At 71.9% G+C, this 57,671-nt stretch carries 48 protein-coding genes, 1 tRNA gene and 1 pseudogene (1 of these 50 only partly in view); 25 read left to right on the forward strand and 25 right to left on the reverse strand.

From position 1 onward, the window contains the following. A protein-coding gene (locus ACIRB7_RS23815) for an SUKH-4 family immunity protein (RefSeq protein WP_403602108.1) crosses the window boundary here: on the reverse strand, positions 1-444 show its 5' portion. 2,076 nt of this gene lie to the left of the window's left edge; the window shows 444 of its 2,520 coding nt (coding positions 1-444); the start codon lies at positions 442-444; the stop codon falls past the left edge of the window. Between the two features lie 7 nt (positions 445-451). Then, positions 452-1,450, reverse strand: coding sequence for an SMI1/KNR4 family protein (locus tag ACIRB7_RS23820; RefSeq protein ID WP_403602110.1), 999 nt, complete (start codon positions 1,448-1,450; stop codon positions 452-454). A gap of 266 nt (positions 1,451-1,716) precedes the next feature. Between ACIRB7_RS23820 and ACIRB7_RS23825 the strand changes: the two genes are divergently transcribed. The 3 genes from ACIRB7_RS23825 to ACIRB7_RS23835 all read left to right on the forward strand — a co-directional run bounded on the left by ACIRB7_RS23825 (position 1,717) and on the right by ACIRB7_RS23835 (position 5,420). Further along, positions 1,717-2,229 carry a YwqJ-related putative deaminase gene (locus ACIRB7_RS23825; RefSeq protein WP_403602113.1) on the forward strand — a complete coding sequence of 171 codons (513 nt, stop codon included), beginning with the start codon at positions 1,717-1,719 and terminating at the stop codon, positions 2,227-2,229. A gap of 10 nt (positions 2,230-2,239) precedes the next feature. Continuing rightward, positions 2,240-2,731, forward strand: a complete 492-nt coding sequence (locus ACIRB7_RS23830) for an SUKH-3 domain-containing protein (protein WP_403602115.1) — start codon at positions 2,240-2,242, stop codon at positions 2,729-2,731. A 214-nt stretch (positions 2,732-2,945) separates the two neighbouring features. Then, positions 2,946-5,420, forward strand: coding sequence for an FG-GAP repeat domain-containing protein (locus ACIRB7_RS23835; RefSeq protein ID WP_403602118.1), 2,475 nt, complete (start codon positions 2,946-2,948; stop codon positions 5,418-5,420). 122 nt (positions 5,421-5,542) lie between these two features. On the opposite strand, the gene ACIRB7_RS23840 is transcribed toward ACIRB7_RS23835, so the two are convergent. Continuing rightward, entirely contained in the window at positions 5,543-6,859 is a 1,317-nt protein-coding gene (locus tag ACIRB7_RS23840; RefSeq protein ID WP_403602121.1) for a sensor histidine kinase, read from the reverse strand. Between the two features lie 112 nt (positions 6,860-6,971). Between ACIRB7_RS23840 and ACIRB7_RS23845 the strand changes: the two genes are divergently transcribed. The 7 genes from ACIRB7_RS23845 (at position 6,972) to ACIRB7_RS23875 (ending at position 12,659) form a co-directional block, all read left to right on the forward strand. Next, positions 6,972-7,046: transfer RNA gene (locus ACIRB7_RS23845), tRNA-Gln, on the forward strand. A gap of 106 nt (positions 7,047-7,152) precedes the next feature. Then, positions 7,153-8,598 carry a bifunctional UDP-N-acetylglucosamine diphosphorylase/glucosamine-1-phosphate N-acetyltransferase GlmU gene (gene glmU, locus ACIRB7_RS23850; RefSeq protein WP_403602123.1) on the forward strand — a complete coding sequence of 482 codons (1,446 nt, stop codon included), beginning with the start codon at positions 7,153-7,155 and terminating at the stop codon, positions 8,596-8,598. Positions 8,599-8,719: 121 nt separating this feature from the next. Beyond that, positions 8,720-9,694: a ribose-phosphate diphosphokinase gene (locus ACIRB7_RS23855; RefSeq protein WP_056649212.1), complete on the forward strand. Its 975-nt coding sequence runs from the start codon at positions 8,720-8,722 to the stop codon at positions 9,692-9,694. Between the two features lie 254 nt (positions 9,695-9,948). Further along, positions 9,949-10,536, forward strand: coding sequence for a 50S ribosomal protein L25/general stress protein Ctc (locus tag ACIRB7_RS23860; protein WP_403602126.1), 588 nt, complete (start codon positions 9,949-9,951; stop codon positions 10,534-10,536). Between the two features lie 109 nt (positions 10,537-10,645). Next, positions 10,646-11,245 carry an aminoacyl-tRNA hydrolase gene (gene pth, locus ACIRB7_RS23865; RefSeq protein WP_403602129.1) on the forward strand — a complete coding sequence of 200 codons (600 nt, stop codon included), beginning with the start codon at positions 10,646-10,648 and terminating at the stop codon, positions 11,243-11,245. Between the two features lie 42 nt (positions 11,246-11,287). Beyond that, the gene (locus ACIRB7_RS23870) at positions 11,288-11,731 is read left to right on the forward strand and encodes a hypothetical protein (RefSeq protein WP_403602132.1); all 444 of its coding nucleotides are present in this window, start codon (positions 11,288-11,290) and stop codon (positions 11,729-11,731) included. Between the two features lie 124 nt (positions 11,732-11,855). After that, entirely contained in the window at positions 11,856-12,659 is an 804-nt protein-coding gene (locus ACIRB7_RS23875) for an LPXTG cell wall anchor domain-containing protein (protein WP_403602135.1), read from the forward strand. A gap of 73 nt (positions 12,660-12,732) precedes the next feature. Here ACIRB7_RS23875 and ppc read toward each other — a convergent pair whose 3' ends face one another. Next, positions 12,733-15,462 carry a phosphoenolpyruvate carboxylase gene (gene ppc, locus ACIRB7_RS23880; RefSeq protein WP_403602138.1) on the reverse strand — a complete coding sequence of 910 codons (2,730 nt, stop codon included), beginning with the start codon at positions 15,460-15,462 and terminating at the stop codon, positions 12,733-12,735. A gap of 259 nt (positions 15,463-15,721) precedes the next feature. Here ppc and ACIRB7_RS23885 point away from each other — a divergent pair, with 259 nt between their 5' ends. The 4 genes from ACIRB7_RS23885 to ACIRB7_RS23900 all read left to right on the forward strand — a co-directional run bounded on the left by ACIRB7_RS23885 (position 15,722) and on the right by ACIRB7_RS23900 (position 21,318). Beyond that, complete coding sequence (locus tag ACIRB7_RS23885; RefSeq protein WP_403602141.1) at positions 15,722-16,723, forward strand: acyl-CoA desaturase; 1,002 nt, start codon at positions 15,722-15,724, stop codon at positions 16,721-16,723. Next, entirely contained in the window at positions 16,723-17,406 is a 684-nt protein-coding gene (locus ACIRB7_RS23890; RefSeq protein ID WP_403602144.1) for a TetR/AcrR family transcriptional regulator, read from the forward strand. The genes ACIRB7_RS23885 and ACIRB7_RS23890 overlap by 1 nt, the downstream gene beginning before the upstream one ends. A gap of 241 nt (positions 17,407-17,647) precedes the next feature. After that, entirely contained in the window at positions 17,648-19,363 is a 1,716-nt protein-coding gene (locus ACIRB7_RS23895; RefSeq protein WP_403602147.1) for an FG-GAP-like repeat-containing protein, read from the forward strand. Positions 19,364-19,638: 275 nt separating this feature from the next. Continuing rightward, entirely contained in the window at positions 19,639-21,318 is a 1,680-nt protein-coding gene (locus ACIRB7_RS23900) for an FG-GAP repeat domain-containing protein (protein WP_403602150.1), read from the forward strand. A gap of 58 nt (positions 21,319-21,376) precedes the next feature. Here ACIRB7_RS23900 and ACIRB7_RS23905 read toward each other — a convergent pair whose 3' ends face one another. Next, complete coding sequence (locus tag ACIRB7_RS23905; RefSeq protein WP_403602153.1) at positions 21,377-22,210, reverse strand: trans-aconitate 2-methyltransferase; 834 nt, start codon at positions 22,208-22,210, stop codon at positions 21,377-21,379. Positions 22,211-22,372: 162 nt separating this feature from the next. Here ACIRB7_RS23905 and ACIRB7_RS23910 point away from each other — a divergent pair, with 162 nt between their 5' ends. Then, positions 22,373-22,870 carry a MarR family transcriptional regulator gene (locus tag ACIRB7_RS23910; RefSeq protein ID WP_351219545.1) on the forward strand — a complete coding sequence of 166 codons (498 nt, stop codon included), beginning with the start codon at positions 22,373-22,375 and terminating at the stop codon, positions 22,868-22,870. Here ACIRB7_RS23910 and ACIRB7_RS23915 read toward each other — a convergent pair. From ACIRB7_RS23915 to ACIRB7_RS23950, 8 genes are all read right to left on the reverse strand, one after another. Continuing rightward, positions 22,829-23,650, reverse strand: coding sequence for a LuxR C-terminal-related transcriptional regulator (locus tag ACIRB7_RS23915; RefSeq protein WP_403602157.1), 822 nt, complete (start codon positions 23,648-23,650; stop codon positions 22,829-22,831). The two genes, ACIRB7_RS23910 and ACIRB7_RS23915, sit on opposite strands and share 42 nt — an antisense overlap. A gap of 240 nt (positions 23,651-23,890) precedes the next feature. Next, a complete protein-coding gene (galK, locus tag ACIRB7_RS23920; protein ID WP_403602726.1) occupies positions 23,891-25,030 on the reverse strand; it encodes a galactokinase in 1,140 nt (379 codons plus the stop codon). Positions 25,031-25,035: 5 nt separating this feature from the next. Beyond that, positions 25,036-26,031, reverse strand: a complete 996-nt coding sequence (galE, locus tag ACIRB7_RS23925) for a UDP-glucose 4-epimerase GalE (RefSeq protein WP_403602160.1) — start codon at positions 26,029-26,031, stop codon at positions 25,036-25,038. Beyond that, positions 26,028-27,071, reverse strand: coding sequence for a galactose-1-phosphate uridylyltransferase (gene galT / locus ACIRB7_RS23930; protein ID WP_403602163.1), 1,044 nt, complete (start codon positions 27,069-27,071; stop codon positions 26,028-26,030). The genes galE and galT overlap by 4 nt, the downstream gene beginning before the upstream one ends. A 123-nt stretch (positions 27,072-27,194) precedes the next feature. After that, positions 27,195-27,878, reverse strand: a complete 684-nt coding sequence (locus tag ACIRB7_RS23935) for a response regulator transcription factor (RefSeq protein WP_403602728.1) — start codon at positions 27,876-27,878, stop codon at positions 27,195-27,197. A gap of 228 nt (positions 27,879-28,106) precedes the next feature. Further along, the gene (locus tag ACIRB7_RS23940) at positions 28,107-29,990 is read right to left on the reverse strand and encodes a PQQ-binding-like beta-propeller repeat protein (RefSeq protein ID WP_403602166.1); all 1,884 of its coding nucleotides are present in this window, start codon (positions 29,988-29,990) and stop codon (positions 28,107-28,109) included. 13 nt (positions 29,991-30,003) lie between these two features. Next, positions 30,004-31,866 (reverse strand): PQQ-binding-like beta-propeller repeat protein, encoded by a 1,863-nt coding sequence (locus ACIRB7_RS23945; RefSeq protein WP_403602169.1) that lies wholly within the window; start codon positions 31,864-31,866, stop codon positions 30,004-30,006. Positions 31,867-31,979: 113 nt separating this feature from the next. Next, a complete protein-coding gene (locus ACIRB7_RS23950; protein ID WP_403602173.1) occupies positions 31,980-33,785 on the reverse strand; it encodes an ABC-F family ATP-binding cassette domain-containing protein in 1,806 nt (601 codons plus the stop codon). Between the two features lie 219 nt (positions 33,786-34,004). Here ACIRB7_RS23950 and ACIRB7_RS23955 point away from each other — a divergent pair, with 219 nt between their 5' ends. Both ACIRB7_RS23955 and ACIRB7_RS23960 read left to right on the forward strand, forming a co-directional pair. Continuing rightward, positions 34,005-36,434: a protein kinase gene (locus ACIRB7_RS23955; RefSeq protein ID WP_403602176.1), complete on the forward strand. Its 2,430-nt coding sequence runs from the start codon at positions 34,005-34,007 to the stop codon at positions 36,432-36,434. A 2-nt stretch (positions 36,435-36,436) separates the two neighbouring features. Then, on the forward strand, positions 36,437-38,857 hold the full coding sequence (locus tag ACIRB7_RS23960) for a PQQ-binding-like beta-propeller repeat protein (protein ID WP_403602179.1): 2,421 nt from the start codon (positions 36,437-36,439) through the stop codon (positions 38,855-38,857). Here ACIRB7_RS23960 and ACIRB7_RS23965 read toward each other — a convergent pair. The 7 genes from ACIRB7_RS23965 to rsmI form a co-directional block, all read right to left on the reverse strand. After that, the gene (locus ACIRB7_RS23965) at positions 38,838-40,169 is read right to left on the reverse strand and encodes an acyltransferase (protein ID WP_403602182.1); all 1,332 of its coding nucleotides are present in this window, start codon (positions 40,167-40,169) and stop codon (positions 38,838-38,840) included. The genes ACIRB7_RS23960 and ACIRB7_RS23965 overlap by 20 nt on opposite strands. Positions 40,170-40,408: 239 nt before the next feature. Then, the gene (locus tag ACIRB7_RS23970; RefSeq protein ID WP_403602184.1) at positions 40,409-41,392 is read right to left on the reverse strand and encodes a 4-(cytidine 5'-diphospho)-2-C-methyl-D-erythritol kinase; all 984 of its coding nucleotides are present in this window, start codon (positions 41,390-41,392) and stop codon (positions 40,409-40,411) included. Next, positions 41,389-42,261, reverse strand: coding sequence for a 16S rRNA (adenine(1518)-N(6)/adenine(1519)-N(6))-dimethyltransferase RsmA (rsmA, locus tag ACIRB7_RS23975; protein ID WP_403602187.1), 873 nt, complete (start codon positions 42,259-42,261; stop codon positions 41,389-41,391). The genes ACIRB7_RS23970 and rsmA overlap by 4 nt, the downstream gene beginning before the upstream one ends. A gap of 16 nt (positions 42,262-42,277) precedes the next feature. Then, on the reverse strand, positions 42,278-43,615 hold the full coding sequence (locus tag ACIRB7_RS23980; RefSeq protein ID WP_403602190.1) for a ubiquitin-like domain-containing protein: 1,338 nt from the start codon (positions 43,613-43,615) through the stop codon (positions 42,278-42,280). Positions 43,616-43,709: 94 nt separating this feature from the next. After that, positions 43,710-44,579, reverse strand: a complete 870-nt coding sequence (locus ACIRB7_RS23985) for a TatD family hydrolase (RefSeq protein ID WP_403602193.1) — start codon at positions 44,577-44,579, stop codon at positions 43,710-43,712. 142 nt (positions 44,580-44,721) lie between these two features. Further along, positions 44,722-45,141, reverse strand: a complete 420-nt coding sequence (locus ACIRB7_RS23990) for a hypothetical protein (RefSeq protein ID WP_403602196.1) — start codon at positions 45,139-45,141, stop codon at positions 44,722-44,724. 138 nt (positions 45,142-45,279) lie between these two features. Continuing rightward, entirely contained in the window at positions 45,280-46,167 is an 888-nt protein-coding gene (rsmI, locus tag ACIRB7_RS23995; RefSeq protein ID WP_403602199.1) for a 16S rRNA (cytidine(1402)-2'-O)-methyltransferase, read from the reverse strand. 52 nt (positions 46,168-46,219) lie between these two features. Here rsmI and ACIRB7_RS24000 point away from each other — a divergent pair, with 52 nt between their 5' ends. The 3 genes from ACIRB7_RS24000 (at position 46,220) to ACIRB7_RS24010 (ending at position 48,918) form a co-directional block, all read left to right on the forward strand. Then, positions 46,220-47,962: a dolichyl-phosphate-mannose--protein mannosyltransferase gene (locus ACIRB7_RS24000; protein ID WP_403602202.1), complete on the forward strand. Its 1,743-nt coding sequence runs from the start codon at positions 46,220-46,222 to the stop codon at positions 47,960-47,962. A 170-nt stretch (positions 47,963-48,132) separates the two neighbouring features. Beyond that, positions 48,133-48,702, forward strand: coding sequence for a hypothetical protein (locus tag ACIRB7_RS24005; protein WP_403602205.1), 570 nt, complete (start codon positions 48,133-48,135; stop codon positions 48,700-48,702). Positions 48,703-48,792: 90 nt separating this feature from the next. After that, positions 48,793-48,918 carry a hypothetical protein gene (locus ACIRB7_RS24010; protein WP_403602208.1) on the forward strand — a complete coding sequence of 42 codons (126 nt, stop codon included), beginning with the start codon at positions 48,793-48,795 and terminating at the stop codon, positions 48,916-48,918. 139 nt (positions 48,919-49,057) lie between these two features. Here ACIRB7_RS24010 and ACIRB7_RS24015 read toward each other — a convergent pair whose 3' ends face one another. After that, a complete protein-coding gene (locus ACIRB7_RS24015; RefSeq protein WP_403602210.1) occupies positions 49,058-49,963 on the reverse strand; it encodes an NAD(P)-dependent oxidoreductase in 906 nt (301 codons plus the stop codon). A 67-nt stretch (positions 49,964-50,030) separates the two neighbouring features. Between ACIRB7_RS24015 and ACIRB7_RS24020 the strand changes: the two genes are divergently transcribed. From ACIRB7_RS24020 to ACIRB7_RS24040, 5 genes are all read left to right on the forward strand, one after another. Then, complete coding sequence (locus ACIRB7_RS24020) at positions 50,031-50,438, forward strand: MerR family transcriptional regulator (RefSeq protein WP_403602213.1); 408 nt, start codon at positions 50,031-50,033, stop codon at positions 50,436-50,438. 108 nt (positions 50,439-50,546) lie between these two features. After that, positions 50,547-52,193 carry a penicillin-binding transpeptidase domain-containing protein gene (locus tag ACIRB7_RS24025; RefSeq protein ID WP_403602216.1) on the forward strand — a complete coding sequence of 549 codons (1,647 nt, stop codon included), beginning with the start codon at positions 50,547-50,549 and terminating at the stop codon, positions 52,191-52,193. 76 nt (positions 52,194-52,269) lie between these two features. After that, positions 52,270-52,827, forward strand: coding sequence for a YbaK/EbsC family protein (locus tag ACIRB7_RS24030; RefSeq protein ID WP_403602219.1), 558 nt, complete (start codon positions 52,270-52,272; stop codon positions 52,825-52,827). Continuing rightward, positions 52,824-53,675 (forward strand): EamA family transporter, encoded by an 852-nt coding sequence (locus ACIRB7_RS24035; protein WP_403602223.1) that lies wholly within the window; start codon positions 52,824-52,826, stop codon positions 53,673-53,675. Before ACIRB7_RS24030 ends, ACIRB7_RS24035 begins: the two co-directional genes overlap by 4 nt. Positions 53,676-53,810: 135 nt before the next feature. Beyond that, positions 53,811-54,290, forward strand: coding sequence for a hypothetical protein (locus ACIRB7_RS24040; RefSeq protein WP_403602226.1), 480 nt, complete (start codon positions 53,811-53,813; stop codon positions 54,288-54,290). 139 nt (positions 54,291-54,429) lie between these two features. On the opposite strand, the gene ACIRB7_RS24045 is transcribed toward ACIRB7_RS24040, so the two are convergent. The 4 genes and pseudogenes from ACIRB7_RS24045 to ACIRB7_RS24060 form a co-directional block, all read right to left on the reverse strand. Next, positions 54,430-55,542 carry a hypothetical protein gene (locus tag ACIRB7_RS24045; RefSeq protein WP_403602729.1) on the reverse strand — a complete coding sequence of 371 codons (1,113 nt, stop codon included), beginning with the start codon at positions 55,540-55,542 and terminating at the stop codon, positions 54,430-54,432. Between the two features lie 192 nt (positions 55,543-55,734). Next, positions 55,735-56,534 (reverse strand): annotated as a pseudogene (locus ACIRB7_RS24050) (IS5 family transposase); the annotation flags it as partial. Between the two features lie 39 nt (positions 56,535-56,573). Continuing rightward, positions 56,574-57,062, reverse strand: a complete 489-nt coding sequence (locus tag ACIRB7_RS24055; RefSeq protein ID WP_403602228.1) for a hypothetical protein — start codon at positions 57,060-57,062, stop codon at positions 56,574-56,576. Further along, complete coding sequence (locus ACIRB7_RS24060; RefSeq protein ID WP_403602231.1) at positions 57,059-57,664, reverse strand: hypothetical protein; 606 nt, start codon at positions 57,662-57,664, stop codon at positions 57,059-57,061. Before ACIRB7_RS24060 ends, ACIRB7_RS24055 begins: the two co-directional genes overlap by 4 nt. Positions 57,665-57,671 lie beyond the last annotated feature (7 nt).

Genomic DNA, 57,671 nt, shown 5'->3' on the forward strand with positions numbered 1-57,671 from the left:
CGGCTCCGACGTGTCGTCCACCGGCGCCGCCGCACTCCCGCTCTCCTGCGACACGTTCGGCTGCTTCGGCAGCCCGATCCGGTCCGCCGCGTCCTGCAACCACTCCGGCGGGCTCAGCAGGAACGACGTCTGGTTCAGATCGATCCGGGCCGCCGGAACCGCCGCCTGCGCCGGAACCTCCTCCGCCGCCCCGTACTCCTCCTCGTACCGCCGGATCACCTCGCCCACCGGCAGCCCCGGCCACAGCGTCGCCTCGCCGCTGTCCCGGGCGATCACGAGCCGCTGACGGCCGCCGTCCGACCTCGGACCGCCCTCGCGGTCCTCCGCCCACACGACGAAGCCGAGATCGAACTCCCGGACCCGCACCTCACGGTGCTGGTACGACGGCAGCTCGCCGTTGATCCACTCCTCGGCGCGCTCCTGCGCCTGCGCGAAGGTCACCACAGCCCACTCACTCCCCCACCGGGACCACGGCCACCGCTCGCGCGAAGCCGCCGTCCACCATCAGGTTCGCCACCGTCTCCAGCTCCGGCGGGTTGCCCGCGAGCCGCTGCAGAAACGCGTCGAAGTCCGCACCACAGGGCAGCAGCAGACGCTCCACCCGCTCGCCGACCGTCCAGCCGGCCGCCACCTCGCCGGAGTCCCGGGCGTCGTCGTACGCGCAGAACCACACCGTGCCGACCCCCTCACCCCGCACCTTCAGCGCGATCAGGCCGCCCTGGACGAACGCGACGCCCAGGTAGTCCTTGGTCAGATGGTCACGGAGGCACTTGTTGACGTAGACGAGGTCGTTGACACCGGCCTCCTCCCGCACCGTGAAGAACGGCTGGTCGACCAGGAGCCCCAGCTCCGCGTCGAGCGCCGCACCCACCGGGGCGCAGCCGCCCGCCGCCTTCAGGAACGAGCGGTACGCGCCGGGAAGCCGGTAGCCGAGGTCCTCCTCGACGCCCTGGAGCTGCTGCTCCGACACCGACACCAGGCCCTTCGGCAGTCCGAAGTGCACCGGCCGGGTCTCCTGCAGGGGCCGCGTGCCGCGCTTCGCATGGTCGACGGCGGCCGTCGCCACCCCGCCGTGATGCCGAAGGAGGGCCTTCACCTCGACCGGGACCAGCTCCATCCGGCGACTGCGCGCCACGTGGTGCCACGTCCAGCCGTGCGGGGTCGCCACCGCCGGGATCGTGTCCCACAGCTCATGACCGGTCGCCGCCATCGCCGCGTTCGCCGAGACGTAGTCCGTGAGCCGCAGCTCGTCGACGCCGAAACCCTCCGGCGGGTCGGCGATCTCCGCCGCCGCGCGCGCGTACGGCGAGAAATCCGGGTGGCCGTACTCGTCCACCCGCACCCCTCTCGGGTGACGGGAGGCACGGACCGGGTCCGGGAAGTGCACGACCTGCCCGGTGTAGGCCGCGTTCGGTGGCGCGGTGTCCTGCCCGAGCCGACCTGTCGTCATGGCGGTTGCCCCCTGCACTGGCGTCGCTGCCTGCTACTACCCGCAGCCGCTGGCTGCTGCTGACTGATGCCGCACAGCCTATGCGCTGCCACAAGAGCCCGAACCGGCCCGATCCGACGGTGACCAAGTGTCACGACGTCATGACAGGTGCACCATGATCACGACACACCGGGGCCACGTTTGGCCGCCCCAGCTTCCCCATATGGCTCCCTATTTGGCAGGCTGTCCACGCAACTCGGGGGATTGCAGGAGGGGAAGACCAGCGCATGCACGCAGCACCGACACCCACACAGGGTGACCCACGCCTCAACTGGAGCAGCAGCGCCGAGGCCACTCGCGCGCCGTTACTGCTTCACCGCCGCGACGGCATCCTTCCCACCGTCGGGGCCGCGCTCTCCGTACGCGGCGAGACCCTCACGTGCACCGCCGGCCGAGGCGACCGCCCGCCCGCCCTGCACGCCCTCGTCCAGGACTTCCTGGACACCCTCACCAGCAGCCAGCGGGAGCGCTACACCGGCCGCTGCCCCGAGGCGATCCTGCTCTCCCGGCATCTCACCGCCACGGAGACGGGCCGCTCCAAGCGCGCGCAGCGCAAGCCCCTGACCCACGGCGAGGCGCGCCGCTCGCTCAAGAACGCCAAGCTCACCGCGCGTCGCATCCGCGAGGACGGCGACCCGCTGCACGGCAGCTACGCCGCACCCTGCCGCTCCTGTACGGCGATGCTCGCCCACTTCGGCGTCCGCACCGTCGACCCCACCACGCCTGTCGAGAACGGCTGACCGCACACCCATGCCCGACCACCTCAGCACCACTCGCTTCCCGGTCAACGTCGACGCCGCCCTCCGCGAGGCCGGCTGGCAGCCGGGCCGCTGGGACATCAAGCTCGCCGAGGAGTGGGCCGACACCCTGCGCGCCCATGTCTCCCCCGCCGGGCACCGGCACAGCGTCTTCCCCGCCGTCGTCGAGGCCTGGGCCGAGTTCGGCGGCCTGCGGATCACCGCGCCCGGGCACGGGCGGCAGATAGCGCCCGCCGCCGTGCGCTTCGACCCGCTCGCCGGCCTCCACCTCTCCCGCACGCTCGCGGACCTGGGGCGCGCCCTGGAGACGGAGCTCGCGCCGCTCGGCGAGGAGGGCGAGCACCAGGCGATCCTGGCGATGGACATGGAGGGCCGGGTCTACAGCCTCGACCACGCGGGCGACTGGTACCTGGGCAAGGACATCGACGCGGCTCTCTCGACCCTCGTCACGGGCACCCAGCCACCCCGCCTCACGGCCGGCTAGGACCCGTCCGGGCGCTCACAGCTCCCGGCGGCCGGATGTGCGACGGGCGCCCGGACCGCTGCGTCATGGCACCGGCAGCGGTACGTCAGGTCCGCGTCAGAGCGGTGGGGCACGCTGGCTCAGCCATGCCTCGTCGAGAGCCCCAGCGAGTTCCGCTCTGAAACGGATGTGATCGGTGTTGCCCAGAACATCACGAACGACGAGACGAAGCAGGATGGTCGCTTCCTGTGCCGCCCTCGCCGTGGCCGTGACGACGCTCGGTTACGCCGCGGCGGCGGCCGAGCCCGACAAGGCCCCGCCCGAAGGCGTCAACGTCTCCCCGCTGGCGAAGGCGAGGGCGTCCGGCAAGCCGGTGGAGGTGGTGGAGAACCGCACGGAGACATCCGAGACGTATGCGAATCCCTCCGGCACGCTGACGGTCACGCAGCACATGACGCCGGTGCGGGTGAAGCAGGGCGGCACGTGGGTGCCCGTGGACACGGCCCTGGTGTCCCGTGACGGGCGCGTGGTGCCGAAGGCCGCGGCCGCCGGCCTTGAGCTCTCCGACGGCGGGGCCGGACCGATGGTGCGGCTCAACGACGACCGGCACGTGCTGGAGATGAGCTGGCCCGGTGACTTGCCGGAGCCGAAGCTCGCGGGCCCGGTGGCGACGTACGCGGAGGTGCTGCCGGGGGTCGATCTCCAGGTCACGGCGGAGGCGGCAGGCTTTTCGCAGGTGCTCGTGGTCAAGGACGCCAAGGCGGCGAAGAACCCGAAGCTGAAGAAGGTCGCGTTCGGGCTGAAGGCGGACGGCCTGAAGGTCACCGGTGACGGCCGGCAGGGTCTGAAGGCGGTGGACGCCAAGGGGCGTACGGTCTTCTCCGGCCCTACGCCGCGGATGTGGGACAGCGCGAAGGGGTCGAAGAAGGAAGCGGTCATGGGGACCGAGGTCACCGCCGGCGGCCTCGCCGTGGTCCCTGACCAGAAGCTGCTCACGGACGCGGACACCACCTACCCGGTGTACGTCGACCCCTCGTTCAGCAAGCAGCCGTCGGCCTGGAGCCAGCTGAACTCCTACTGGCCCACCCAGTCCGGCTGGATGTACGGGCACGAGCTCCAGATCGGTCAGTACCAGATCGGCGCCTCCTATCCGCGCCAGCGCGCCTTCTTCCAGATGGACGTGCCGTACCTCGCGGGCCGTCAGGTACTGAAGGCCTCCCTGACCCTCAAGGACATGTCCTGGTACACGGGGGACTGCGCGGCCTCGACGGTGGAGCTGTGGCACACCGGACGCGCCACACCGGCGACCACGTGGAACAACCAGGCGGCGTGGAAGACGAAACTCGCCTCGGCCGCCTGCCCGGCCGGAACGCTCACCTTCAACGCCCTGGGCGCGGTGCAGGCGGCCGCCCTCGCCGGCACCACCATCGTGGACCTGGGGCTGCGGGGCTCGGCCGCCGCCGAGACGCCGCCGACACAGACCGTCAGAAGGTTCGAGGTGGCCACGGCGAGCCTCACGGTCGAGATCGCGTACAACGGGGAGTGCTTCCTGCGCGACCAGGTGGCGTACGAGGACCCCGACGGCAACGCCTTCCACACCGAGATGAGCTGCGAGACGCAGGCGTCGGACGTCCGCATCGAGCCGTTCGCCGGCTCACAGGTCACCGGCCACCTCCTGGCGGGGCCGCACGGCTTCGTGTGCTGGCGCAGCGGTGACATGAACGGCGCGGGGAACCGCATCTGGTACTACGTCAAGGGCGACACATCCAGCGGCTGGTCGAACTGGCGGGGCTGGGGCTACGTACCGGCCGACAAGATCACCGGGGCCGGTTCCGTGCCCTTCCCCGGCCTGCCCGCCTGCAACGTGCACAACGTCACGCCGGGCCTCGTCGCACCGCAGGACTTCAACTCCGACGGCGTCACCGATGTCGTCTCCCTCCAGAGCGACGGCAACCTCGCCCTCCATCCGGGCAACGGCAACGGCACCCTGGCGAACAAGCGGCTCATCTGGTCGGACGGCCGGGGCAACGGCTACAAGCAGGTCTTCCCCGCCGACTTCAACACCGACGGCAGGGGCGATGTCGCCGCCGTCGACGCCGACAACCGCATCTGGTGGTGGACCGGCAACGGTGACGGCGGAGTCACCGGCCCGGCGCTGCCGCTGACCGATGACGTCAACCACGCCCAGGGCGTGTTCGCGGAGGGCTACCCGCCACGCTGCCGGGACTTCACCTCCACCGACGTCAACGGCGACGGCAAGGGTGACATCCTCGCCTCCTGCGGAATCCAGGAGCTCGACCCCGAGACCGATGTCCTGTGGTGGTGGCGGGGGAACGGCGACGGCGAATACCGCCCCGGGGCGTACATGACCGCAAACGCCTTCGCGGGGAGCGTGATCACGCTGGACTCCAACGGCGACGGCCGGATGGAAGTGGCGCAGCACGTACCTGACGGGCGGCTCGTGATCCAGCCCGGGTACGGCGACGGCCACTGGGACTACGGCACCGTGCAGACCTGGCCCGCCGCCGGTTTCGGCCCGGTGAGCAAGGTCTTCGCCGGCGACTTCAACGGCGACCGGCGGGGCGACCTCGCCGGCGTCGACGCGAGCGGCTCCCTGTGGTGGTGGGCGGGCAACGGCACCGGCGCCTTCGCCGCTCCGTCGAAGATGTCGGCCGCGACGGACTGGGGGAGCGTGAAGGACCTCATGTGAGAGCGGCGAGTTCCCGCTCCGAGGTGCGCACCACACCGGTCGCCCCCTGCCCGCCGGACCTGCCCCAGGGCGTGTCCGGCGGGTCAGGGCCGCGACCCCGGCCATGATCCGCCGGACACGCCCTAAGCCCCGGCGGGCAGCACCGCCGACACCCTGAACCCGCCGGCGTCGGTCGCCCCGGAGACGAAGACGCCCCCGAGCCGCAGCACCCGCTCCCGCATCCCCACCAGGCCGTTCCCGCCACTCGGCAGCCGTACGTCCGCCACACCGGCGTCCGTAGGACAGGGACCGTTCTCCACCTGCATCGCGACCTCGGCCTCCCGGTGCGCCAGACGCACCACGACCTTCGCGCCCGCCGCGTGCTTGTGGACGTTGGTCAGCGCCTCCTGCACCACCCGGTACGCCGTCCGCTCCACCTCCGGCGGATACGCGCGCACCTCACCGATCACCACGAACTCCACCACCGTCCCCGCGAGCCGCGACTGCTCGCACAGCGCCTCCAGGGCGTCCAGACACGGCCCGTCCTCCGCGGCGGCCTGGGCGGCGGCGGCCGCGGCCCGCCCCACAGCCGCCAGCGGCACCGGCGCGGGCGCCACCGGAGCCGCCCCCTCCCGGAGCACCCCCAGCATCTCCCGCAGCTCCGTCAAGGCCTGCCGCCCCATGTCCCCCACCAGCGCCGCGTTCCTCACGGCCTTCTGCGGATCCTTCAACGCCACCGCCTGCAACGCCGCCGCGTGCACGACCATCAACGACACCCGGTGCGCCACCACGTCGTGCATCTCCCGCGCGATCCGCGTCCGCTCCTCCTGCCGTGCCCACTGCGCCCGCTGCTCCGCCCGGTCCGCGAGCAGCGACAGCTCCTGCTCCAGGCTGTCGGCCCGCTCCCGGAGGCTCTCCATGAGCCGGCGCCGCGCCCCTATGTAGAGGCCGAAGAGCAGCGGCGGGGCGTTGAGCCCGAGCGTCACGAGGAGCGAGACGACCGGCACGTACCAGCCACTCGGGTCGATCTCCTGCGGGCCGTCGTCGACCTGGGCGACGTCCTGCCGCATCCGCACCACGGTCACGACGAACACGGCGACCGTCGACATCCCGGCGAGTACGGCGGTGATCCGGCGCGGCACCTCGGATGCGGCGAGCGAGTACAGCCCGACGATCCCCATGAGGAAGCCCATCTCGGCGGGCGCCACGGCGATCGACACGAGCACGACCCCGATGGGCCACCGCCGCCGCACGACGAGCACGGCCCCGACGACAAGCCCGAACAGCACCCCCACTGGCACGGGCAGCGCGGCCTTCTCGGCGAACCCGATGCCCTCGAACGCACACTCCAGTGCGGACACGAGCCCCAGCCCGACATCGAGAACGACACTCCGCCGTCTCCCCCACCACCACCAACTCCCGGCGCCCCCAGCGCCCCGATCTGCCCCCGTTGTGGTCATGCCTCCCACCCTACGGGCGGCTGTACCGTCGCATGGAAGGCTCCTGGTACGGCATAGTGGAGGCGGCCGGGGCATGGGACTGATGAAATGTCCGTTTCAGCCCTATGAACTATCCCCTGTGGTGTAATTGGCAGCACTGAGGCTTTTGGTGCCTTATGTCCGGGTTCGAGTCCTGGCGGGGGAGCCATGCGACACGGGTCCTGACCGTCACGGTCGGGACCCGCACTCATGTCCGCCCCCTGGCCCCCCGGTATCCTTCGTGCGTCCACCACCCAAAGCCGAAGGGCATTCCCGTGAGCGCCAATCTCCCGGCAGCCGTCGTCGTCCTCGCAGCGGGTGAGGGCACCCGTATGAAGTCGAAGACTCCCAAGGTCCTGCACGAGATCGCCGGACGGTCGCTCGTCGGGCATGTCGTGTCCGCCGCCCGGGAGTTGGAGCCCGAGCACCTCGTCGTGGTCGTCGGGCACGCCCGGGAGCAGGTGAAGGGGCACCTGGAGGAGCACTACGCCGGGACCCGGACCGCCGTCCAGGAAGAGCAGAACGGCACCGGGCACGCGGTGCGGATGGCTCTGGAGGAGCTCGGGCGGGCGCCCGAGGGGACCGTGGTCGTGGTCTGCGGCGACACCCCGCTGCTGTCCGGTGCGACCCTGCGCGCCCTCGCCGACACCCATGCCGCCGACGGCAACGCCGTCACCGTGCTGAGCGCCGAGGTGCCGGACTCCACCGGTTACGGCCGGATCGTGCGGGACGCCTCCGGCGCCGTCACCGAGATCGTCGAGCACAAGGACGCGTCGGACGAGCAGCGGGCCATCCGTGAGATCAACTCCGGCGTCTTCGCCTTCGACGGGCAGCTGCTCGCGGACGCCCTCGGCAAGGTCCGGACGGACAACAGCCAGGGCGAGGAGTACCTCACCGACGTGCTGAGCATTCTGCGTGAGGCCGGGCACCGCGTCGGCGCCTCCGTCGCCGGCGACCACCGCGAGATCCTCGGCATCAACAACCGCGTCCAGCTCGCCGAGGCCCGCGCCCTCCTGAACCAGCGGCTGATCGAGCGGGCGATGCTCGCCGGTGTCACGGTCGTCGACCCGGCGTCGGTGTTCGTCGACGTGACGGTGACCTTCGAGCCGGACGCGGTGATCCTGCCGGGTACGCAGCTGCTCGGCGCCACCCACATCGGCGAGGACGCCGAGGTCGGCCCGAACACCCGCCTGAAGGACACCACCGTCGGCAAGGGCGCCCGCGTGGACAACACCGTCGCGGACTCCGCCGTCATCGGCGACAGCGCCTCCGTCGGCCCGTTCGCGTACCTCCGCCCCGGGACGAACCTCGGCCGGAAGTCCAAGGCCGGTACGTACGTCGAGATGAAGAACGCGACGGTCGGCGAGGGCACCAAGGTCCCCCACCTGTCGTACGTGGGCGACGCCACGATCGGCGAGTACACGAACATCGGCGCCGCGAGCGTCTTCGTGAACTACGACGGCGAGGCGAAGCACCACACCACGATCGGCTCCCACTGCCGGACCGGCTCGGACAACATGTTTGTGGCTCCCATCACGATCGGGGACGGCGCCTACACCGCCGCCGGGTCCGTGATCACGAAGGACGTGCCGGCGGGCTCGCTCGCCGTCGCCCGGGGCCAGCAGCGGAATATCGAGGGTTGGGTGGCCAGGAAGCGTCCCGGCAGCGCTGCCGCGCAGGCCGCTCAGGCCGCCGCTGGGGAGTCCGCCGGCGAAAGCTGACCGGAAACAGGTGCGTCGAACTCGGCGTACCGTGATACGTGCACACAAATTCGGCTGGCTCGCACACGCGCACGACAGCTCGTGATTCGCGACCAGACAACACGTCTGAGGAGACAGTGCTGTGACCGGGATCAAGACGACCGGCGAGAAGAAGCTGATGCTCTTCTCCGGCCGCGCCCACCCCGAGCTGGCCGAGGAGGTCGCGCACCAGCTGGGTGTCGGCCTCGTTCCGACCAAGGCGTTCGACTTCGCCAACGGTGAGATCTACGTCCGCTTCCAGGAGTCGGCCCGCGGCGCGGACTGCTTCCTGATCCAGAGCCACACGGCTCCGATCAACAAGTGGATCATGGAGCAGCTGATCATGGTCGATGCCCTGAAGCGGGCCTCGGCCCGCAGCATCACCGTGATCATCCCGTCGTACGGCTACGCCCGTCAGGACAAGAAGCACCGCGGCCGTGAGCCGATCTCGGCGCGTCTGGTGGCGGACCTGCTCGAGACCGCCGGTGCGGACCGCATCCTGACGGTCGACCTGCACACCGACCAGATCCAGGGCTTCTTCGACGGCCCGGTGGACCACCTGTCGGCGCTGCCGGTGCTCGCGGACTACGTGGGCGCGAAGGTCGACCGCGCGAAGCTGACGATCGTCTCCCCGGACGCCGGACGCGTGCGGGTCGCCGACCGCTGGTGCGACCGGCTGGACGCGCCGCTCGCGATCGTGCACAAGCGCCGTGACAAGGACGTCGCCAACCAGGTCACCGTGCACGAGGTCGTCGGTGACGTGAAGGGCCGCGTCTGTGTCCTGGTGGACGACATGGTCGACACCGGTGGCACGATCTGCGCCGCCGCCGACGCGCTCTTCGCGCACGGCGCGGAGGACGTCATCGTGACGGCCACGCACGGCATCCTGTCGGGTCCGGCGGCGGACCGGCTCAAGAACTCGAAGGTGAGCGAGTTCGTGTTCACGGACACGCTGCCGGTGCCGGGTGCCCTCGAACTGGACAAGATCACGGTGCTCTCGATCGCGCCGACGATCGCGCGCGCGGTGCGCGAGGTGTTCGAGGACGGTTCGGTGACGAGCCTCTTCGAGGAGCACTGAGCCACGGCGACAAGCTGAGACACGAGGGCCGTTTCCCCGTTCGGGGGAGCGGCCCTCCGTCGTGTTTCGGTGATCGAATTGGGTGGTAGGGGGGCGGGCCGGTAGACTGCCGTAGTTGCTCGGCGAGGGAGGCCGTACCCGTACGCGTGTACAGGGTCACGGCGGTCCGTTATCGACGCGCTCTTCGTAGCAGGCCATCGCCAGTCGTGGCCGGGTGACCACTTTTTTCGTCACCTTTCTACGAGGAGTGCACCATGTCCGAGGTCAAGCTCGCCGCTGCCGTCCGTACCGAGTTCGGCAAGGGCGCCGCCCGCGCGATCCGCCGTGCCGCCCAGGTCCCCGCCGTCGTCTACGGCCACGGCGCTGAGCCGGCCCACATCACCCTCCCGGCCCACGACCTGGCCCTGGCCCTGCGTACGCCGAACGTCCTGCTGTCCCTGGACGTCGACGGCAAGAACGAGCTGGCGATCCCGAAGGCCGTCCAGCGTGACGCCATCAAGGGCTTCCTGGTCCACGTCGACCTGCTCCTCGTGCGTCGTGGCGAGAAGGTCACGGTCGAGGTCGTCGTCGAGACCGAGGGTGAGCTGGCCCCGGGCAGCTTCCTGGTCGAGAACGTGCTGAACACGCTCTCCGTCGAGACCGAGGCCACGCACATCCCGACCTCCGTCACCGTCTCCATCGCGGGCCTGGAGGCCGGTAACTCCATCCTCGCCAAGGACGTCGAGCTGCCGTCCGGCACCACCCTGGTGACCGACCCCGACGCCGTCGTCATCCAGATCCTGTCCGCGCAGGCCGAGGAGCCGGCCGCCGAGGGTGCCGAGACCGAGGGTGCCGAGGCCTGAGCCTCCGGCTCTGCCTGACAGGCTTCTGCCTGACGTGACGGGGTGACGGGCCGTACGGCCCGTCACCCCGTTTCTCTTGTACGGACGGATACGAGGAGATCTGAGTCACATGACGGACGACGACGCGAACGCCCCCTGGCTGATCGTCGGCCTCGGCAACCCGGGGCCGGAGTACGCGGCCAACCGCCACAACATCGGCTTCATGGTGGTGGATCTGCTCGCCGACCGGATGCGCGGCTCGTTCAAGCGGGCGGGGAAGGCGCAGGCGCAGGTGGTGGAGGGCCGGATGGGTCCTCCGGGGCCGGAGAGCCGCCGGGTGATCCTCGCGAAGCCGATGTCGTACATGAACCTGTCGGGCGGTCCGGTGACGGCGCTGCGCGACTTCTACAAGGTGCCGACGGCGCATGTCGTGGCGGTCCACGACGAGCTGGACATCGACTACGGGGTGCTGCGGCTGAAGATCGGCGGCGGTGACAACGGGCACAACGGTCTGAAGTCGATGACGAAGGCGATGAGCGCCGAGTACCACCGGGTGCGGTGCGGGATCGGGCGTCCGCCGGGCCGGATGCAGGTCGCGGACTTCGTCCTCAAGGACTTCTCGTCGGCGGAGCGCAAGGATCTGGACTGGTTCGTGGACCGGGCGGCGGACGCGGTGGAGTGCCTGGTCGCGGAGGGCCTGGAGCGGGCCCAGTCGGCGTACAACTCGTAGGGCCCCTGGCCCGGAGAACGTACGACTGTACGATCGCGGGTCATGACGCACGTCCGTAACGCCGCCATGGCCCTGGTCGCCCTTCTGCTGCTCGTCGCGGGCGCGTGGGCGTCCTGGGGATCGGCCCAGCACGTCCTGCTCTCCAAGGGGCGGGAGCACGGGACGCTGACGGTGACCGGCTGCGGTGAGGAGACGTGCACCGGCCGGTACGCCCCGGAGGACCCGTCGTCGACGCGCCGGACGCTGACGGTCGCGCGTTCGGTCGCGGCGGAGCAGGGCGCGACGATACCGGTGGTGGTGAAGCCGGGCACGGACGAGGGCGTACGGACGGGCTGGGGCGGTGGTCTGCACGCGTGGCTGCCGCTGGGCGGGGCGCTGTTGCTGGCGGCGCCGCTGATCGGTGGCGGCATGCGGCTGCCGAGGGTCGCGTGGTCGGCGGCGGGGGTGGGCGGGGCGCTGCTCGTGGCGGCGTTCTTCGCGCTCTGAGAGGTTCCGCTTCGGTAGGGCCCGATCGTTATCGGCTCTGGGTTAAGGGTGACTTAAGGCGACGGATAGGCTGCCCTCCTGCCACCCCCCACGGCATCCCTCATCCACAGATGGACGACAGCACATGCGACGTTCCCTCATTCCCGCCGCCGCGCTCGTCGCGGCCATGGCGGGCTCCCTCGTCCTGGCGCCGGTGGCCTCCGCTTCGGAGGGCCCCAAGCCGCTTCCGCTGCACCAGGCCAAGGACCTTCCGCTGACCGCCGAGGAGTTCGGCGGCGACGGCGACTGCCCGCCCGTCCCCAGCGACAAGGACGGCTGGCACTTCGTGCTGCCCGGCAGTGGCAAGGGCGACTCGGCCGTCTTCACCAAGCTGACGGTGGAGTTCGAGCCGGGTGGCACCCAGACCATCACGGTCTTCGGTCCGCCGAGCGCCAAGCACGCGTACGCGATCTCGGAGCCGGGCGCGAAGCTGATCTCGGCCACGGCCGAGGTCACCGGCGAGCTCAAGAAGGACTGGTTCAACCTGTCGCACACCTGCGCGGCGAGCACCACGTCCACGCCGACCGGCACCCCCACCGGCACCCCGTCGGGGACGCCGTCGGGCACCCCGTCCGAGACCACCTCGGGCACGCCGTCGGGCACCCCGTCCGTGACGCCGTCCGAGACCACCTCGGGCACGCCGGGCACGCCGGGCGCGTCCGTGTCCCCGACCGGGACCCCGGGTGCCTCGGAGACCCCCGGTGGGACCGAGTCCCCGTCCGCGACCGCCCCCGCGGCTGAGACCGGTGGTACCGGCGGTACCGGTGGCGACCTGGCCGAGACCGGCTCCAGCGCGCCCGTCGGCGTTCTCGCCGCCGCCGCCCTGGCCCTCGCGGGCGCCGGCGCGTACCTGGTGACCCGCCGCCGCAAGGGCGCCCAGCAGGGCTGACGTACCCCGTCATGACGGTGCCCCCGTGGAGGATCTCCTCCACGGGGGCACCTTCGTATGTCCGCGGCCGGCGTCAGCCGGTGTTGCGGAGGCCCGCCGCCACGCCGTTCACGGTGAGGAGCAGGGCCCGCGCGAGCAGCGGGTCCGGGTCCTCGCCGCGCTCGGCGGCGCCGCGCTGGCGGGCGAGCAGGGCGACCTGGAGGTAGGAGATCGGGTCCAGGTAGGCGTCGCGGATGGAGAACGTCTGCTGGAGGACCGGGTTGGAGTCCAGGAGCTTCTCGCCACCGGTGATCTTGAGGACCTCGGCGACGGTCAGCGCGTGCTCGGCCTCGATGGTGGCGAAGACGTGCTTGAGCTCGTCGGGGACGAGGGTGTCGACGTAGTGGCGGGCGATCCGCAGGTCCGTCTTCGCGAGCGTCATCTCGACGTTGGAGAGGAAGTTGCGGAAGAAGTGCCACTGCTCGTACATCTCGCCGAGCACCGGGTCGAGACCGGCCTCGCGCAGGGCCTTGAGGCCGGAGCCGACGCCGAACCAGCCGGGGACGATCTGCCGGGACTGGGTCCAGCCGAACACCCACGGGATGGCCCGCAGGCCGTCGAGGGAGACGCCCGAGCCGGGGCGGCGGGAGGGCCGCGAGCCCAGGTGCAGGTCGGCGAGCTGGTCGACCGGGGTCGAGGCGAGGAAGTACGTCGGCAGGTCCGGGTCCTCGACGAGCCTGCGGTACGCGGTGTGGGCGGCGTCCGAGACGGTGTCCATGGCCGCGTCCCAGCGGGCGAGGGCCTCGTCGGACTGGCGCGGGGCCGTGTGCAGGGCGGAGGCCTGGAGCGTGGCGGCGACCGTCAGCTCCAGGTTCTCCCGCGCGAGCGACGGGATCAGGTACTTGTCGGAGATGACCTCGCCCTGCTCGGTCACCTTGATCTCGCCCTCCAGGGTGCCCCAGGGCTGGGCGAGGATCGCGTCGTGCGAGGGGCCGCCGCCGCGGCCGACGGTGCCGCCGCGGCCGTGGAAGAGGCGGAGCCGTACCCCGTAGCGGTGGGCGACGTCGCGGAGGCGACGCTGGGCGCGGTGGATCTCCCACTGGGAGGTGGTGATGCCGCCGAACTTCGAGGAGTCCGAGTAGCCGAGCATGACCTCCTGGACGTCGCCGCGGAGCGAGACGAGGCGCCGGTAGGAGGGGTCGGCCAGCATGCCGTCGAGGATGACGTCGGCGGCCTTGAGCTCGTCGGTGGTCTCCAGGAGCGGCACGATGCCGATCTTGGCCCAGCCGCCGTGCAGGTCGATCAGACCGGCCTCGCGGGCGAGGACGGCGGCGGCGAAGACGTCGTCCGCGCCCTGGCACATCGAGATGATGTACGACTCGATGACCTCCGGGCCGAAGCGCTCGAAGGCCTCCTTGACGGTGTGGAAGACGCCGAGGGTCTTCTGCCCGGCCGCGTCGAGCGGGGCGGGCGTCGGCGCGAGCGGCCGCCTCGACCGCAGCTCCTTGGCGAGCAGCTTCTGCCGGTAGTCGCGCGGCATGTCGGCGTACCGCCAGGACTCCTCGCCGAGGCGGTCGAAGAGCTGACCGAGGGCGTGGTGGTGGGCGTCGGCGTGCTCGCGGACGTCCATGGTGGCGAGCTGGAGGCCGAAGGCCGACAGGGTGCGGATGGTGCGTTCCATCCGGCCGTCGGCGAAGAGGCCGCCGCGGTGCTCGCGCAGCGAGGTCTGGATCAGGGTGAGGTCGCGGACGAGTTCGGCGGTGCCGAGGTAGTCGCGGCCGTCCTGGTGGGGGGTGCCGGCGGCGAGGCGCTCACGGGTGTTGACGAGCTTCTGCCGGATGCAGGTGGCCTTGAGCCGGTACGGCTCCTCGGCGTTCAGCCGCTTGTAGCGGGGGCTGATCTCCGGGAGGAGGTCCAGGTCGTACTGGAGGGAGTCCAGGAGCTCCTGGGTTGCCCCGGTGTAGCGGATGGAGTTGGAGAGGAGCCCGCGGAGGTAGTCGACGAGTTCGAGGGCGTCGGTGATGCCGTGCTCGTGCTGGAGGATCAGGACGTCCCTGGTCACCTGCGGGGTGACGTTGGGGTTGCCGTCGCGGTCGCCGCCGATCCAGGTGCCGAAGGTGAGCGGGCGGGTGCCGGAGGGCAGCTCGAAGCCGACGCGCTCCAGCTCGGCGGCGAGGTCCTCCAGGACGTCACCGACGGCGTTGGCGTGCAGCTCGTCGAGGTAGTAGATGGCGTTGCGGGCCTCGTCGGCGGGCTCGGGGCGGACCACCCGGAGCTCGTCGGTCTGCCAGATGAGGTCGATGTTCTCGGCGAGCCGCAGGTCGTGGCGGCGCCGGTCGGCCTCGATGACCGGGGTCTCCAGGAGGGCGGCGATCCGGCGGAGCTTGTTGAGGACGGAGCGGCGGGCCGCTTCGGTGGGGTGCGCGGTGAAGACGGGTCGGACGCTGAGGTTCTTGACCGTCTCGCGGACGTGCTCGGGGTCGCCGTCCTTGAGCATGTCGGCGGTGCGGGCGAGGAGGCCGCCCTCCGCGGCGCGCTTCTCGCGCATCTCGCGGCCGCGGTGGACCTGCTCGGTGACGTTCGCGAGGTGGAAGTAGGTGGAGAAGGCGCGCACCAGCTTCGCGGCCGTCTCGAGTTCGACGCCGCGGAGCAGTTCGGCGGCGGCCTCTCCGTCCTCGCGCGTAAGGCTGCGGACCCGCTCGACGAGGTCGAGGAGCTCGTGGCCCTCCTGGCGGACGAGGGTCTCGCCGAGGAGATCGCCCAGTCGGCGGATGTCGACGCGCAGCTCGGTGCTGGCGGTGGGGGTCTGGTCGGCACTGCTCACAGGTGCGGCTCCTTGCAGTGTTTGAGCACGTCTGGAGGGGTACTGGAGGCTTGCGGACCGCGCTGTCCGACGCCACCAGGATAGGTGTCCGTCTCCCCGGCGGCCGCCGCGCCCCTCTTGTGCCCCTCTTGCCGCGAGCCCCGGCGCTGCCATACTTACGACGCCGTAGGTTACGGAGGCGTAGCCTCGGTCATATATCGCGGTACTTTCTCCTATTTTCCCCCACCCTTACCCTCACCCTCACCCCCAGGGGACACCCATGACCACTAGCCCAGAGGTGACTTCGTCCTCGGAGGCGCCCGATTCGCCCGAGTCGCAGGACGGCGTCACGGCCCTGACCTCCGCCACGCTCGGCGGGGACAGCAAGGGTTCGGTCGAGCAGGTCGCGCTGCTCCTCTTCATCGTGGTGCCGTTCCTGGCGCTGCTCGCCGCGGTGCCGCTGGCCTGGGGCTGGGGGGTGAGCTGGCTGGATATCGGGCTGATGGTGGCGATGTACTACATCGGCTGCCACGGGATCACGATCGGTTTCCACCGCTACTTCACGCACGGTTCGTTCAAGGCGAAGCGGCCGCTGCGGATCGCGCTCGCGCTCATGGGGTCGCTCGCCGTGGAGGGCCCGCTCGTGCGCTGGGTGGCGGACCACCGCAAGCACCACAAGTTCTCGGACGCGGAGGGCGACCCGCACTCGCCGTGGCGCTTCGGGGAGACGCTCCCGGCCCTGATGAAGGGCCTGTGGTGGGCGCACATCGGCTGGATGTTCGACGAGGAGCGGACGCCGCAGCAGAAGTACGCCCCGGACCTGATCAAGGACCCGGCGCTCGTGGCGATCTCGCGCCACTTCCTCTCCTTCACGATCGTGTCCCTGGCGATCCCGCCGCTGGTGGGCGGTCTGGTGACGATGTCGTGGTGGGGCGCGTTCACCGCGTTCTTCTGGGGCTCGCTTGTCCGGGTGGCGCTACTGCACCACGTGACCTGGTCGATCAACTCGATCTGCCACGCGGTCGGCAAGCGTCCCTTCAAGTCGCGTGACCGTTCGGGCAACGTGTGGTGGCTCGCGGTCCTTTCGTGCGGCGAGTCCTGGCACAACCTGCACCACGCGGACCCGACGTCGGCGCGGCACGGGGTGCTGCGCGGCCAGGTCGACTCCAGCGCGCGCCTGATCCGCTGGTTCGAGCAGGCGGGCTGGGCGTACGACGTGCGCTGGCCGGCGAAGGAGCGCATCGAAGCCCGCCGCCAGAGCGCGTCCGCAGACGCGGCATGATGGAAGACGTGGCGATCGACGGCAGGACCAGCGGCACCGGCAGCGGCGAGCAGAAGCCCCGGCGCGGTCGCCGGGTGCGGATGACGGGCGCGGAGCGGCGGGAGCAGCTGCTCGACATCGGCCGCACGCTCTTCGCCGCGAAGGGCTTCGAGGGCACGTCGGTCGAGGAGATCGCGGCGAAGGCCGGGGTCTCCAAGCCGGTGGTGTACGAGCACTTCGGCGGCAAGGAAGGGCTGTACGCGGTCGTGGTCGACCGGGAGATGCGCCAGCTCCTCGAAGGGGTGACGGGCGCGCTGACGGCCGGGCACCCCCGGGAGCTCCTGGAGCAGGCGGCGTTCGCACTGCTCGACTACATCGAGAACTACACGGACGGCTTCCGGATCCTCGTACGGGATTCTCCGGTGGCGCAGTCGACGGGTACGTTCGCGTCGCTGATCAGTGACATCGCCACGCAGGTGGAGGACATCCTGGGCCTGGAGTTCAAGGCCCGCGGCTTCGACCCGAAGCTGGCACCGCTGTACGCGCAGGCCCTGGTGGGCAGTGTGGCGCTGACGGGCCAGTGGTGGCTGGACGTCCGCAAGCCGAAGAAGGCGGAGGTCGCGGCGCATCTGGTGAACCTGGCGTGGCACGGGCTCGACGGGCTCGAGCCGAAGCCACGGTTGATAGGGCACCGCAAGAGCTGACGGTTCACCGCGAGACCGGCAAAACGCCGCGAGAGCTGACGTCACCGCGAGAGCGCAGAGCGCCGCGAGAGCTGACAGGTGACGGAGTGCGGGAACCCGCTCGACTCCCCCCGTCCGCCCAGGAATACACTCCTCCCCACATCCGGGGGGGGTTCGCCCTCCGTACGTGCCCACGGCCGTGCGGAGGCGTCGCTGACCCCCGTTCCGGTCCTGGTTCTGACGTTCCCCAGGGGGGGATCTTTTGCGTTCCGCATTCTTCGGGCGTGCTCGTCGTGTCACCACCTGCACCGCGCTCGCCCTGTCCGTCGGCATGGTCCTGGCGTCACCCGCCACGGCCGACCCGGCACCCCGGCCCGTCGTGGAGCAGCCGCAGAGCGCTGACACGACGACGCCGAAGCTGGACATGTCGCAGCCGGCCGTCGGGACGGGCACGGCCCGCGCCGCCGCGGGGACGGCCGTCGTGCGGGCCCGCTTCGACGTGGACGGAGACGGCAGGACCGATCTGATCCACCGCAAGCAGGACGGCCGGACGTACGTGGCGCCGACCGCCGCGGCGGAGGCCACGAAGTTCGGGCCCGCCGACTCGCTCGTCAAACAGAACCTCGACCTCGTTCCCATCGGCGACCAGAACGGGACGGGCAAGCCCGAGGTGCTCGCGGTCTCCAGGAACGGCGTGCTCCGGCTGTACGCGGAGGCCACCTTGACCTCCGGCTCGCTCACCTGGTCGGGCAACGGCTGGTACATCTACAACAAGGTGTTCTCGCCCGGTGACATCAGCGGTGACGGCAGGGCCGACCTGCTGGCCCGCGATTACAACGGCGATCTCTACTACTACCGGGCGACCGGCGTGACGACGGCGCCCTTCGCCGGCCGTGCGAAGGTCGGCCCCGCGTGGGGCGTCTACGACCAGCTCGTGGGCATCGGTGACAACAGCGGCGACGGCCGCGGTGACGTCGTGGCCCGCACCACGGACGGCCGGCTGTACTTCTACGGCAGCACCGGCGACCCGGCGTCGCCGTTCAAGCCGCGCAAGGAGATCGGCAAGAGCTGGGACGCGTACAACCAGATCGTCGCCCCCGACGACCGCAACGGTGACGGCAAGGCCGATCTGCTCGCCCGTGACCAGACCGGTGCGCTCTGGGCCTACAGCGGTCTCGGCAACGGCTCGTACTCGACGCGGGTGAAGCTCTCCGGCAGCTGGCTCGGCGTGGACCAGTTCGCGGGGGCAGGCAACATCCCCACCGCCGGCAGGAGCGGGTTCCTCGGCCGCGACAGCGCCGGGACGCTCTTCTGGTACGGCGACCAGAACAACGGCAAGCTCACCGCACGCGCGCAGTGGGGCGCCACCGGCGGCTGGGCCGGCGCGAACCTCTCGTACGTCTCCGCCCTGGACGAGGGCGCCTTCGCCGATCTCCTGGAGACCTACCAGGGTCACCTGTACAACGGCGACAGGGACTTCGGTCCCGGCTGGCAGGCGTACAACCTGCTCGTCGGCCCCGGTGACCTGAGCGGCGACGGCAAGGGCGACCTGGTGGCGCGCGACGCGTCGGGCGTCCTGTGGCTGTACCGGGGCTACGGCACGGGCAGCGGCGTGGCGCCGCGGATCCGGATCGGTAGCGGCTGGAACGCGTACAACCGGGTCCTGGGCGCGGGCGACTACACGGGCGACGGCCGTACGGACCTGCTGGCCCGTGACGCCCGCGGCGTCCTGTGGCTGTACCAGGGCACGGGCTCCGAGAAGGCCCCCTTCGCCCGGCGGACGAGCATCGGCACCGGCTGGAACGCGTACAACAAGCTGGCGGCGCCGGGCGACCTCAACGGCGACGGCAAGGCCGACCTGCTCGCGGTGAACGCGGCGGGCGAGCTGTTCCGCTACCTGGGCACGGGCACCGGCTCGGCCATCACGCCCCGCGTGAGGATCGGCTACGGCTACCAGGCCTACACGCAGCTGTTCTAGAGGGTCCTCGGGCGCCCCGCACCGGTTCTGTCGGCGCGGGGCGCCCGTGCGTTCACGGCGTCGCCGGACGAGAGACATGCCCCAGCGGTCAAATAGCTCTGGCGAACGACAGACACGTGGGTAGAATCGCGTTCAACATCCGGGGGGGTGTCCCGACCTTCGAACGAGGTCGTCTCCGCGTGCCCGACGGCGCGCGCTGACGCCGTTCGAGGCTGTGCGAACCCCCTGTTCGGTTCTGCCGAACCTGTGGTCCCTGGGGGGATCTCTTGCTTTTCGTGCACTCCAAGCGCGCTCGCCGCGTCGCCACCTGCACCGCTCTCGCCCTCTCCGCCGGCATGCTCCTCTCGGGTCCGGCGTCCGCCGACTCGCCGGCGCCCCTTCCGAAGATCGAGAAGGAGGCGCCCTCCTTCACCCCGCCGAAGCTGACGCTCCCGACGCAGGGAGCCGCCCGCGCCGACGTGGCCTCGGCCACCGCCGCGCCGCTCTCCGACCTGGACGGCGACGGCTACGAGGACGTCATCTTCCGCGCCACGGAAGGGGACCTCTTCACGGCCACGAGCACCCAGGTCAGCGCCTTCTTCGAGCTCCCTCGCATCGACGACGTCGCGAAGGACATCGTCCCGATCGGCAACCAGGGCGGTGCCACGACCGAACCCGAGGTGCTCGTCCTCTCGGAGAACGGCACGCTGAAGCTGTACCAGGACGCCGCTCCGAGCGGCACCCCGTACGAGTCCGTCGTGGGCAGCGGCTGGCAGACCTACAACAAGGTCGTCTCGCCCGGTGACGTGAACGGCGACGGCCGCGCGGACGTGGTCGCCCGCGCCCACGACGGCAAGCTCTACCTGTACCTGGCGACGGGCAACCTGACCCAGCCGCTCGGCGTGCGGAAGCTGGTCGGCAGCGGCTGGCAGGCCTACGACCAGATCGTCGGCGCCAACGACGTCAACGGCGACGGCCTGGCCGACATGTACGCCCGGGACCCCGGCGGCACGGTGTGGTTCTACGCCGGTACGGGTGACACGACGAACCCGTTCGGCACCCGCAAGTCCGTCGGTGTCGGCTGGGGCCTCTACAACCAGATCCTGCCCGCCGGCAACGGAAACCTGCTGGCCCGGGACAACGCCGGCACGCTCTTCCACTACGCCTCCAACACCGACGGCACCCTGGCCGCGCGCCAGCCGTCGAGTGCGTCGGGCGAGTGGGCGGGCATCACGCAGTTCGCCGGCGCCGGCAGCATCCCGTACACGGGCAAGGAGGGCATCTACGCGACCACGCCCAACGGGGCGCTGTACTGGTACTACAACAGCACCACCGGCAAGCTGGACCCGCGCATGGAGATCCTCGGTGCGGGCGGCCTCGAGGGCCTGAGCCCCATCCACCTGTCCTCGATGAACCCGGACTCCCTCTCCGACATCGCCCTGGTCATGTACGGCGACCTGTACATCGAGGGCAACGAGATCGGCAGCGGCTGGGGCGTCTACAACACCCTCGTCGGCCCCGGCGACCTGACCAATGACGGCAAGGGCGACCTGCTGGCCCGCGACCGCGCCGGCTACCTCTACCTGTACGCGGGCAACGGTGCGGGCACCAAGCTCAGCGGCCGGGTCAAGATCGGCAGCGGCTGGGGCGCGTACAACGCGCTCGCCGGCGCGGGTGACTACACCGGCGACGGCCGCATGGACCTCGTGGCCCGCACGACGGGCGGCGACCTGTACCTGTACGCGGGCACGGGCGTCGCGGCCTCGCCGTTCGCGACCCGTAAGTACGTCGGCTCCGGCTGGAACGCGTACTCCAAGCTGATCGCCCCCGGCGACCTCAACGCCGACGGCAAGGGCGACCTGCTGGGCGTGACCGCGGGCGGCGAGGTGTACCGCTACCTGGGCACCACCCCGGGCAAGTTCTCCGCGCGGTACAGGATCAACACCGGCTTCGGGATCTACAACTCGATCTCGTGACGCTCTGAGGGTCCTCGGGCGCCCCGCACCGGTATTCCGGTGCGGGGCGCCCGTGCGTTCACGGGCGTTTGCGGGCGAGGGCGAAGACGCGGCGGAAGGGGAAGACCGTGCCGTGCGGGCCCGGTGGGTAGGCCTCGCGGAGGAGGGTGCGGTACTGGGCGAGGAAGGCGTCGACCGCCTCCTGGTCGTCGCCCAGGGCGGTCAGGACGGGGCGCAGGGCCGTGCCCTTGACCCAGTCGAGGACGGGGTCCTCGCCCTGGAGCAGTTGGCAGTACGTGGTCTCCCAGACCTCCGTCTCGCAGCCGAGACCGGTGAGGCGGGTGAGGTAGTCGGCGGCGTCGAGGATGTGGACGTAGCGGCGGCCCTGGTCGCCGACCCGGCCGCGCCACTCGGGGGTCTCGCAGAGTTCGCCGAGCAGGGCGTGGCTGGGCGCGGTGAAGTTGCCGGGGACCTGGAAGGCGAGGGTGCCGCCCGGGCGGAGGCCGTCGATCCACGCGGCAAAGGACTCCGGGTGGTTGGGCACCCACTGGAGGGCCGCGTTGGAGACGATGAGGTCGTAGGGCTCGGTGGGGGTCCAGTGGGCGGCGTCGGCGGCCCGGAAGTCGAGCCAGCCGCCGCCCCTCGTGGTGCCGGACCAGTCCTTCTCGGCCCGCTCCAGCATCTCGGGCGAGAGGTCGAAGCCGGTGATGTGGGCGTCGGGCCAGCGGTCGGCGAGGAGGGCCGTCACATTGCCGGGGCCGCAGCCGAGGTCGGCGATCCGGGCGGGCCGGTCGCGGGTGGGCAGGTCCGGTATTCGGGCGAGCAGGTCGAGGAAGGGACGGGTGCGGTGGCCGGCGTGACGGAGGTATTGCTGCGGGTCCCACGTAGGTGCGGCGGATGACACGGAATGCATGTTCGAAGCCCCCTTGCTGGACGGAAAGACCGAAGCGGAACGAGTTCCGGCCGGGTCCCTTCCCCATAGTCCAGCAGAATATATCTCGACATCAAGATACTCGACATCGATAAACTCGAACACAAGAGACTTTATGTCAACAGACCCTCTACACTGATCGTCATGGAGGACGAGGTCGACCGACTGGTCGCAGCATGGCGCCGCGAGCGCCCCGACCTCGACGTGGAACCACTCGAGGTGCTCAGCCGCGTCTCCCGCCTCGCCCGGCACCTCGACCGCGCCCGCCGGCTCGCCTTCTCCGAGCACCAGCTGGAGCCGTGGGAGTTCGACGTCCTCACCTCCCTGCGCCGGGCCGGAGCGCCCTACCAGCTCTCCCCCGGCCAGCTCCTGACGCAGACCCTGGTCACCTCCGGCACCATGACCAACCGCATCGACCGGCTCACCAAGAAGGGCCTCGTCGAGCGGCTCCCCGACCCCAGCGACCGGCGCGGCGTCCTCGTCCGGCTCACCCCGGAAGGCCGCGACCGCGCCGACGAGGCCCTCGCCGGGCTCCTCGCCCAGGAGCGCGCCATCCTGGCCCAGCTCTCCCGCGCCCAGCGCGGCGAACTGGCCGCGCTGCTACGCCGGCTGACCGGGCCGTTCGACAACATCCCGGGCTAGCGGGGCCCCATCCGGCTGCGCCGGGATCTCCCCCAGCCGCGCCGGGGCCTCACCCAGCTGCGCCGGGCCCACGCCCGCCCGGCGGGCCAGCGCCACCGCCGCCAGGGTCGAGTGGACACCCAGCTTCCCCAGCACGTTCTGCATGTGCGTACGGACGGTGTGCGGCGACAGGAAGAGGCGCTCGGCGACCGCCTTGCGGCCGAGGCCCGCGACCATGCAGCGCAGCACCTCCCGCTCGCGCGGGGTCAGCGACTCCACGAGCCGCTCGCTGTCCGTCCGGTGCTTACGGGCCGCCGTCAGCTCCCGCAGGACGCCGGTGAGCAGCGCCGGCGGCAGATGGGTCTCGTCCCGCAGCACGCCCCGGACCACCGCGAGGAGCCGCTGGAGCGAACAGTCCTTCGCGACCCAGCCGGAAGCGCCCGCCTGGAGGGCGAGCGCGGCCCGCCGCGGGTCGTCCTTCTCCGCGAGCACGACGGTACGGACGGCGGGCTGGACCTGGCGCACCCCGGCGACCAGGGAGATCCCGTCGACGGCGCCCTCGGCGTCGTCCGGCACCACCCGGGCCACGGCCGCCCCCGGGGGCCCCGTGCCCAGCTCGGCGTCGACGAGCAGCACGTCGAACCTGCGCCCCTCCGCCGCGCCCCGCTCCAGGCAGCGCAGGGCGGCCGGGCCGCTTCCCGCGGCGGCGACGTCCACGTCGGGCTCCGCCGCGAGCGCGGCGGCCAGCGATTCGGCGAAGACGCGGTGGTCGTCCACCACCAGGACACGGATACGTGCCACGGACACCCCCAAGGGTCGAGGAACGGACCGACGCGGGCACGGCGCCGGGGGCGGGTCGTCGCTCGCGCGGCCGCCGCCGTGCGTGGACAGTTACCCCGCTCCCCCGCGCCGTACCCGACCGGGTATCGCCCCCTGAACAGCACCGGCCCCCACCGGCGCTGCCCCTCAGAGTAGGGGCGGGGCGTCGCGGTGGGGGCCGTTTCGCGGAACTGTCCGAAGTCGTGCGGACCTGGTGGGTGATCAGAGCCGGCGCGCGCCCTCCGCGGGCACGGCGGGGAAGATGCCGGGGGCCGCGTATCCGGCCGCGGCGAAGGCCTTCACGACGGCGGCGGCAACCGCCTCGGCCCGGTCGGTGTCGACGAGGACGAGGGCCGAACCGCCGAAGCCGCCGCCCGTCATCCGGGCACCGAGCGCCCCGGCGGCGTTCGCCGCCTCGACGACGAGGTCCAATTCGGGGCAGGAGACGCGCAGATCGTCCCGGAGCGAGGCGTGCCCCTCGGTGAGGACGGGGCCGACGGCCCGGGTGTCCCCGGCGTCGAGGAGCGCGATGGTCCGCTCCACGCGCGCGTTGTCGGTGACGACGTGCCGGACGTACCGCAGAATCGTCTCGTCGCTCAGCCGTGCGAGGGCTTCGGGGAGTTGCACGGCTGTCACCTCGCGCAGGACCTTCACCCCGAGCGCCCGCGCGCCCGCTTCACAACCGGCGCGCCGCTCGGCGTACGCGCCGTCCCCGAGCGCGTGCTTCACGCGGGTGTCGACGACGAGCAGCCGCAGCCCCTCGCGGGCCAGGTCGAAGGGGACCTGGCGGTACGAGAGGTCCCGGGTGTCCAGATGGAGGGCGTGGCCCTCCACGGCGCAGGCGGAGGCCATCTGGTCCATGACCCCGCAGGGGACGCCGACGAAGGCGTTCTCGGCGCGCTGGGCGAGCCGGGCGAGCTCGGGCCGGGAGAGCCCGAGGCCGAACAGGTCGTTCAGGGCGAGCGCCGTGACGACCTCGAGGGCGGCGGACGAGGAGAGCCCGGCGCCGGTCGGCACGGTCGAGGTGAGGTGGACGTCCGCGCCCGTCACCGGGTGCCCGGCCTCCCGCAGGGCCCAGACCACGCCGGCGGGGTAGGCCGCCCAGCCGCCGCCGGAGAGCGGGTCGAGGGCGTCGACCTCCAGCTGGACGATGCCGCCGTCGATGTCGGCGGAGTGCAGGCGAAGCACGCCGTCGTCGCGGCGGGAGACGGCGGCGACGGTGGTGTGCGGCAGCGCGAGCGGCAGCACGAAGCCGTCGTTGAAGTCGGTGTACTCACCGATGAGGTTGACCCGCCCGGGGGCGGCCCAGACACCGTCGGGGGCGGCGCCGTACAGCGCCTCGAAGTCGGCGGCGACGGTCACAAGACTCACGAGCGCGCTCCTTCCTGCTGCTGCGCGAACGCCCACGCGTCGGCCACGACGGCCGCCAGGTCGGGCCGGGACGGCGTCCAGCCGAGCCGCTCGCGGGCGGCGTCGGCGGAGGCGACGAGGACCGCGGGGTCACCGGCGCGGCGCGGGGCGGTGATCTCCGGGATGGGGTGCCCGGTGACCTCCCGGACGGTCTCGACGACCTCGCGTACGGAGAAGCCGTTGCCGTTGCCCAGGTTGCAGATCAGGTGCTCGCCGGCCGGCACGGCGCCGGCGGTCATCGCGTCGAGCGCCAGGACGTGGGCCTCGGCGAGGTCGGCGACGTGGATGTAGTCGCGGACGCAGGTGCCGTCCGGGGTCGGGTAGTCCTCGCCGTACACGGAGATCGCCTCGCGGCGGCCCAGGGCGACCTGGAGGACGAGCGGGATCAGGTGCGACTCGGGCTCGTGCCGCTCGCCGAGCGAGCCGTACGCCCCGGCCACGTTGAAGTAGCGCAGCGAGACGGCGGCCAGGCCGTGGGCGACGCACTCGGCGCCGATCATGTGGTCGACGGCCAGCTTGCTCGCCCCGTAGGGGCTGGTGGGGGCGGTCACCGCGGACTCGGTGATCGGCACGGTCTCCGGCTCGCCGTAGGTCGCGGCGGTGGAGGAGAAGACCAGCTTGCGGACGCCGGCGGCGCGCGTCGCGGCGAGCAGGGCCAGGGTGCCGCCGACGTTGTTCTCCCAGTACTTCTCGGGCTTGGCGACGGACTCGCCGACCTGGGAGAAGGCGGCGAAGTGCAGGACGCCGTCGTAGGAGCCGTCCAGCCACTTCGCCGCGTCCTGGATGCGGCCCTCGATGAACTCGGCGCCCTCGGGGACGGCTTCGGCGAAGCCGGTGGAGAGGTCGTCGAGGACGGTGACGCGGTGGCCACGCTCCAGGAGGTGGGCGGCGACGACGCTGCCCACGTATCCGGCTCCGCCGGTCACCAGGTACTTCTTCACGGCCTCGGTCACTTGGTCGCCACCTCTCGGAGTCGTCGGGCCGCGTCCTCCGGCGGCACGTCGTTGCTGAACGCGCTCATGCCGGACTCGGTGCCCGCGAGGTACTTCAGCCTGCCGGACGTCCGCCGGACGGTGAAGAGTTCCAGGTGCAGCCCGAACTCCTCGCGGTCCTCGCTCGTGAAGGGCGCCTGGTGCCAGGCGGAGATGTACGGCGTGGGGGGCTCGTCCGGACCGAAGATCCGGTCGAACCGCCTCAAGAGTTCCAGATAGACCTGTGGGAACTCTGTGCGGGCCGCCTCGTCGAGCACCCGCAGGTCGGGCACCCGGCGGACCGGGTAGAGGTGGACCTCGTACGGCCAGTGGGCGGCGTACGGCACGAAGGCGATCCAGTGCTCGGTCTCCAGGACGACGCGCACGGCGTCGGCGCGTTCCCGTGCGACGACGTCGTCGAAGAGGTTGCCTCCGGTGCGGGCCCGGTGCTCGGCGGCCCGGCGCTGCATGAGGGCGGTCCGGGGCGTGGCGAACGGGTAGGCGTAGATCTGCCCGTGGGGGTGGGCGAGGGTGACGCCGATCTCGGCGCCGCGGTTCTCGAAGCAGTACACCTGCTCGACGCCGGGCCGCTCCGCGAGCTCGGTGGTCCGGTCGGTCCACGCGGCGAGCACGAGCGCGGCCCGCTCGGGCGTGAGGTCGGCGAAGGAGGCCTCGTGGTCGGAGGTGAAGCAGACGACCTCGCACCGGCCGGACTCCCCGGCGAGCGTGGGGAAGCGGTTCTCGAAGACGGCGACCTCGTACGCCGGGGCCGGGATCTCGCTCTGTCTGCCGTCGGCGGAGGGGCAGAGCGGGCACTCGCCGGCGGGCGGGTGGTACGTACGCCCCTGCCGGTGCGAGGCGACGGCGACGGAGTCCCCGAGGAGCTCGTCGTACCGCAGCTCGGTGGCGGAGGAGACGGGGTCGAGCGGCCTGCGGTCGACGTCGGCGCGGACGGCGTCGTCGCGCTCGTCGTAGTAGATCAGCTCGCGCCCGTCGGCGAGTTTGGTGACGGTCTTCTTCACGGCGGTGCCCTCCGGGCGGGATCAAACAGAACCACGCACAAGGAATCATATTCCAACAACAGCGTCAACGGCTGAGCACCGGTCCGCCCCCATGGGCACGGACCGGTCTTCATTCACCTCGGCTCAGAAGGGCTTCCGCGGCCGCGGCACCGCGCGGTCCAGCAGCCCCGTACGGGCCGCGAGGGCCGCCGCCTCGAGCCGCGACCCGACGCCCAGCTTCATCAGGACCCGCTGCACATGCGTCCGCGCCGTGCTCGACGCGATCCCCATCCCCGCCGCGATCAGCCGGGTGTCCTCCCCCTCCGCGACCCGGACGAGGACCTCCACCTCCCGCTGGGTGAGCAGCCGCAGCAGCCGCTGCCCCTCGTCGTCCGGCTGCGCCGTGGGATGCAGAAGCTCCGCGAAGGCCGCACGCAGCAGCTGCGGCGCCACCGCCGACTCCCCCGCCCTCGCCTTCACGAGCGCCCGCTCGACGCCCTCGATGCGCTCGTCGTGCCGTACGTAGCCCGAGGCCCCGGCCGCGAACGCCGCCGCGATGCCACGCGGCGACGGCACGGGACCGAGCACCACCACCGCCACCTGCGGCCGCTCCCGCTTGATCCGTACGACCACGTCGAAGGCCCCCGGCTCGGCCGGCGCGGCCGTGCCCAGGAGACAGACCTCCGGCGCCCGGCTCACCACGAGCTCCGCCGCCCCCGCCACCGGCGCGGCCGCCGCGAGCACCCGGTGCCCGCGCAGCTTCAGCGCCGAGGCCAGCGCCTCCGCGAGCAGGCGGTGCTCGTCCACCACCACGAGGCGTACGCCCATCCCGGTCATCCCCCATCCTCCGCGCCCGCCGTCCCCCGGCACGCCTGACCCGGCAAGGTACACGCTCCCCGGCCCGGTATCGCCCGAACCCCGGAGGGGCCGCCGCCCCCGGCCCCGAATTCCCTCTTCACGGTGACGAACTGTCCCTCCGTCACCCGACGAAAAGAAGAGGGCCCCTCCGGTGATCACCGTCGGTGATCACCGGAGGGGCCCTTCGCGTACCTGCCGTCAGCGCGCGACGCCGAAGGACACGATCAGGTACTTCTTGTAGTTGGACGTCGAGTCCTCCTTGCTGACCATCGTCCCCGAGAGGAAGAACCGGCCGTCGGAGTACGCGAGTTCGGAGCCGTTCAGGCTGAAGCTGGTCTCGGCGTCCCGGATCGTCCGGTCCCCGGGGTTCTCCAGGAGCAGCGTCTCCTTCATCGTGCCGCCGTTGATCGACACGATCCGGCCGCCCTTGTCGTACGGCGGGGCCTTGTACGCGATGAGATCGCCGCCGTCCATGCGCAGCGGGACGAGCGTGTACTTGTCGCCCGCGTCCGCCTTCTCCGGCACGGTCCGCCCGGTGGCGAGGTCGAAGGCGATGATCTCGTTCGTCTCGTCGCCGTACTCGCCGCTGGCGCCCTCGTGCTCCTCGGTCGGCACGTAGAGCCGGCCGTTGCCGACGAGCGCCTGCGAGCAGGACTCGACCCTGGTGGAGCGGCAGCGGGCCGCGTACTGGTCGGCGTCCGCCGTGATCTTCGCCTTCAGCTTCCCGGTCTTCTCGTCGATCGAGAAGAAGTCCGAGATGCCGCTGCCGTCACCGGCGCTGTCGCCGACGTCGGCCGCGACGACCAGCGGCTTGGTGGAGATCACCGACGCGTACTCGACCCCGGTCGGCATCTTGAACTGCGAGAGCGGGGCCCCCGTCATCGGGTCGAGGTTCTGGATCATCACGTACTGGCTTTTGTACGAACCGCACTTGCGGACCGCGACGAGTCCCTCGCCGCCGCCGTACCCCAGGTCGTAGCAGTTCTGCTTGTCGGCCTGCGGCTTCCAGCGCGGGTTTCCGTTGGCGATGTCGAAGGCCGCGCCTCCGTCGGTGCCGCCGGCCGCGACGGTCTTCCCGCTGAGCGTGACCTCGCTGAACCGGGCCTTCTGGTCGCCGGCGCTGCCGCCGGTGACCGAGGTGGACCAGAGCAGCTTGCCGGTGTTCAGGTCGACCATGCCGACCTCGGTGCAGGTCTGGTAGTAGCGCGGCGCGACCCGCTTCTTGGCCTCGAAGAGGATCGGCACCTTGTGGTCGGCGGTCTGGTGCCGCGAGGCGCCGCAGACCTGGCCGGTCAGCGGCAGGGTCCACAGGACCGTGCCCTTGTCCAGGTCGTAGGCGACGATCGAGGTGACCCCGGTCTTCACGTACGCCTTGTCGGTGATCCAGGAGCCGGAGACGTCGGTGAGGTCCGGGACCTTCGGCTGGCCGACCGTGAAGGCCATCTTCGCCTGCGTGCTCGCGGGCGCCTTCTCCTTGCCGCCGCCGCCCAGACCGTTCGAGCCGCCGGACCCGCCGGTGCCTCCGGTGCCGCCGGTGCCCTGCGAGGTGCCGGCGGTGCCCTTGGCCTCCTCACCCGGGCCGTCGCCGCTGCCGGAGTTGGCGTACCAGATGCCGGCGCCGACGATCAGGACGACGGCGACGGCCGCCGCGATGATGATCTGGAGCTGCGCCGACAGCTTCTTGCCGCCGCCGGCCGCGGGGGCCGGGGCGGGCTGCTGGTAGCCGTCGTAGGACGGCTGGGGCTGGGTCGGATAGCCGTACGGGGGCTGGGCCGGCTGCTGGTAGCCGCCGTAGGGCTGCTGCTGCGGCGCGGTGGGGTAGCCGTACGGCTGCTGCTGCGGAGGCGCCGGCGGCTGCTGCGGATAGCCGTACCCCTGGCCCTGGTCGGGCTGCTGGGGGTACCCGTAGCTCTGGTCGGGCTGCTGCTGCGGGTAGCCGTAGCTCTGGTCCGGCTGCTGCGGCGGCTGCTGCGGGTAACCGTAGCCCGGCTCCGGCTGCTGCTGCGGCGGGGGCGTCGGCGCGCCGAAGCCGCCCTGCGGGTCCGGGGGTTGGTTCGGCGGGGGCGGAGGTGGCTGCGTCATCGGTCCGAATACCTCACTTGCTGAACGCCATCATCGTCTTGACCTGCTTCTCTTCCTTGTCGTTCGACGCGGAGACGCGCCCGCTCGTCACGACGAAGGTGCCGCCGCCGTAGGCGAACCCCGGGTCGTAGAAGCCGCTCTCGACCTGGGCCGACGACGCCGGGTGCTGGAGCAGGATCTTCGGCGCGCCGCCGGTCGGGGCGATGGTCGCGACGGCGCCGCCCGTGTCGTACGACGGGTCGACGTAGACCAGGACCTGACCGCCTTCCATGCGCAGCGGGATCATCGACTGGTCACCCGGCGCCTTGGAGCGCCACTTGGCCTTGCCGGTCTTCAGGTCGAAGGCGACGACCTCGTTGGGCTTGCCGTACGAGGTCTCGGTGGACATGTAGAACGTGTTGGCGTCGGCGGCGACTCCGGTGCAGCCCTGGAGGTTCTTGCCGAAGACGACGAAGCTGCCGCCGCAGGACGGGGCGAACTTGTCCGTGCCGCCCTGGATCTGCGAGCGCAGCTTGCCCTTGGCGTCGAGCGCGAAGACGGTCCACTTCTTCTGCTCGCGCTGGGTGGCCGAGACGACCAGCGGGTCGACCGAGTAGACCTTGTCGACCTCCCAGTCCGCCTCGAGCTGGAAGGTGAACCGGGGCTTGCCGGTGGCCGGGTCGACCTCGCCGACGGCCTGGATCTTCTTGGACGTGCTGCCCGAGGGGCAGTCCATGGCGGCGATCAGCTTGGTGCCGCCCGCGTACGCGAAGGGCTTGCAGCCCGTGGTGGCGCCCTTGAACAGCTGCTTGCCGTCGGTGAGGGAGAAGCCGTAGGCGGTGCTGGAACCGGCCGCGGTGACCGTGTTGCCGCTGATCGCCAGGGTGTTGTCGGAGAAGGCGAACAGGCCGGTCGCCTTGGGGACCGACTTCTTCCAGCCCTTCTTGCCGGTCTTGAGGTCGATCTGCTGGAGCTCGGTGCACTTGGCGCCGTCCTTGGCGCTGTCCCCGTACGCGAAGACCATGGTGCCGTTGGCGGCGGGCGCCGGCGGCGCCGCGCACAGCTCGAACGGCACGTCGATGTGCCACTTGGCGGAGCCGTCGCTCAGGCTGTAGCCGTCGATGCTCTTGTACATGGCCTTGACGACGGTGTCGCCGACGATCCACGGGCCGAGGACGTCGGCGCCGTTGCGGGGCAGGTCGACGTTGTTCTTGAGCAGCCAGTTGATCTTGGCCTCGCCTGCCTGGCGGCCCGCGTTGAGGTCCTCCTCGCCGTTGGAGCCGTCTCCGGAGCCGTCGCCCTTGTCCACCGACTCGGTGGGCGCGGGGGCTCCGGAGGAGGACGTCACGGGGGCGGTGGCGGTCGGACCGGCGATCGGGTCCTTCTCGTCGTCACCGCCGACGACGGCCCAGGTGGTGACGGCGGCCACCAGGACGGCCGCGGCGGCCACGGCCGCGATGACACCGGTCCGGCCCTTGAGTCCGCCGCCGGAGGGCGGCGGAGTGGGGGCGCCCGGGTACCCCGGCTGGCTGGGGTAGCCGCCGTACGGGTTCTGCTGCTGGCCGTACGGTCCGGGCTGCTGCGGGTAGCCGGGGCCGCCCTGCGGCGGGTAGCCGGGCTGCTGGCCCTGCTGCGGGTAGCCGTACGGCTGCTGCTGCGGGGGCTGCTGCCCGTACGGGCCGGGGGCCTGCTGCGGGTACCCGTAACCGGGCTGCGGCTGCTGGCCGTACGGCCCGGGCGCGGCGGGCGGCGGAGACTGGGGTGCCGGGGGCGTCTGGGGCGCCTGAGGCGGCACGGGCGGCATGCCCTGGGGCCGGCCCTGGTGCGAGGGGCCCTGGTTCGGGTCCTGGGGGGCTCCGAAGCCCCCCGGCGGCTGGTTGCTGGGCGGCTGGGTCATCAGCGGTTTCCCCCTTGACGTGAACGGGCTTTCTTTCTACCACTCACGCCGTGGCGCAAAAGCGACCGGTCCGCCCCTTGTACCCAAGGGAGGACCGGCCTGTGATGCCCTCGTTATGCGTCCTCGGCCAATTCGAGCCAGCGCATCTCCAGTTCCTCGCGCTCCCCGACGAGTTCGCGCAGCTCCGCGTCGAGCTTCGCCACCTTCTCGAAGTCGGTGGCGTTGTCGGCGATCTGCGTGTGCAGCCTGGCCTCCTTCTGGGAGACCTTGTCGAGCTGACGCTCGACCTTCTGCAGCTCCTTCTTGGCGGCGCGGGAGTCAGCGGCGGAGACCCCGGGCTTCGTCTGCGCGGGCGCGGCGGCCGGCGTCGGGACGGACGCCTCGATCATCTTCCGGCGCCGCTCCAGGTACTCGTCGATGCCGCGCGGCAGCATCCGCAGCGCCTTGTCGCCGAGCAGCGCGAGCGTCTTGTCGGTGGTGCGTTCGATGAAGAACCGGTCGTGGGAGATGACGACCATGGAGCCGGGCCAGCCGTCGAGGAGGTCCTCGAGCTGGGTGAGGGTCTCGATGTCGAGGTCGTTGGTGGGCTCGTCGAGGAAGAGGACGTTCGGCTCGTCCATCAGGAGACGCAGCAGCTGGAGACGGCGGCGCTCACCGCCGGAGAGGTCGCCGACGGGCGTCCACTGCTTCTCCTTGGTGAAGCCGAACTGCTCGCAGAGCTGACCGGCCGTCATCTCGCGGCCCTTGCCGAGGTCGACCCGGTCGCGGATCTGCTGGACGGCCTCCAGGACCCGCAGAGAGGCGGGGAGTTCGGTGACGTCCTGGGAGAGGTAGGCGAGCCGGACGGTCTTGCCGACGGTGACGGAGCCGGCCGCGGGCTGGATCTCGCCCTGGCTGACGGCGGCGTCCGCGAGTGCCCGCAGGAGTGACGTCTTGCCCGCGCCGTTGACGCCGACGAGGCCGATGCGGTCGCCGGGGCCGAGCTGCCAGGTGAGGTGCTGGAGGAGCGTCTTGGGACCGGCGGTGACGGTCACGTCCTCCAGGTCGAAGACCGTCTTGCCGAGGCGGGCGTTGGCGAACTTCATCAGCTCGGAGGTGTCGCGGGGCGGCGGCACGTCGGCGATCAGCTCGTTGGCGGCCTCGATGCGGTAGCGGGGCTTGGACGTACGGGCGGGGGCACCGCGCCGCAGCCAGGCCAGCTCCTTGCGCATCAGGTTCTGCCGCTTGGTCTCCTCGGTGGCGGCGATGCGCTCGCGCTCGGCGCGCGCGAAGACGTAGTCCGAGTAACCGCCTTCGTACTCGTGCACGTCACCGCGCTGCACGTCCCACATGCGGGTGCAGACCTGGTCGAGGAACCAGCGGTCGTGGGTGACGCAGACGAGCGCGGAGCGGCGGTTCTGGAGGTGCTGGGCGAGCCAGGAGATGCCCTCGACGTCGAGGTGGTTGGTGGGCTCGTCGAGGACGATCAGGTCCTGGTCGTCGATGAGGAGCTTGGCGAGCGCGATACGCCGCCGCTCGCCGCCGGAGAGCGGACCGATGACGGTGTCGAGCCCCTGCTCGAAGCCGGGCAGGTCGAGCCCGCCGAAGAGCCCGGTGAGCACGTCCCGGATCTTGGCGCTGCCGGCCCACTCGTGGTCGGCCATGACGCCGATGACCTCGTGCCGGATGGTGGCCTTCGGGTCGAGCGAGTCGTGCTGCGTGAGCACCCCGAGCCGCAGCCCCCCACTGTGGGTGACCCGCCCGGTGTCGGCATCCTCCAGCTTGGCGAGCATCCGGATGAGGGTGGTCTTGCCGTCGCCGTTGCGGCCCACGACCCCGATCCGGTCCCCTTCGGAGACACCGAGCGAGACCCCGTCGAGGAGGGCACGGGTGCCGTAGACCTTGGTGACGTTCTCGACATTGACCAGGTTGACGGCCACGTTGACTCCTGACGGGGTGATCGATCGACGTCCAGGGTAGACCGTGGGGCGACCCGTCACTCTCCGTTACGGACGGTCGGGATGCGGGACGGGCACCCGTTCCGGACCGGTGTGCGCGAACGCCCCTCCCGCCGGGGCGATCGCCACTAGGGTCTCCCCGGCGGATCGGGGCCGGGCGGACCCCGGCCCGTGGGACCTCACGGGGGAGGGATGTCACGCGTGGAACGACTCGCCGGGAGCGACCCGCGGCAGGTCGGCCCGTACGCGCTGGTCGGCAGGCTGGGCGCGGGCGGCATGGGCGCCGTGTACCTGGGGCGCTCGTCCGGGGGCCGCACGGTGGCCGTGAAGGTGGTGCGGCCGGACCTGGCGGGGGACGGGCGGTTCCGGGACCGGTTCCGGCGCGAGGTGGCGGCGGCACGGCTGGTGTCGGGGGCGTTCACCGCCCCTGTGGTGGACGCCGACCCGGACGCCGAGGTGCCGTGGATGGCGACGGCGTTCGTGCCGGGCGTCCCGCTGAGCCGGGCGGTCACCGCCCACGGGCCGCTGCCGGAGGCCGCGCTGCGGATGCTGGCGGCGGGCCTCGCGGAGGCCCTGGTGGGAGTGCACGCGGCGGGGGTGGTCCACCGGGACCTGAAACCGGCGAACGTGCTCCTCGCCCTCGACGGGCCGCACGTCATCGACTTCGGCATCGCGCGGGCCACCGACGGCACGGCCCTGACCTCCACCGGCTCGGTGATCGGCTCGGCCCCGTACATGTCGCCCGAGCAGGCCCTCGGGCAGCACCTCACCCCGGCGAGCGACGTGTTCTCGCTGGGGACGACGGTCGTCTTCGCCGCCCGCGGGGAGAGCCCGTTCGGGGACGGGGCGTCGGCGGCGGTGCTGTTCCGCGTCGTGCACACCGAGCCGGACCTGTCGGCCGTCCCGGAGAGCCTGCGGCCGCTGGTCGAACGCTGCCTGGCGAAGGACCCGGGGGAGCGCCCCGCCCCGCGCGAGGTGGTCGCCGCCGTCGCGGGCACGGACCTCGGCGAGCGCTCCGATCCCCGGCTCGCGCTGCTCGCCGGGGTCCGGCCCGGCGGCACCCCGGTGGACATGCCGCGCCTCTCGGACGGCTGGCTGCCGGAGCCCGTCGCCGCCGACGTCCTGGCGCTGCGGGCGGCGCTCGCGGCGGAGCTGCCGCCCGCCGCCGAGCCGACCGCCACCGATCCGTACTCCTCCGGTCCGCGCTCCCCCGGCCCGTACTCCTCCGATCCGCACGTCTCCGGTCCGTCGGGCTCCGGTCCGTACGTCTCCGGTCCATCGGGCTCCGAGCCGCCCGGTACGGTCCCGACGCTGCCGCTGTCCGGCCCGACGCCCGCCGACGCGCCGGCCGCCGGGCCTAACGGCCGGCGGCGGCTGCTCCTCGGCCTGGCCGCCGGCGCGCTCGCCGCCGGGGCGGCCGGGACCGCCTGGGCGCTGACCCGGGAGGACGAGAGCACCGGCAAGAACGGCTCCGGCGGCGCGAAGGGCGGCGGGCGCACGGCGTCACCCCGCCCGTCCGCCGACACGGTGCCCGACGCGAAGCTGGCCTGGCAGGCGCGGCTGCCCGCCTCCGTCGCACAGGTGCTCCCCGGGAGCGGGATCGTCGCCTGCGTGATGCTGGAGACGGTCGTGGGGCTGGACCGCCGGGGCCGTACGGCGTGGACGGTGAAGGCCGGGGACCACGACCTGCTCCCCTCCGTGGCGGGACCGAACGTGCAGACGCTCGCCGCCGTCGACGGCGACCGGCTGTACGTCTCCGGATCGCGGTTCGCGCTGTCCGGCTCCCGGGCCGGGGTGCTCTCCGTCCGCCTGACCGACGGCGAGGACGCCCGGGTGACGCTCCTGGACGACCCGCCCGCCATCGGCGTGCTCTCCTTCCCCGGCGTCCGCTCGGGCCGCGCCTTCCTCGCCCCCCTGCTGGAGGCCGGGAGCAGCACGGCCTCCATGGCGGTGTGGGCGCTGGACCTGGCCGGGCGCCGGACCGCCTGGGTCCACACCCCGGAGGCGACGCCCGTCTTCTGGGGCCTGCCGCGGACCGGCGGCGGCCTGCTCTACGCCGACACCCGGCAGATCGTCGCCCTGGACGCCGGGGGGAAGACCGCCTGGACGAAGGAGACGGCCGCCGTCCTGGTCGGGGCAGCCGGACGGTACTTCCTCGTCTCCGACGAGCAGGGCACGCTGTCCGCGCTGGACCCGGCGGACGGCCGGGCGGTGTGGAAGGTGCCGAAGGTCGTCCCCGCCTCGCCCCGGGGCGGCGGCTGCGCGACCGACGAGAAGGGCGAGACCGTCTTCGTCCTCCTCCGGGACGAGGACGGCGGGCTGTCGCTGACCGCCCTGGGCGCGGCGGACGGGAAGACCCGCTGGCGCACCCCGCTGCCCGTCGAGCCCGGGGGCGGGTCCCCCGGGGCCGTGGGCGCCCGGCTGCTGTGCGCCGACGGGAACGTGTACCGGGCGGGAGCCGACGGAACGCTGTGGGCGTTCTCCGCCGCGAGCGGCGCGGCGCGCTGGAAGTACGGCGGCTTCAAGGGGAGCGACCTCCTGAAGATCGCCTGGAGTGCCGGTGACCGGAGACTCTGCGTCTCCGACGTCGCGGCGACGACCGTCGCCGCCCTTGACGCGAACGGAGCCTGAGGATGAGCCCGCTGGAGCCGCTGGACCCCACCGACCCGCCCCGGATCGGCCCGTACGCCCTCCTGGGCCGGCTCGGCGCCGGCGGCATGGGCGCGGTCTACCTGGGCCGCTCGCCGGGCGGCCGGACCGTCGCCGTCAAGCTGATCCGCCCCGAACTGGCCGACGAGGCGTTCCGGGCCCGGTTCCGGGCCGAGGTGAACGCGGCGCGTGCGGCGTCCGGCGCGTTCACCGCGCCCGTGGTCGACGCGGACCCCGACGGGCCGGTGCCGTGGATGGCGACCGCGTACGTGCCGGGCGTCTCGCTCGGCCGGGCGGTCACCGCCCGCGGCCCGCTGCCGGAGGACGCGCTGCGGGCGCTCGCCGCCGGGATCGCCGCGTCCCTGGAGACCGTCCACGCGGCGGGCCTCACCCACCGCGACCTCAAGCCCGGGAACGTGCTGCTCGCCCTCGACGGGCCGCACCTCATCGACTTCGGCATCGCGCGGGCCGTCGACGGCACGGCGCTCACCGCCACCGGCATGATCCTGGGCACCCCGGCGTACATGTCGCCCGAGCAGGCCTTGGCGGACCCGGTCGGGCCCGCGAGCGACGTGTTCTCGCTGGGCTCGACCCTCGCGTTCGCCGCCCGGGGCGCGGGCCTCTTCGACGGCGGGACGCCGACGGACGTGCTGCGGCGCGTGGTGCACGGGGAGCCGGACCTGTCGGGGGTGCCCGAGGGGTTACGGCTGCTCGTCGCCGCGTGCCTGGCGAAGCGCCCGGAGGACCGGCCCACGCCCCGGCAGATCGTCACGATCGCGGAGCGGGGCGAGGCGCCGCGGACCTCGGGCGCCTGGCTGCCGCCCGCCCTGATCGCGATGATCGAGGAGGCCGCCTCGGTCCTCGCGCCCTCGGTCACCCCGACCCCGCCTCCGCCCCCGGCCCCTCCCGCCGGGGCTCCGGTCCCGCACCCGGCCACCGGGCCGACGTTCCCGTTCCCGCCGCCCGTCCCCGCCGCTCCCCCGGCGCCGCCCGCGGCCCCCGGCCCCGGCCGCCGCCGGCTGCTGCTGTTCGGTCTGGCGGGCGGTGCCGCGGCCCTCGCGGGCGGCGGCACCGGCCTCGGCCTCTGGCTCGCCGGAGACGGGAATGGGAGCGGGGACGGGGACAAGGGTGGCGGCCCGGCGACCGACGGGAAGCCGCAGACCGGGAAGAAGCCGACCGGCCCCGCCCTCACCGACCCCGAGCGCCCCCTCGGCACGAAGACCGTGGCGAAGCCCCTGTGGACGGCGCCGGTCTCCGAGCCGCTGGTGCAGCTCCTGCGCGAGGGCGACACGGTCGTCGCCCTCAGCACCAAGAACATGTGGGCCTTCGACAGCGCGGGCCGCAGGAAGTGGGGCCCGCTGGCCCACCTGGCGGATCTGTCCACCGGCGCCTACGGCGGAGGGCTCGTCGCGACCGTAGGCGGCGGCATGGTGTACGGCGTGATGCGGCGGGGCGCGGGCGGGCTCTCCCAGGTCCTGCGCGCCGTCCGCCTCGACACCGGCACCGAGGCGTGGACCGTCCCGCTGCCGTACGGGACGCCGAACGAGGTGTCCGTGGTCGGGATGCTGGGCGGGCGGGTGTACGTCGACGGGTCGGCGAGCACGGGCGGCCTCGACCTGAAGAACCCGAAGAAGGGGTTCTCGATCGTCTCGGGTCCGTTCGTCTGGTCCCTGGACCCGGCCACCCGGAAGGGCTGGCAGGTGATCCTCACGGACCCGGAGATCAAGTACCCCCAGGGGCGGCTGCTCGTCCCGTCCTCCGGCACCAGCCTGTTCTGGGCGAGTCGGCAGACCGACGGCAGCGCGCAGAAGATCGCGGCGCTCGACGTCCGCACCCGCAAGCTCCTCTGGGAGCAGCCCTCGCCCGGCGCCGAGGCCGCGGCCGGCTCGTACGACGTCCTGACGCAGGGGCGCCACACCCCGTGGCGGGACGGGCCGTTCGTCTCGGCGGGCGGCCTGTTCCTCCACGTCTCCGACCGGCTCCACGCGGTCGATCCGGCGAACGGGAACGTCGTCTGGTCCTCCCCCGAGGTTCCGCTGAAGACGGTGGTGGCGAGCCCCGACGGGAAGACCGTCTTCGCCGCCGCCGTGGTCCCCACCGCCCTCGCGATCCGGGTGTACGCGCTCGACGCCCGCACCGGCGCCGTCCGCTGGGCGGGCTCGGTCGACACCCTGGAGCAGGGGGGCGGCGGCCTGCCCGTGCTGCAGAGCGCGGACGACACCGTCTACCTCACCGCCGGCGGGCACCTGTGGGCCCTGGACACGGCGGACGGCCGGGCCCGCTGGACGTACCGGCTGTCCACCTCGGTCGGCAGCGGCGTGCTGCGCGCGTTCCGGGCGGGCGGCGGGAAGGTGTACGCGATGGGGACGAAGGGGCTGGTGGCGCTCAGCGCGACCGGCCGGTGACCGCCCCGTGCGCCCGGTCCACCCGGCCCGCCCGCTCCACCACGAGCCAGCCCGTCAGGATCAGCGCCACGGCGGCCGGGGCCGTGAGCGGGAGGACGATCAGGGTCGCCGCGTGGCCGTCGAGGAGCCCGGCGAAGCCGGTCAGGGAGAGGCCGAGTACGCCCAGCAGGGCCAGGGTGATGCCGAGCGCGGCGAGCGGGCCGCCCGCGCCGGTCGACGGGGCGGGCGGCACCGGGGCCTCGAAGCGGCGGAAGGCGGCGACGAGCAGGGCGGTGAGCAGGGCCGCCGCCGCGAACCGGAGCGGCACCTGCGCCCACCAGGCGCCGGAGGCGGGGTCGGGCAGCGTCGCGCCGGTCCCGAGCAGCACCCCGTACACCGCGAGCATGGCCGTCAGGTGCCAGAGGAACGCCGTCATCGCGATCCCGTTGGCGGCGACCACCGTCCGCCACACCCCGGCACGGGCGACGAACCGCGCCCCCGGCCCCTTCAGCAGCTCCACCGCGCCGACCAGCCACAGGCCGTGGCAGAGCAGGGCGAGCGTCGGCGGCGCCATGTTCGAGACCTTCTCGCCGGGCATCCCCACCATGGACAGCGGGTACGGGCCGAGGGCGACGAGCGCGGTCGCACCGAGGAGGCCCGCGCCGGCGAGCAGGGCCGGGCGGCGGAGCATGCCGTCGGCGCGGAGGAAGCCGAGCTGGTGGACCGCCAGCCACACGAACGCGAAGTTCAGGAACTCGACGAACGGGACGTGCGCCGCGAACCGCAGGACGTCGACGAGGACGGCCGCCCCGACGAGCCCGGCGAACGCGCCCCACCCGTACCGCTCGTGCAGCTTCAGGAGCGGCGGGGTGAAGGCGACCATCGCCAGGTAGATCCCGATGAACCAGAGGGGCTGGGTGACGAGCCGCAGCGCGACGCCGGTGAGCCCTCCGTCCGCGCCGGACAGCTGGAGGACGAGGGCGGCGGCGCCCCACACTCCGACGAACACCATCGTCGGCCGCAGCAACCGCTGGAGCCGGGCCCGCAGGAAGGCCGGGTACGCGGGGCGGGAGCGGTGGGCGAGGGCGTGCGAGAAGCCGCCGACGAAGAAGAAGACCGGCATCACCTGGAACACCCAGGTGACGAGCTGGAGTTCGGGCACGACGGCGAGGAGGTTGCCGACCTGCCCGTCCGCGCCGACGGCCGCCATCAGCCAGTGGCCGAGCACCACGACGGCGAGCGAGGCGACCCGGAGCAGGTCGACGTACCGGTCCCGGGTGGCGGGGGTGGCGGCGGCGAGCGCGGCGGCGCTGAGGCGGTTGCGGCTTCCCATGGGGGTACGGTCCCGCGGGCGCCCGCGCGGGCGACAGGGCGCGGCTACTCAACGCGCCCTGAGTATCCCGGCCACCCCGACGGGGCGGCACCCTCCGTCGTGGCGCACACGCCCCGCTGGACGGCGCCCACCCCGTTGCGGGCATCTGTGCCGCTGGGTGATTGCCCACACGGGGGGGGTGGGGCAGGCGGGGCAGTTGCCCGCACGGGGCGGGCAGGGCGCCCGGGCGGGGCGGGGTGTCAGGTCGTCAGGGTGGTCGCGCCCGGTACCGGGGACGTCGCCGTGCGGGCCGTTCGGCACGTGCCCGAGGCGACGAGGGCCCTGGCCACCGTCTCCGCCGTCTCCGCGTCCTTCACCAGGAACGCCGTCGTCGGGCCCGAGCCGGAGACGAGGGCGGCCAGCGCGCCCGCCTCGGTGCCCGTCGTCAGGGTCGCCGTGAGCGACGGGCGCAAGGAGAGCGCCGCCGCCTGGAGGTCGTTGGCGAGGACGCCCGCGAGCGCGGTCGTGTCACCGGCGCTCAGGGCCTGGAGGAGGGCCGGGGACGCGGTCGGTTCCGGGACCTCGACGCCCTCGGTGAGACGGTCGAACTCGCCGTACACCGCCGGCGTCGAAAGCCCGCCGTCGGCGACGGCGAACACCCAGTGGAAGGCGCCGCCGACCGGCAGCCCGGTCAGCCGCTCCCCGCGACCCGTGCCGAGCGCCGCCCCGCCGACCAGGCTGAACGGCACGTCACTGCCCAGCTCCGCGCAGATCTCCAGGAGGTCCTCGCGGGGGGTGTTCAGGCCCCACAGCGCGTCGCAGGCGAGCAGGGCGCCCGCGCCGTCCGCGCTGCCGCCCGCCATGCCGCCCGCGACCGGGATGTCCTTGACGATGTGCAGGTGCACGTCCGGGGAGATGCCGTGCCGGGCGGCGAGCAGTTCCGCCGCTCGCGCGGCCAGGTTCGTGCGGTCCAGCGGCACCTTGTCGGCGTCCGGGCCCTCGCAGGTGACGGTCAGTTCGGCGGCGGGCGTGGCCGTGACCTCGTCGTACAGGGAGACCGCGAGGAAGACGTTGGCCAGGTCGTGGAAGCCGTCGGGGCGGGCCGCGCCCACCGCCAGCTGGACGTTGACCTTGGCGGGCACGCGGACGGTGACGGCACCCGCGCCGCCCGTACGGGAGCCGCTCCCCCTCTGCGGACCGGGGCTCGTACGGGAGCCGTTCCCGCTCTCCGTACCGCCGCTCACGCCTTCGCCTCCGCGATCCGGGCGAACTCCTCCACCGTCAGCGCCTCGCCCCGCGCCTGCGGCGAGATCCCGGCCTTCACCAGGGCCTCCTCCGCCGCCGCCGGCGAGCCCGCCCAGGTCGCGAGGGCGGCCCGCAGGGTCTTGCGGCGCTGCGCGAAGGCCGCGTCGACGACCGCGAAGACCTCCCGCCGGCTCGCGGTGGTCGCGAGCGGCTCGGTGCGGCGGACCAGGGCGACGAGACCGGAGTCGACGTTCGGCGCGGGCCAGAAGACGTTGCGGCCGATGGACCCGGCCCGCTTGACCTCCGCGTACCAGTTGGCCTTGACCGAGGGGACTCCGTACACCTTGTTCCCGGGCTTGGCGGCCAGCCGGTCGGCGACCTCCGCCTGGACCATGACGAGAGTCCGCTCGATGCTCGGGAACCGCTCCAGCATGTGGAGCAGGACCGGCACGGCCACGTTGTACGGCAGGTTCGCGACGAGCGCGGTCGGCGCCGGGCCCGGCAGCTCCTGGACCTGCATGGCGTCGGAGTGGACGAGCGCGAAACGGTCCGCACGCGCGGGCATGCGGGCGGCGATCGTCGCGGGCAGCGCGGCGGCGAGGACGTCGTCGATCTCGACGGCGGTCACCCGGTCCGCGGCCTCCAGGAGGGCCAGGGTGAGGGAGCCGAGTCCCGGCCCCACCTCCACGACCACGTCGTCGGGCCGCACCTGGGCCGTGCGGACGATCCGCCGGACGGTGTTGGCGTCGATGACGAAGTTCTGGCCCTTCTGCTTCGTGGGGCGCACGCCGAGGGCGGCGGCCAGCTCACGGATGTCGGCGGGGCCGAGGAGGGCGTCGGGGCTTTCGGGGCCGGTGGTGGTGCTCACCGGTACAGCCTACGGCTCACCCGTGGAGGCGTCGGCCGCAGTGGGGCCACGGACTCGCCCCCCGCTGCACGTACAGCTTCTTGGCCCGGAAGGTCTGCTCGGCGGCGGGCGCGTTCTGGGCGACGCCGCTGCCGCCGAGGGAGCGCCAGGTGCCGGGGTCGAACTGGTAGAGCCCGCCGTACGTCCCCGACGGGTCGACCGCGCCCGGCCGGCCGCCGGACTCGCAGGCGGCGAGCGCGCCCCAGTCGAGGCCGTCGGCGCCGGCGACGGAGGAGGGCAGCCGCCGGGTGCCGACCCGCACCTTGCGGCTGACGGGTTCGCGGACGATCTCCTCGCCGGTGCGGCGGGGCTTCTGCTTGACCCCGTTGACGCTGCGGATGCTGTACGTGACGCGGCGGACGCCGCTGACGCCCTGCCGATCGACGACCTCGGTGCCGGCGAAGAGGTCGGGGTCGCGGACTCGCTCGACGGCGTACGGGATCGCCTCCTCCCGTACCTGCCGGGAGCCGGTGATCCGCAGCACGGAGACGGTCTGGCCGTCGCGGGGGAAGGAGCCGGGGGCGACGGAGATCGCGTCCTGGCCGGAGAGGGTGATCCCGGCCTCGGCGAGGGCTTCGCGGACGGTGGCGGCGTTCGTACGGACGGTCCGCTCGCGCCCGTCGGCGAGGAAGGTGATCGTCCGCTCGGTGCGGACGTCGAGGGTGAGGCCCTCGCGGGAGATGGGGGCGCCTCGGGAGGCCGAGAGGTACGCGCCCTCGGCCCGGACGCCGAGCTGGCGCAGGGCGCCCTCGACGGTGCGGGCGGTCGTCCACACCTGGCGGCGGTGCCCGTCGAGGGTGAGGGCGACGGGGCGCCCGTACCGGACGACGATCTCGTCGCCGCTGACCAGGGCCTCGGTGGGGGCGGGCGCGACGATGTCGTGGGAGCCGACGGTGAGGCCCTCGTCGGCGAGGAGCTCGTCGACGTCGTCGGCGAAGGTGTGGAAGGTGCGGGGGACGCCGTCGACGGACAGCCGGACGGCCTTGTCGTCGGCGACGAAGGCGCTGGTGCCGCCGGCGAGGAAGGCGACGACGAGGGCCTGCGGGACGAGCCGCCGCAGACCCTCCCCGGCGGGCCCGGAGGCCTTGCGGCGGCGGGCGGCGCGGCGGGAACCGGCGCGGGAGCCCTGGCCGGAAGAGCCCTGGCCGGGGACGGCTCCCTGGCCTGGGACGGCTCCCGCACCGACGCCGGGGACGGTTCCTGCTACGGGTGGCACCAGTGGTGCCGCCATCGTCGGCTGCTCGTGCACGGGCAGGGTCGCGCTCGCGCCCGCGCCGCGGCGTCCCGCTCGGTGACTGCCCTGGGAAGTGCTCACGAGGCCGGGACCCTAGCCTCGCACTCGGTCACTCTCCCGAACGACCCGACTACGAAACGTAATCGTTATGGTCGGCGGTCGGAGGTCGGCGGGATCAGTAGTCGAAGGCGCGGGCGGTGTTCACGGCGATCGCCTCGGCCATCTCGTTCTCCCCGATGCCCCGCACCTCCGCCATCGCCCGCAGCGTGACCGGGATCAGGTACGGGGCGTTCGGGCGGCCCCGGTAGGGCGCCGGGGTGAGGAAGGGCGCGTCCGTCTCGACGAGGACGAGTTCCAGGGGGGCGACGGCGAGCGCGTCCCGCAGGTGCTGGGCGTTCTTGAAGGTGACGTTGCCGGCGAAGGACATGTAGTAGCCCTTGGCGGCGCAGATCTCGGCCATGGCGGCGTCGCCGGAGTAGCAGTGGAAGACGGTCCGCTCGGGGGCGCCCTCCTCGTCGAGGACGCGCAGCACGTCGGCGTGGGCCTCGCGGTCGTGGATGACGAGCGCCTTGCCGTGACGCTTGGCGATCTCGATGTGGGCGCGGAAGGAACGCTCCTGCGCGGCGATGCCCTCGGGGCCCGTACGGAAGAAGTCGAGCCCGGTCTCGCCGACGCCCCGGACGTACGGGAGGGCGGCGAGGCGGTCGATCTCGCCGAGCGCGTCGTCGAGGGCCGCCTCGCCGCCGCCCTGGCGCGCGCCCTGCCGGGACCAGCCGTCGGGGTCGCCGAGGACGATGCGGGGCGCTTCGTTGGGGTGCAGGGCGACGGCCGCGTGCACGTGGTCGTGGGCGGCGGCGGTCTCGGCGGCCCACCGGGAGCCCTTCACGTCGCAGCCGACCTGCACGACCGTGGTCACCCCGACGGCGGCGGCCTTGACGAGGGCCTCCTCGACGGTCCCGGACTGCAGGTCCAGGTGGGTGTGCGAGTCCGCGACCTCGACGAGGAGGGGTTCGGGCAGCGGCGGCGGGGCGTCCTTGGCACTCATGCCCCCGATCGTACGAGGGCCACGAGCGCCTGTGCGCGGGGTTACCCGGCCGACGGGAGCCGTTCACCCGGGGCGGCGGGAGCCGGTCACCCGGGCCGACGGGAGCCTGTCACCCGCGGCGTCAGGAACCGCCCGGAGCAGATCACTCGCGGCGCCGGAAGGGGTGCAGGAGGTCCGACAGGTGCCAGTGGTGCGGCACCGGGGGCCTCTCGGGGCCGTCCTCGGTCAGCTCCTGACCGATGGGCCCTGCCATCGAGACGGGCCTGGTCGCCCTCGCCCCCTGCTGGTGCTTCTCCGTCGCCGCGATCAGGTCGAGCACGGACGACACCTGCCCCGCGCGCATGATGCGGACGACGTGTCCGCCGCAGTTCATGCAGGTGGGGCTGGACAGCGGGGACGGGACCCGCTCTCCCTCGGCCTTGTAGACGACGAATTCATGGCCGGCGGCGTCGACGTGGTGCTCGATGTCGTACGCCTGCTCCCAGCCGTATCCACAGCGCATGCAGGCGAAGGCGTACGCCTCATGGGCGACGGATATGCCGGTGCCGGTGATCTCGCTCATGCCAGCTCCTCTCCACTGATCAGTGGACGCCTTTTCGGGCCGGAGCGCATCAGCGCGGGTCGAACCATGGAAGGCTTTTGGCTCTTCCCTTGCCAAGCGCCCAAGGAAAGGTCCCGGCGCCGGGTTCGGCTTTGCCTCTCAGATTAGCTCTTTGCCGTTTCCTGGGCCTTTTCCAGCCGCGTTCTTTGCCGCGACGACGGCGTCGAACACCTCGCGCTTGGGCAGCCCCGCGTCGGCGGCGACCGCGGCGATCGCCTCCTTGCGCCGCTCCCCCGCCTCCTCGCGCACCATCACCCTGCGCACCAGCTCCTCGGCGTCGAGCTCGGCCGGGCCGGTCTCCGGGGCGCCCTCGACGACGACCGTGATCTCGCCGCGTACGCCTTCGGCCGCCCAGGCGGCGAGCTCGGCCAGCGGGCCGCGCTTGACCTCCTCGTACGTCTTGGTCAGCTCGCGGCAGACGGCGGCCCTGCGCTCGGAGCCGAAGACCTCCGCCATCGCGGCGAGCGTGTCGTCGAGCCGGTGCGGGGCCTCGAAGTACACGAGGGTCCGCCGCTCGTCCGCGACCTCACGCAGCTTCCCGAGGCGCTCCCCCGCCTTCCGGGGCAGGAAGCCCTCGAAGCAGAAGCGGTCCACGGGGAGCCCGGAGAGGGCGAGGGCGGTGAGTACGGCGGACGGGCCGGGGACGGCCGTGACCTTGATGTCCTGCTCGACGGCGGCGGCGACGAGCCGGTAGCCGGGGTCCGAGACGGACGGCATGCCGGCGTCGGTCACCAGGAGCACCCGGGCGCCGCCGACCAGGGCCTCGACCAGCTCCGGCGTACGGGCGGACTCGTTGCCCTCGAAGTACGAGACGACCCGTCCCGAGGTGTGGATGCCGAGGGCGCGGGTCAGACCCCGCAGCCTCCGGGTGTCCTCGGCGGCCACGATGTCCGCGTTCTCCAGTTCGGTGGCGAGTCGGGGCGGAGCGTCCGCGATGTCACCGATGGGGGTCCCTGCGAGTACCAGCATTCCTGTCACACGGGCCATCCTCCCAGCCCGGCCGGGCGACGCGCACAGGCGCGTTCCCTACGATGGCGCGGTGACCAGTACCGCACCCGAGGCCCTGGAGGGCCGGCACGCCGTGGCAGAGCCCCCTTCGTGGCACCAGCGGCTCCGGCGTTTCGGCTATGTGCCGCCCGCCGGAAGCACCGCACCCATCGGACTGCGGGAGCGGCTCGTCCCCCCGTACACCCGCCCGTCCGAGAGTGTCCTGTCGCTCCTCGGCATCGGCCCCGGCCGCGGCGAGCAGCTGTGGCGGCTGATGGCCTGGGGCGGTCCGCTCCTGGTCACGGCGGTCGCCGGATTGCTCAGGTTCTGGAACCTGGGCAAGCCGAACGCGGTGATATTCGACGAGACGTACTACGCCAAGGACTCCTGGGCCATCATCAACCAGGGGTACGAGGGGGCGTGGCCGAAGGACATCGACAAGACGATCCTGCAGGACCCGGGGTCGATCCTCGTACCGACCGATCCGGGTTACGTCGTCCATCCTCCGATGGGCAAGTGGGTCATCGGCGTCGGCGAGAAGATCTTCGGCTTCGAGCCGTTCGGCTGGCGCTTCATGGTGGCGCTGCTCGGCACGCTGTCCGTCCTGATGCTGTGCCGGATCGGCCGGCGCCTCTTCCGCTCGACGTTCCTGGGCTGTCTGGCGGGCCTGCTGCTCGCCGTCGACGGGCTGCATTTCGTGATGAGCCGCACGGCGCTCCTCGACCAGGTCCTGATGTTCTTCGTGCTCGCCGCGTTCGGCTGCCTGGTCCTGGACCGCGACCGGAGCAGGAAGCGGCTCGCGGGGGCGCTCCCGGAGGACGAGGAGGGGGTGCTGCGACCGGACGGCGAGATCGCGGACGCGCTGCGCCTGGGGTGGCGGCCGTGGCGGATCGCGGCCGGTGTGATGCTGGGGCTCGCGGCGGGAACCAAGTGGAACGGCCTGTACGTCATGGCGGCCTTCGGCCTGATGACGGTCCTGTGGGACGTCGGCGGCCGGCGCACGGCGGGCGCGGTCCGCCCGTACCTCGCGGTGCTCAAGAGGGACCTCCTCCCGGCGTTCGTGTCGGTGGTGCCGGTGGCGATCGTCACGTACCTGGCGACGTGGACGGGCTGGCTCGTCTCCGACAAGGGCTACTTCCGCGACTGGGCCGAGAAGCAGGACAGGCTCGACGGCGGCGGGACGTGGAGCTGGATGCCGGACTGGTGGCGCAGCCTCTGGCACTACGAGTACGAGGTCTTCAACTTCCACGTCGGCCTGACCTCACCGCACACGTACGAGTCGAACCCGTGGTCGTGGATCGTCCTCGGCCGCCCGGTCTCCTACTTCTACGAGTCCCCCGCCCCCGGCACCGCGGGCTGCCCGGCCACGACGAAGGAGAAGTGCGCGCAGGAGGTCCTGGCCCTCGGCACCCCGCTCCTGTGGTGGGCCGCCTGCTTCGCGATCGTGTACATCCTGTGGCGCTGGGCCTTCCGCCGCGACTGGCGCGCGGGCGCGATCGCCTGCGGCATCGCGGCCGGCTGGGTCCCCTGGTTCCTCTACCAGGAACGCACGATCTTCCTTTTCTACGCGGTCGTCTTCGTGCCTTTCCTGTGCCTGGCGGTGGCGATGATGGTGGGGGCGATGATCGGCCCCGCCGGCTCGACGGAAAGACGCCGGACATTCGGCGCGGTGGCGGCGGGATGCCTGGTCCTGCTGATCGTCTGGAATTTCATCTACTTCTGGCCGATCTACACGGGGACACCGATTCCGATAGACCAGTGGCGGAACAGGATGTGGCTGGACACCTGGGTGTAGAAGGACCGCCCTGCCCGCGGCGGATCACCTTCGGCACCGTCTCGGCCGCGTTCAGCGCCGCCCTGGACGACGGCGTCAAGGCGCATCCGGAGCACGGTGGAAGCCCCCTGTACCTCTCAAGGAGTTCTGTGACCGGCTGACGCCCGCGAGGTCCGTAGCAGAATGACGGCATGGACCAAGGACTAGCGGCAGCGTTGGCCGGGATCGCCGGAGTGGTGGGTGCCGGCATCGGCGGCCTGGCGACCGCCTACGGGGCGCGTGTTGGCGCCCAGAAGACGATTGAGGCAGTCCATGTACAGGTCGCGCATCAGGCCTCTGCCGAGCACGAGCAGTGGACTCGCGAGCATCGGAGGCAGGCGTGCGACGAGACCGTGTCCGCGTGGATGCGGTTCTATTCCGTTTCCGTGGAATGCCAAGGTCGCGTCTCACGAGACCAAGCCGTCTCCGAAGAGCAGTTCACCGCGCTACACGAAGCGTTCATAGCTCTCACGATTGCCGCTGCCAAGCTTCAGCTCTGGGGTCCTGACAACCTGGTCTCATCGGCACGCAACTTGTCCTCAGCAGCACAGCACCTCCACGTTGCGACGCTCGGGTGGCCCGGGGCAGTTCAGAGCGGCGACGCAGCAGAGGTCAGCGCCACCAAAGAGCAAGTTGCAGCCTGCAACAGGAACGCAAGCGCTGCTTGGCATTCCTTCGCTTCCACCGCACACACGACGCTTGGTGTGCGCTTGCAGCACTGACCACGGCCCACAGGCGGCCCCAGGAAGCCGTTCACAGCCTGTGACCTGCCCGAAGGGTTGTGCGGGGAGGGGATCCGGGGGCCGGCGTGGATGTTCGACCTACGTGGCTCGGAATCGGGCGCGGTCCTCGTCGAGAGTTCGCCTGCCGACCACTACGCGCTGCGCACCCCGACCCGGGTCCAGGTGACGTTCCGGTTGGTGGCGGCCGGCGGCTGAGCCCCGGGGTCGGTCCCGGTCGGCGCGGCGCCGGGTGTGGCTCGACAGCCGGGTGTGGCTCGACACCCGGGTGGGACACGCGCGGCCGCCCGGCCGGGGAACCGCGTGCTGCCCCGGCCGGAGGGCGCGGGCCGTCGGCTCAGGCATCGGCGGGCTTGGTGAACTCCTCGATCAGGACCGGGTACTGCTCCCCGCCGTGCCCGGCCGCGATCGCGCGGTCGGCCATCGCCTTGAACAGCTTCGGCAGTTCCGCGTTGACGCCGACCGCCTCGCTCTCCTCGACGAGGTGCGCCATCGCGCGGGCGTCGGTCTCCAGGGCCGACACCTCGGCCGGGAAAGCGCCGCGGTCGATCTGCTCGGCGTACCCCGGCAGCCAGTCGGCGACCCCGGCGGCGATCTGCCGGGCGAACGGCGCGTAGGTCGCGGCGTCGACGCCGGCCGTCCTGAGCAGGGCGGTGCCCTGGAGCCAGGCGTTGAGGACGCTCCACATCATGGCGAGCCCGGCGACGTCGTACAGGGACGCCAGCCCGTGGTCCGCGCCGAGGTGGGTGACGGTGCCGAGCGCGCCGAGGGTGGACTCGTACTCCTCGAAGACGGACTGCGGCCCGCTGTGCAGGATCACCGCCTCGGCGGTCCCGATCACCGGCGGTACGGCCATGATGGCGCCGTCCAGGTAGCGGGCGCCGCGCTCCTCGGCCCATCGGGCGGTCTCCCTGGCCTGGGCCGAGTCGCCCGAGGTCAGGTTGACCAGGGTCGTACCGTCCAGGTCGGCGTCGCTCGCGCCGAGCAGTTCGCGCACGGCCCGGTAGTCGGTGACGCAGACGATCGTCAGGGAGCCCGCGCGGACCGCGTCGCCCACCGTGGGGGCGAGGCGAGCGCCCGCGGCGACCAGTCGGTCCGCCTTGGAGGCGGTGCGGTTCCACACGGTGGTGGGGTGGCCGGCCTTCAGGAAGGCATCGGCGAGTGCCTGTCCCATCAGGCCAAGTCCGATGACGGTGACGGGAGTAGAGGAATCGGAGGACGCGGTGGTGTTGTTGTCGGTCATGGCAGCATCGTCAACGTTGATACCGGTGTGAAGGTCAAGGCCACGGTCAAGGTCAAGGGAGGCTTCGATGCGGATCGGAGAGCTGAGCCGCCGGACGGGCGTCCACACGCATCAGCTGCGCTACTACGAGGCCCAGGGCCTGCTGGAGGCCGAGCGCGGCACGAACGGCTACCGCACGTACGACGAGACCGCCGTGCTGCGGGTGCGGCAGATCCGGCACCTGCTGGGCGCGGGGCTGTCCTCCGAGGACATCGCGTATCTGCTGCCCTGTGCGGTCGGGGAGGCGCCGGAGCTGCTCGGTTGTCCCGAGCTGCTGACCGCGATGAGGTCGCGGATGCGGCGGCTCGACGATCAGATGGAGCAGCTGGCGCGGTCGCGCGCCGCGCTCGGCGTCTACATCGACGCGGCCGAGCGGATGAGCGACGAGAACTACCCGCCGTTCGACGGCGCCGGCCTGGATCCGGTCTCCGCCTGATCCGCCCGGACACCCCAGGAAGCCACGTGACGTATGTGGCAATAGTTGCTCGACACAACGAAGCGACGCTGCTTGACTGGACGGCCACCTGGGGAGGGGAACGCAGTCATGCGCAGTGGAGCCAAGGTCGCGATAGTCGGGGGCGTGTTCGTCGTCGTGGCAGGCGGGGTCGGCTACGGGGGCTACAACCTGTGGAACGGCGTCACGGGCGGCAACAAGACCGTGGAGACCCGCTCGCAAGAAGACGCACCGAAAAGAACAGGCCCGGTCACCCCCGACGAGGTCACGACGACCGCGCGGGACTTCCTGGCGGCCTGGGCGGCCGGGGAGCCGGAGAAGGCCGGGCAGCTGACGAACGACCCGGTCACGGCCGAGCCCGCCGTGGCCGCCTACCGGGCCGGCGCGTCCGTCACGGAGGCCACCATCACGCCGGGGGCGCCCGTCGGGCCGAAGGTGCCGTTCACGGTGAAGGCGACCATCACGTACGAGGGCGTGTCGAAGCCCTGGTCGTACGCCTCCGAGCTGACCGTGGTGCGGGGGCAGACCACCGGCCGGCCGCTGGTGAAGTGGGCGCCGTCCGTGATCCACCCGAAGCTGACCGCCGCCGGCACCCTGCGGACGGGCATGGCGAAGGCCGCGAGCGTCATGGCCGTGGACAAGAACGGCGACGAGCTGTCGGTGGAGAAGTACCCCTCGCTGGCGCCGATCATCGCCGAACTGCGCACCCGGTACGCGTCGAAGACGGGCGGCACGGTCGGCGTCGAGACGTGGATCGAGTCGGGCAGCGAGACCGTCCCCGACACCACGGTCCTGGTTCTGCGGAAGGGCAAGCCGGGCACCCTGAAGACCACCATCGACCCGGACGTCCAGGCGGCGGCGGAGAAGGCGGTCAAGGCGTACGGGCAGGCGGCGGTGGCGGCGATCGAGCCGTCGACGGGTGCGATACGGGCGGTGGCGAACAGCCCGGCGGGCGGCTTCAACACGGCGTTCCTGGGCAAGCAGGCCCCCGGCTCGACGATGAAGATCGTCACGGCGACGATGATGATGCAGCAGGGTCTGGCCAAGCCCGACAGCCAGGTCGAATGCCCTGCCGAGGCCTCCTGGAAGGGTGTCCCCTTCCACAACCTGAAGAACTTCAAGATCGACGGCGGCACCTTCACCGAGTCCTTCCAGCGCTCCTGCAACACCGCCTTCCTCAAGTCGTCGCTCGGCCCGCTCAGTGACAAGGACATGGAGGACACCATCCTCGGCGAGACCGCCCGCCGCTCCTTCGGTATCGGCCTCAACTGGCAGGTCGGGGTCGAGACGGTGGACGGCAGCGTCCCCGAGTCGGCCGGGGGCGAGACGGCCGCCTCGTACATCGGCCAGGGCAGGATCCAGATGAGCGCCCTGAACGTCGCCTCGCTCTCCGCGACCGCGAAGAACGGCGGTTTCCTCCAGCCGTACCTGGTGGCGAAGAGCCTGGACGACCGGGAGTTCGCGGAGGCCGACCCGCTCTCGCGCGAGGTCGCCAAGGGGCTGCGCACGATGATGAACGCGGCGGCGACGAACGGCACCGCCGCGGAGGCGATGGCCGGCGTCCCCACCCCGAAGGGCGCCAAGACCGGCTCGGCCGAGGTCGACGGCCAGACCACGTCCAACAGCTGGTTCACCGGCTACTCCGGCGACCTCGCGGCGGCGGCGGTCGTGGAGGCCGGGGGCCACGGCGGCGACTCGGCGGGCAAGGTGGTGGCGGGGGTGCTGAAGGCGGGGTGACACCCCCGGCCACGGGGGTGTCCGGGGCCCGGAACCCGGTCGCGTGGCCCGTACAGCTACCGCTAGCGTGCGGGCCATGACCACAGACGAGACCTCCCCCGCCCACCCCCAGTTCGCCGCCGCGCTCCAGGAGCTGGGCCTGGACGTCGAGATCCGCCGGTTCCCCGACGAGACCCGCACCGCCCAGCAGGCCGCCGAGGCCATCGGCTGCCAGGTGTCCGAGATCGTGAAGTCGCTGATCTTCGCGGCCGACGGGGTGCCCGTGCTCGTCCTGATGGACGGCGCCTCGCGGGTGGACGTCGAGCGGGTGCGGTGGGAGCTGTGCGCGGCGAAGGTCACGCGGGCGGACGCGAAGGCGGTACGGGAGACCACGGGGTACGCGATCGGGGGCGTCCCGCCGTTCGGGCACCGGACGCGGACCCGGGTCCTCGCCGACCGGGGCATCCTCGACCACGACGTGGTGTGGGCGGCGGCGGGCACCCCGCACACGGTCTTCGCGATGGACCCGAAGTCGCTGGTGGCGCACGCGGGCGCCACCCTGGTGGACGTCCGCGAGCCCTCGGAAGGCACCCGGGCGGACGTCCGCGAGCCCTCCGAAGGCACCCCGGCGGACGTACGCGAGCCCTCGGCGTGACCCCGCTCGTCACCTTCGCGGTCGTCGTCGCCGCCGTCACGCACGCCAGCTGGAACGCGATCGCGCACGGCATCAAGGACCAGCTGCTCTCCTTCACGCTGATCTCGGGCGGCGGGGCGGCGATCGGCCTGGTCACGGCCTTGTTCGTACCGCTTCCGGCGGCCGGGGCGTGGCCGTACCTGATCGCCTCGGCGCTCCTCCACGTCGGCTACTACGCCCTCCTGATGCGCTCGTTCACGCTCGGGGACTTCGGGCAGATGTACCCGATCGCGCGCGGTACGGCCCCGCTGGTCGTGACCGTGCTCGCGGCGGTGTTCCTCGACGAGGTGCCGGACGGCCGGCAGCTGCTCGGGGTGGCGGTGGCGTGCGCGGGCCTGACGGGCCTCGCCCTGTGGGGCATCCGGGGCAAGGGCGCCCGCCCGCACTGGCCGGCGCTGCTCGCGGCGGGCGCGACGGGCCTGTCGATCGCCTTGTACACGGTCGTCGACGGCGTCGGCGTCCGCGCCTCCGGCACCCCGCTCGGGTACATCGCGTGGCTGATGATCCTGGAGGGCCTGGCGATCCCGGCGTACGCCCTGTGGACCCGCCGCGCGGCCCTCCTCCCCCAACTCCGCCCGTACGCGACGCGCGGCCTCCTCGGCGCGGCCCTCTCGGTCGCGGCGTACGCCCTCGTCCTCTGGGCCCAGACGAAGGCCCCCCTGGCCCCGATCGCGGCCCTGCGCGAGTCGTCGATCATCGTGGGCGCGGCGATCGGCGCCCTCTTCTTCAAGGAACGCTTCGGCGGCCCGCGCATCGCGGCGGCGGGCCTGATGGTGGTGGGCATCGGGCTGATGCTGCACGCGGGGTGAAGGGGGACGGTGCCTCCTGGAACTGGAGGCACCGCCGGTCCAACTGTCTGCCGCACCACCGTGATCGCTGACGGCAGCTAAGACATCGTTTCTTATGGTGGGTCCCACGCCCTTCCAGGCGGGGATACTGCTTCAGTGCTGTTGACATGGATCGCCGAGGTGGCCGAAGAGCCCCTGGCATTGGAGCCGGGTGACCGGCGGGTGGAGTGGGAGACCAACACCTGGTCGCTGGGTGCAGGGGACGAGGACGGGCGGCCGTTGTCCGCTGCCGAGGTGGTCGCTGCCTTCGAACAGACTGCTGCCGGCATCCGGGAACGCATTCGCGAGCTGGGCTTCTCCGGAGTGGCGACGTTCTATGTGTGGCACGACGGGCAGGCCGGGCAGCTCCGGTGCTCGACCGGCTCCGTTCCTCCGGACGAGTTGCCGTTCAACGGCACCTACGTGGTTGCCGACCATCTTGGTCCGATCGTCGAGGGGTTTCTGGCCGACAACATGCCGGGCGCCGTCGCCTGGTCGGACCTGGACGAGGCGGAGGGCCACTTGGAGCAGGCCATGACGGAGCCTGAGATCGCGCCCTTGCGTGTCTGGACCAGCAGCGTTGGAACATCACACTGAATGCCCTTGCGCATCCAGGCGGGTGGCTTTGTCCACGAGAACGGACAGCAGATGTTCACCACTTCGGGAGGCACTACTACCTGGTGCTGTTCGATTGCGCAGTTCCGGAGCGTGAGTACCGGCATCATCTGGCAGTCGGCTAGAAGAGACCGGCTTGCATGTGGTGCGTGAGGTTGTCGAGGATCTCGCGCAGCCACGGGCCGCGGACCGCCGGCAATCGGACCAGGGTGTGCTGGAAGGTTCCCGGGTCGGCTCGGAACATCTGGTGGGGGCGTGGCGGGGGCGGGTCGTCGCGAAGTACGCCGTCGGGCATGGTTCCCGAGGTGGGGAGGTAGAGGTGTGGTTTGGGGAAGGCCATCCACATCCATATCCCGAACGGCAGTGGCACCGGGCGTGCAGATGCGTCCGGTCCGGCCGGGCTCCAGAGTTCCCCCGTCTGGGGGTGGGTCGGTACGAGGATCATGTCGGCGTCCGGGCCGGGGGCGGACAGTCCCGGTCCGGCCAGGACGGCGCGTCGCGCTGGCTGGTCCGCGGGCAGCAGGGCGTCGAGGGCGCGTTGGAAGACTTCCGTGATCAGGCCGAGCGGGACCGTCACAGGCCGGCCGTCGGAAGCTGCCAGCAGGTGGGCCAGGGCCCGGCCGGCTGCCGCTTCCCACTGTGGGCTCCATGACCACCAGTGGTCCAGCCCGATGAGCGAGCCCCATCTGGTGATCGGCTCGATCGGGGGCGTGGCTACCCCCTCCTCCAGCAGCTCCTCCCAGGAGTGGATTGCGGTGTCGGAGTCGGTGCCGTCGACGGGGAGGCGGTGCACGGCATCCGGCGCGAGCCAGACCGCCTGCCAGAGTGAGCAGTCGTCGATCCGGCTCGCCACCGGCAGGCCGCACGCCTCACAGGCCATGTTCGGGCCGTCACCCCAGTCGAGGCCGCAGCAGTAGCCGCCGGCTTCGTGCGGGACGAGCACGGTGCCGCGGGTATCCCCGGGGGCGATGACGACGGTGCCAGGTGCGCTGTCGGACACGGCGTAGAGCGGAGCGTAGATACCGCGGGCCGCCGCCTCGTCCGGGTCGATCTCCTCCCACCTCCGCCACGGCGCCCCCCAGGGCTCCGGTTCCACGGCGAACGTTCCCGACTCCATGAGCACCGGGAGCTGGATCCCGTTCCCGTACTTCTGATGGGCATGGGCTGGCAGCGCGACCGGGGACAGCGGGATGGTCAGCTCGGCGCCACATCCCGCACACACGAAAACGAACAAATGTCCTCCGCGAAGAGAGAGGGGGCATCGTCGCAACTCTGTGGCGGACCGTCCAACGTGTTTTTCATCCGCGGCGTGGGACTGTGCACCGCCATGGTGTGTAAGGCCACCGTTCGAATCCCCGACGTGCCGGGTGCCTCCCGAAGTGGTGAACATCTGCAGTCGGTTCTCGTGAACAAAGCCAAGGCGGGCGAGTCGGCGGTGGCCGATGAGGATTGCGGCTATGCCGACGAAGGCGAGGAAGTGTTCGGCCTTGCGCTCGTAGCGGCGGTGGAGCCGTCGGCAGCCGGCCAGCCAGGAGACGGTTCTCTCCACGACCCAGCGGTGTCGGCCCAGCCGTTGTGAGGACTCGATGCCCTTGCGGGCGATGCGGTGGCGGATCCCCCGCTGGCAGAGCCATCGGCGCAGGTGGTCGTAGTCGTAGCCCTTGTCCGCATGCAGTTTCGCCGGCTTCCGGCGCCGGGGCCCGCGGCGGGAGCGGATGGGCGGGATGCCCCGCACGAGCGGCTCCAGGCCCTGGCTGTCGTGCATGTTCGCGCCGGAGATCCCCAGGGACAGGGGCAGCCCGTTCCGGTCTGTGATCAGGTGGATCTTCGATCCGAGTTTGCCGCGGTCGGTCGGATTCGGTCCCGTCAAAGGCCCCCTTTTGCCGCCCTCAGACTGACCGAGTCGATCGCGCACCGCGACCAGTCCAACTCGCCCCGCGCCCCGAGCTCGTCGAGGATCACGCGATACAACCGCGCCCAGACCCGCTCCCGGCTCCACTGGGCGAACCGCCGGTAGACCGTCTGCCAGGCCGGCCCGAACACCGGCGGCAACTGCCGCCACGTGCAGCCCGACGTCGCCACGAAGATGATCGCAGCCAGAGCCTCGCGGTCACCCGCCCGGCGCCGGCCGCCGCCCTGCGGACGCATCACCTCAGTCGGTGGCACCACCCGCCGGAACAACACCCACAACTCGTCCGGCACCAACCGCTCAACCAGATCCGTCATGCACGGAACAACGAACGATCACGCCATAAGAAACGATGTCTAAGGAACGGAAACGATCTGCCAAGCGACCATGCCTGTGGCACCGGCCGCCGCGTTGATGGCGATCGGCAATTGCGCCGGGGCGTTCTCGACGCGCTGGCCTACCGGTACCCCGTCGCACGGCACGGACTGCGGCGCCTTGTCCGCGATGACGACCTTGACGGACCCTGTGCCGACGCAAGCCACGGAGAGTTTGTAGGTCTTGCCCTTCTTGAGCGGGGAGAGATTGTGCACGCCGTCTCGAACCCGCTCCAGCCCGGATTCCAAGAACTCCGGGTCGTCCGGCGAGACCGTCTCCAGTGCGGTCTTGGCGCGCTTCCCCTGGTCTTCCTCGCTTTCCCCTCGGGGAGGCTGCGTCCCTGTCGGATTCCCTGTCGTCGACGCCGACGGAGCGCCCGACGGCTTCGCGTCGTCGGTGCAGCCGGCCGCCAGGAGAGATACGACAGCGAGGACCGGGACCGCGGTCAGTCGCTTGCGCAGCGCCGTCACGAGCTCGTCTCCCAGTAGCGCCATCCGATCTCCGAGGAGGGCAGCTTCGCGGTTCCGCTCTTGATGAGCTTCTTTCCACACCGATCCGCGCTGGTCTCGTACTTGGCCCACTTCACGGAATACCCCCAGGAGCCGTACTGGAGATGCCCGTACTTTCCGTTGGCCACGTTCCTGCGGTATTCGTGACCCACAGACACCCCGACCTCAGTGCCGATGCTGGCCGACACTGAGACCTTGGCCTTGGCAACGATGCCGCTGACCTCTACCTCGCCGCCTGCGCTGACTTCCCGCTTGATCGTCCCTGAATTCTCCACCTTGACCACCATGATGCCGCCCGGCCCGTCCTTGAAGGACGTCCCTCGCCACTGTGCCGGCATATGGATTCCGGTCTTCGAAGTGATCTCGATCCACGTGCGGCGAGGGTTGTCGCACGCCTGCGAGCCGGTCTCCCCGTTGGTCGATGCTTCCGGCAGCTGCGCCAGCGAGTCGTCCTCGGGCGCGGCCTCCTTCACGACCTCCACCGGAGTGGCTATGGGCTCCGGTTCCTTGCTTGCTGCATGGGCCGGATAAGCCAAGCTGCCCAGCAGAGCCAGTGCGAACACCGGGACG

Source organism: Streptomyces sp. NPDC093795, from assembly GCF_044764665.1.
In the GTDB taxonomy this organism is placed as follows: domain Bacteria; phylum Actinomycetota; class Actinomycetes; order Streptomycetales; family Streptomycetaceae; genus Streptomyces.

Coding starts and splice junctions, on each gene's coding strand:
- ACIRB7_RS23820 (WP_403602110.1), bottom strand. CDS start 1,450: ATGACGACAGGTCGGCTCGGGCAGGACACCGCGCCACCGAACGCGGCC.
- ACIRB7_RS23825 (WP_403602113.1), top strand. CDS start 1,717: ATGCACGCAGCACCGACACCCACACAGGGTGACCCACGCCTCAACTGG.
- ACIRB7_RS23830 (WP_403602115.1), top strand. CDS start 2,240: ATGCCCGACCACCTCAGCACCACTCGCTTCCCGGTCAACGTCGACGCC.
- ACIRB7_RS23835 (WP_403602118.1), top strand. CDS start 2,946: ATGGTCGCTTCCTGTGCCGCCCTCGCCGTGGCCGTGACGACGCTCGGT.
- ACIRB7_RS23840 (WP_403602121.1), bottom strand. CDS start 6,859: ATGACCACAACGGGGGCAGATCGGGGCGCTGGGGGCGCCGGGAGTTGG.
- ACIRB7_RS23860 (WP_403602126.1), top strand. CDS start 9,949: ATGTCCGAGGTCAAGCTCGCCGCTGCCGTCCGTACCGAGTTCGGCAAG.
- pth (WP_403602129.1), top strand. CDS start 10,646: ATGACGGACGACGACGCGAACGCCCCCTGGCTGATCGTCGGCCTCGGC.
- ACIRB7_RS23870 (WP_403602132.1), top strand. CDS start 11,288: ATGACGCACGTCCGTAACGCCGCCATGGCCCTGGTCGCCCTTCTGCTG.
- ACIRB7_RS23875 (WP_403602135.1), top strand. CDS start 11,856: ATGCGACGTTCCCTCATTCCCGCCGCCGCGCTCGTCGCGGCCATGGCG.
- ACIRB7_RS23885 (WP_403602141.1), top strand. CDS start 15,722: ATGACCACTAGCCCAGAGGTGACTTCGTCCTCGGAGGCGCCCGATTCG.
- ACIRB7_RS23890 (WP_403602144.1), top strand. CDS start 16,723: ATGGAAGACGTGGCGATCGACGGCAGGACCAGCGGCACCGGCAGCGGC.
- ACIRB7_RS23905 (WP_403602153.1), bottom strand. CDS start 22,210: ATGCATTCCGTGTCATCCGCCGCACCTACGTGGGACCCGCAGCAATAC.
- ACIRB7_RS23910 (WP_351219545.1), top strand. CDS start 22,373: ATGGAGGACGAGGTCGACCGACTGGTCGCAGCATGGCGCCGCGAGCGC.
- ACIRB7_RS23935 (WP_403602728.1), bottom strand. CDS start 27,878: ATGGGCGTACGCCTCGTGGTGGTGGACGAGCACCGCCTGCTCGCGGAG.
- ACIRB7_RS23940 (WP_403602166.1), bottom strand. CDS start 29,990: ATGACGCAGCCACCTCCGCCCCCGCCGAACCAACCCCCGGACCCGCAG.
- ACIRB7_RS23945 (WP_403602169.1), bottom strand. CDS start 31,866: ATGACCCAGCCGCCCAGCAACCAGCCGCCGGGGGGCTTCGGAGCCCCC.
- ACIRB7_RS23960 (WP_403602179.1), top strand. CDS start 36,437: ATGAGCCCGCTGGAGCCGCTGGACCCCACCGACCCGCCCCGGATCGGC.
- ACIRB7_RS23965 (WP_403602182.1), bottom strand. CDS start 40,169: ATGGGAAGCCGCAACCGCCTCAGCGCCGCCGCGCTCGCCGCCGCCACC.
- ACIRB7_RS23985 (WP_403602193.1), bottom strand. CDS start 44,579: ATGAGTGCCAAGGACGCCCCGCCGCCGCTGCCCGAACCCCTCCTCGTC.
- ACIRB7_RS23990 (WP_403602196.1), bottom strand. CDS start 45,141: ATGAGCGAGATCACCGGCACCGGCATATCCGTCGCCCATGAGGCGTAC.
- rsmI (WP_403602199.1), bottom strand. CDS start 46,167: ATGGCCCGTGTGACAGGAATGCTGGTACTCGCAGGGACCCCCATCGGT.
- ACIRB7_RS24005 (WP_403602205.1), top strand. CDS start 48,133: ATGGACCAAGGACTAGCGGCAGCGTTGGCCGGGATCGCCGGAGTGGTG.
- ACIRB7_RS24010 (WP_403602208.1), top strand. CDS start 48,793: ATGTTCGACCTACGTGGCTCGGAATCGGGCGCGGTCCTCGTCGAGAGT.
- ACIRB7_RS24015 (WP_403602210.1), bottom strand. CDS start 49,963: ATGACCGACAACAACACCACCGCGTCCTCCGATTCCTCTACTCCCGTC.
- ACIRB7_RS24020 (WP_403602213.1), top strand. CDS start 50,031: ATGCGGATCGGAGAGCTGAGCCGCCGGACGGGCGTCCACACGCATCAG.
- ACIRB7_RS24025 (WP_403602216.1), top strand. CDS start 50,547: ATGCGCAGTGGAGCCAAGGTCGCGATAGTCGGGGGCGTGTTCGTCGTC.
- ACIRB7_RS24030 (WP_403602219.1), top strand. CDS start 52,270: ATGACCACAGACGAGACCTCCCCCGCCCACCCCCAGTTCGCCGCCGCG.